The sequence below is a fragment of the Paractinoplanes pyxinae genome, assembly GCF_026626335.1.
Lineage (GTDB): Bacteria > Actinomycetota > Actinomycetes > Mycobacteriales > Micromonosporaceae > Actinoplanes > Actinoplanes pyxinae.
Genome location: NZ_JAPNTZ010000004.1, coordinates 113,231 through 170,901 on the forward strand (window position 1 = coordinate 113,231; position 57,671 = coordinate 170,901).

The following is a 57,671-nucleotide window of genomic DNA, read 5'->3' on the forward strand; positions in this document are numbered from 1 at the left end:
CCGCCGGGGCGGGGACGGCGCCACGGCGCAGCGCACAGTCCGGTCGGTGACCCGGCGGGACGCCGTGATCGACCGCGCCTACCAGGTGCTCGCCGCCTCCCGCCGCATGGTCGAGGACGTCCGCGAGTTCTGAGCGCAAAGCGACGATGCCGCCCCCTCACACGGAGGGGACGGCATCGGAAAGCCCGCGGCTCAGCGACCGCGGTGCGGCAGCAACCGGCGCGGGCTGGCCTTGGCCAGAACGTCCCGCAGGCGGCCGCTCACGGTGACCAGCCGGGCCGAAGCCTCGGCCAGACCGAGCCGCCAGCGCATCAGCACCGACGGCGGCATCAGAACCGCCGCCAGCCGCGTACGCCGGTTGGCCGACCGGGCCAGGCCCTTGCGCACCCGGGTCAGGGCCACGGTGAGCTCGCCGCCCTCGAGCGGCTTGCGGGCGTAGCGGGCCTTTTCCTCAGCCGTGCCGAGCAGCGTCGCCGCCGTGGCCGGCTCCTCGAGCAGCACCGCGTCGGTGATCAGCCGCTGGGCGGTGACCCGCGGCGTCTCGCTCGGGTCGATCGGGATCCGGAAGTCGACCATGGTGTCCATCAGCTCGTCCCACGCGGCGTGCGCGTCGGCCCTTGCCTTCACGGTCTCGGCCGTCACCACGATGTCGCCCGGCCCGTCCAGCGACCGCACCTTGGGCGCCTTCGGGGCGGTGACCGCGTGCCGGTGCCGCCGCAGCAGGACCCGGCGCAGGGCCGGCACCAGCAGCAGGACGAGCAGCAGGGCGATCAGGCCGATGATCAGGAAGGCCGTGCCGGACAGGACACCCGTCCCCGAATCGGCCGAACCGGCCGTGCTCTGGTCGCTGAAGTCCGGGCGGTCGGGCCGCTCGACGCCGCCCGCGGCCGCCGACGGGTCGGCGTCCGGCACGGCCGCCGCGCCCTCGGAAGCCGTCGAGGTCGGCTCCGGCAGGTCGACGTCGGGGGCGTAGTCGGAGCGGGCCGCGCCGGCCACGTTCGCCGCCGGGGTGGCGTCGAACGGGATCCAGCCGAAGCCCTTCAGGTAGATCTCGGTCCAGGCGTGGGCGTTGCGGTTGGTGATGACGTAGCTGTCGCCGTCCTTCTCGCCCCGGGTGAAGCCGAACGCCACCCGGGCCGGGATGCCGGCGTCGCGGGCCATCCAGGCCAGCGCGGCCGCGTACTGCTGGCAGTAGCCGACCTTGGTCTGCAGGAACGACGCGATCTCGGAGCTGTTGGCGATCGGCTGCGTCGACAGCCGGTAGGTGAAGCCGTTCTTGGTCGAGAAGTGGTCGTAGAGCGCCCGCACCTTGTCGTAGTCGCTCTGCTTGCCCGCGGTAAGCCGGGTGACCAGCGCCGACACGGTGGGGTCGTCGGGGTGGCTGGTGTTGCGCTTGACGATCGGGTCGTCGGGGTTCAGCCGCTCGGCCTGGCGCAGCATCTGGGGGGTGTACCGGGCCCGCACGTAGTCGAAGCTGAAGGCCACGTCCTTGGTCGACCGCCGGTTGGAGTAGACGACCTGCTGGTTGTCGTCGAAGAACCAGCCGTTCTCGAGCCCGTCGAGCCCGATCGTGTTCTGGTAGACCGGCAGCATGCCCTGGGCCAGCTTGTCGCTGATCTGCACCTCGGCCCGGTGCTCGGCGAACGCGCCACCCGCGGTCGACGTGCGCGGGTCGGGCAGGCCCTGCGCGATGTTCTCGCCGCTCGGGTTGGTGCTGCCGAAGCCGTTGGTGGTCAGCTGGTCGGCCACGCCGAAGCGCAGGTAGTAGGGGGTGCTCTCGTCGGTCTTGAGCCGCACCAGGTCGACCTCGTCGGCCTGGCTGAGCTGGCCGCTGAGCGAGGCGAACAGGTTGATCCGCCCGCCGGTGCCGTTGCCCGGGCCGACGCCGACACCCGAGCCGCTCTGGGTGAGCTGTGAAAGCAGCCCGCCGCTGATCGTGGGCACCAGCAGCGGCAGCAGCACGGCCGCGACCACGCCGATGACGCCCAGGCGGCGCCCGGCCGCGGCCAGCGGCGAGGGCTCCCACACGTCGACGTCGCGGCCGTCGCCGGTGAACCGGCGGCCGAACCGGCGCACCCGGTCGATGTTGTCGCTGACCAGCAGCCACAGGAAGCCGATGGCGCCGACGATGAACGGCAGCACGGGCACGCTGTCGACGTAGACGGCGACCGGCACCGAGTAGATCGCCAGCATGGGCAGGCCGGCCAGGGCCGGCTTGCGCGCCACGACGGTCAGCAGGTCGACCGCGATGGCCACCGACCCGATCCCGAGCACCGTGACGAACAGCAGGCCGTCGCGGTCGGGCACGGGCACGCCGTACGAGCGGGTGTCCTGCCCGGCCTGGGTGAACAGGTCGGCGAAGTGGCCGAACGTGGACGGCGTGGGGATCAGGAACTCTTCGCCGCTGGGGAAGAGCCAGGTCAGCGTCAGCAGCAGCACCACGATCATGCTGAGCGCCTGGGCCCAGGCCGGGAACCGCAGCGTGCGGGCCCCGACCGCGGCCCCGGCGATCAGGCCCACGGTGAGCAGGCACTGCATCAGCCAGGTGTAGCTGTCGAAGATCGACGAGATGGGCGCGGCCGCGAGCAGGGTGGCCCCCGCCGCGACGAGCCCGAGACGGCGCCGGCCGCTCATCGGTTCACTCCACTCACAGTCTCGGCCATGGCCGCGCGCCACGCGAAGCCGCTCGAGCCCCGCGCCGCCGCGGGCCACAGCGCGGGCAGCGTCGACCCGTGCACGACCGGCACCGAACGCCAGCCGCTGTGCACCAGGGCGAGGGCCGCCGCGGAATGCTCCCGGTCGGATTCCTGCCGCTCGCCCGGGCTCAGGTTGACCCAGGTCGAGCTGTCGATGGCGAAGCCGATGCAGGTGGCGCCGTTGCCCCGCAGCTGAGCCAGCAGCTCGGCCTCGGGCACGGTCAGCGCGCCGAAGATGCCGATCACCAGGCCGCCGTCGGAGCGGCGGCGGACCTGTTCGACCAGCACCGAGATGTCGCCGTTCTGGGCCAGCTTCACGTCGGCCAGGGTGTCCAGGATGACGCCCTCGCCGGTCGTCTCGGCGGCGTCGATGTCGACGCCGGAGCCGGTGACCATCCGCAGCTTGTAACCGGCCGCCCGCAGGTGCATCGAGATGCTGGCGGCGGCCGAGACGGCCCACTCGAAGCTGGCCGTCGGGCCCTCGCCGCGGTGGGCGTAGACCCGGGTGTCGAGCACCACGGTGGCCCGGCTCTCCCAGGGCTGCTCCTCGCGGCGGACCATCAGCTCGCCCGTGCGGGCGGTGGACCGCCAGTGCACCCGGCGCAGGTCGTCGCCGCGCCGGTACTCGCGGGTGGCGGCGTCGTCCTCGCCGTGCACGGCCACCGACCGGGCACGGCTGTCGCCGGTGCCCGCGTACTCGCCGGCCAGCCGGACGGCCGGCAGCGTGACCACCTGGGGGATCACGGTGAGCCGGTCGACGCTGGGGAACGAGCGGGTCAGCTCGCACAGGCCGAACGGGTCGGTCAGCCGGATCACCAGCGGGCCGATCGGGTAGCGGCCGCGCACGTCGGCCCGCACCGTGTAGGCCACGCTGCTGGCCTGGTGGGCGCCGAGCCTTTCCAGCACCACGCGGGGCCGGCTGCCCAGCGCGTACGGCAGCCGGTCCTCCAGCAGCAGGGTGCCGGTGGGCAGGCGGGACATGTTCTGCAGGCGCAGGATCACCCGCGCGCTCGAGCCGACCGGGGCCCGGCCGGGGTCGAGCGAGCGGGTGCAGGCCAGCTTGTAACGACTGCGGCCCACGTACGCGGCGGCGAGCAACGGCAGCGCGGCCAGCAGGATCGCCACCCGCAGCAGGTCGCGTTCGCCCAGGATGATCGCCGAGATGCCCGCCGCGGCGGCCGCCGCCAGGAACGACCGGCCGCGCGTGGTCAGGCCGCGCAGGGCCTCCCGCATGCTCAGCGCCCCCGAGGCTCGTACTGGTTGGTGGGCGCGCCGCCGCCGTTGCGGGTGTCGTACGGCGAGCGGTTGCGGTCGTGCGGCAACGGCAGGCGGTGCACGATCTCGGCCACGATCGCGTCCGTCGTACGCCGGTTGAGCTGGGCGTCGGCGGTCGGGATGATGCGGTGCGCGAGCACCGGCACGGCCAGCGCCTGCAGGTCGTCCGGCAGGACGTAGTCGCGGCCCTCGAGCGCCGCCACCGCCTTGGCCGTGCGCAGCAGCTGCAGGGTGGACCGGGGGGACGCGCCGAGACGGATCTCGGGCGCCTCACGGGTCGCGGTGACCAGGGCGATCGCGTACTGCTGGACGGCGTCGGCGGCGTGCACGTCGCGGACCGTGGCGATCAGGCGGCGCACCATCGCGGCGTCGGCGACGGCCCGCAGGTCGCTCAGCGGGTCGTGCGCGCCGTGCCCGCTCAGCATCGCCAGCTCGGCGCGCGGGTCGGGGTAGCCCATGGCGATGCGGGCGGTGAACCGGTCGCGCTGAGCCTCGGGCAGCGGGTACGTGCCCTCCATCTCGATCGGGTTCTGCGTCGCGATCACCATGAACGGCGCCTGCAGCTCGTACGTGGTGCCGTCGACGGTGACCTGCCTCTCCTCCATGCACTCGAGGAGGGCGGACTGGGTCTTGGGCGACGCCCGGTTGATCTCGTCGCCGACCACCAGGTTGGCGAAGACCGCGCCCGGCTTGAACTCGAAGTCGCGCTGCTCCTGGTTGTAGACGCTGACGCCGGTGACGTCGCTGGGGAGCAGGTCGGGGGTGAACTGGATGCGGCGCACGGAGCAGTCGATGGACCGGGCCAGCGCCTTGGCCAGCTTGGTCTTGCCCACGCCGGGCACGTCCTCGATGAGCAGGTGGCCCTCGGCCAGCAGAACCGCCAGCGCGAGCCGGACGGTCGCGCCCTTGCCCTCGATGACCTGTTCGATGTTGGTCATGATGGCCGAAGTGGCGGCGCGGAAGTCCTCGCTCGGCATCGGTCCACCGGGCTCGTCCCAGGTCGGGGTTGTCACGGGCCTCCTCCAGGTATGTGTGCGCGCCCATCCTGGGGCGCGGGGGCGAAAGATCACCGAAAAGGCTGAGCGAGCCGCCCCGTCACCACAGGTTAGCCCGATCACAGCAACTCGCCGAGGTCGGCCGCCGGGCTGATTCGACACCCGTCAACCGGACAGGTATATCGGATAGGTAAAGAATCAGACATCGCTCTAGTTATATTTGCCGATCAGCAACCAGAGTCAGCCATCGACGGGTCTCACAACTGGGGCCCGGTCGAGAGGGGCTGAATTGAGACCGTTATCCGTACCGTCCGCAACCCGGCGGATGGGGGCGGCAGCCGCCGGCGTCGTCCTGCTCGCGGCGCTACTGCCCGCACAGGCGCAGGCCGCACCGCTTCCCGGGGCCATCTCCGGGGCGACCGACAGCAAGTCGGACCGGCGGGCCGACTACGACTCCCGCCAGAATCTGGCCGCCGCCGCGGACGCCGCGCCGACCGCCACCCTGAGCCGCAAGGCCGTCCCGGCGCCGTCCGCGGCCGCGGTGAACACCCTGCGCGACTCCCTCGGTGTCCAGGGCATCGTCGACATCGACAAGGCGTCCGGCACCCCGCGCCGGGTGGCGAAGCTCGACGGCTTCCTCACCGGCCCGAGCAAGCAGAAGCCGACCAAGATCGCGCTCGACTACATCAAGGCCCACCCCGAGGTCTTCGGCCTCGACGCGGCCGCCCTGGCCAGCCTCGAGCTGCGCCAGGACTACGTCGACATCGAGGGCACCCACCACCTCAGCTGGGTCCAGGTGGCCGAGGGCGTGCCGGTGTTCGGCAACGGCCTGAAGGCGCACGTCACCAAGGACGGCCGCCTGGTGCAGGTCGACGGCGCGCCGCTCAAGTCGGTGCCGTCGAGCGCCGGCGCCGCCAAGCTGACCGCCTCGGCCGCCCGCGCCGCCGCGGTCAAGGACGTCTTCGGCACGTCGGCTGCCAAGGTCACCAGGACCGAGGGCGCCAAGACCGTCTTCAGCGACAACGGCAACGTCCGGAAGGTCTGGTTCCAGACCGCGTCCGGCCCGCGCCTGGCCTGGCAGACGATCGTCGTCGACGAGGGCTACGTGCACGTCATCGACGCCGCGTCGGGCGAGGTGCTGTACCGCAAGAGCACGATCGCCAACGACTCGGCGAGCGTGTGGAAGAACTACCCGGGCGCCGCCAAGGGCGGGCAGCAGCAGCCGGTCGACCTGACCGCCAAGGGCTGGCTGCCGGACAACGCGCGCACGCTCAGCGGCAACGTCGCCCACGTGTACTCCGACGTGAACGACAACGACCTGCCCGACGCGTCCGAAGAGGTCGGTCCGTCGGGCCTGCGCAAGTGGAACTACCCCTTCGTCGACTTCAACGACGAGGTCGGTGGCCTCTGCTCCGACGCGTACCCCTGCTCGTGGGACCCGGAGACGCCCAACTCGTGGCAGACCAACCGCAAGCAGAACGCGGTGCAGCTGTTCACGTTCCTGGGCACCTTCCACGACCACCTGAAGGCCGCGCCGATCGGCTTCACCCGGGCCGCCGGCAACTTCGAGGCCCGCGACGGCGACGCCGTGCAGGGCCAGGCCATGGACGGCGCGAACACCGCCGACGGCCTGCCTGACCCGGCCCACGTCGACAACGCCAACATGAACACCCCGCCCGACGGCATCCCGCCCGTCATGCAGATGTACCTGCTGACCCCGGGCCCGCAGTCGGTCGCCGCCAACACCGGCGACGAGGCCGACGTGGTGTTCCACGAGTACTCGCACGGCCTGTCGAACCGCCTGGTGGTCGACGCGGCCGGCAACTCGACGCTGAGCAACCAGCAGGGCGGCGCCATGGGCGAGGCCTGGGGCGACTTCCTGGGCTGGGACTACCTGGTGGCCAAGGGCCTCGAGAAGGACACCGCCAAGCCGGGCGAGGTGCTGGTCGGCAAGTACTGGACCGCGGGCAGCACGATCCGCAGCGAGGGTCTGGACTGCCCGGTCGGCTCGACGTCGACGGCCTGCCCGGGCAGCCCGACCGCGGGTCCCGGCGGCTACACGTACGGCGACTACGGCAAGGTCTACGGCGGCGGCCCCGAGGTGCACGCCGACGGTGAGATCTGGGCCCAGACGCTGTGGGACCTGCGCACGGCGGTCGGCAGCAACACCGCCCAGTCGCTGATCACCCGCGGCATGGAACTCTCGCCGGCCAACCCGTCCTTCCTGGACATGCGCAACTCGATCCTCGCGGCCGACCGGGTCGTCAATAACGGCAAGAACGCCAAGGCGCTCTGGAAGGTCTTCGCCAAGCGGGGCATGGGCTACTTCGCCGCCTCGATCGACGGCGACGACGCGCAGCCGGTCGAGGACTTCTCGACGCCGCCGTCGGCCAACACCCCGCGGGGCACCCTCAAGGGCAAGGCCACCGACTCGGACACCGGCGCCGCCGTGGCCGGTCTGACCGTCGCCTTCGGCGGGCACGCCTCCGGCTTCGCCGGTGACTACCGGGCCACCACGGGCGCCGACGGCTCGTACTCGATCTCGGGGATCATCCCGGGCACGTACGCCAAGGTGTTCGCGCGTGGCGCCGGCTACGACATCGTCGTGAAGACGCTGTCGATCAACTCCGGCACCAAGACCGAGAACTGGTCGGTCCGCAAGGACTGGGCGGCCTCCTCGGGCGGCGCCGGGATCGTCAGCTTCACCGGGCCCGACTACACGCCGTACGGCTGTGGCCCGGCGCAGTTGATCGACCAGTCGCAGATCTCGGGCTGGGGCTCGGACGTGGCGCCGGAGGGTGTCAACGCCGTGATCCGGCTCTCGGGTGCGGTCGACGTGTCCGAGCTGATCATCAACCCGTCGGCCACCTGTGGTGACGACGAGACCGCCTCGACCGGTGGCTACCGCGTCGAGACCTCGGTCGACGGCACGACCTGGGCGGTCGCCGCGAGCGGCGTCTTCCCGGCCGGCACCGTCACGCCCACCCCGGTCGCGCTGGCCGCGGGCACGGGCGACGGCATCCAGTTCGTCCGCTACACGATGCTGACCACGCAGGGTCAGGACGCGGGCCTCTGCCCGGCCGGCCAGCCGCCGACGGTCAGCGGCTGCGTGTTCCAGGACAGCACCGAGCTGGCGGTCTACGGACCGGCGGCGTAAGACCTCGCTCAGATACCGGTCGCCGCTCCCGGGCGGCGACCGGTATCATGCAATCCATGGCTCGGCGTTTCCTGCTTCTTAGCCGGCCGTGCTGCATTCGCCGTTAAGGCGTACAGCACGGCGACCCCTCCTGCGTGAGGGGTTTTTTCATGCCCCAAGAAAGCCCAGCCACCTCCAGACGAGAAGACGGATGTCGAGACCATGAGCGAGTCAGAGACCCCGAAGTTCCGTTACACCGCCGCGCTGGCCAACGAGATCGAGCCGCGCTGGCAGGCCTACTGGGCCGAGAACGGCACTTTCCAGGCGCCCAACCCGGCCGGTGAGCTGGCCGACCCGGCCCACCCCCGGCACGGCGCGCCCAAGCTGCACGTCCAGGACATGTTCCCGTACCCGTCGGGTGCGGGCCTGCACGTGGGTCACCCGCTCGGCTACATCGGCACCGACAGCTACACCCGCTACAAGCGGATGGCCGGCTTCAACGTGCTGCACCCGATGGGCTTCGACGCGTTCGGCCTGCCCGCCGAGCAGTACGCGGTGCAGACCGGCACCCACCCGGCGGTCACCACGGCGGCCAACGTCGAGCGCTACAAGAACCAGCTGCGCCGCCTGGGCCTGGCCTACGACGACCGGCGCACCTTCGCCACCACCGACCCGGACTACTACCGGTGGACGCAGTGGATCTTCCTGCAGGTCTTCAACAGCTGGTACGACCCGGCCGTGCGTAAGGCCCGCCCGATCGACAGCCTGATCGCGGCGTACGAGGAAGGCTCCCGCATCGCGCCGGGCCGCCCGTGGGCCGAGCTGTCCCCGGTCGAGCGCCGCAAGCTGATCGACGACCACCGCCTGGCCTACGTCAGCGAGGCCCCGGTCAACTGGTGCCCCGGCCTGGGCACCGTGCTGGCCAACGAGGAGGTCACGCCGGACGGACGCAGCGAGCGCGGCAACTACCCGGTCTTCCAGCGCAGCCTGAAGCAGTGGATGATGCGGATCACCGCGTTCGGCGACCGCCTGGTGGAGGACCTGGACACGCTGGACTGGCCCGAGCCGGTCAAGATGATGCAGCGCAACTGGATCGGCCGCTCGCGGGGCGCCCACGTCGACTTCCCGGTCGGCGACGAGACGATCACCGTCTTCACCACCCGGCCCGACACCCTGTTCGGCGCGACCTACATGGTGCTGGCCCCCGAGCACGAGCTGGTCGACAAGATCGCGCCGGCGTCGTGGCCCGCTGACACCAACGCCAAGTGGACCGGCGGCGCCGACTCTCCGGCGGCGGCGATCACCGCGTACCGGGCGGAGGCCGCGGCCAAGACCGACGAGCAGCGCACCGAGGGCAAGGAGAAGACGGGCGTCTTCACCGGCGCCTACGCCACCAACCCGGTCAACGGGGCGAGCATCCCGGTCTTCATCGCCGACTACGTGCTGGCCGGCTACGGCACCGGCGCGATCATGGCCGTGCCGGGGCAGGACGAGCGTGACTGGGCGTTCGCCGAGGTGTTCGAGCTGCCCATCATCCGTACGGTGCAGGCACCCGCCGATTTCGAGGGCGCGTACACCGGCGAGGGCGTGGCGATCAACAGCGACTGGCTGGACGGCAAGGGCGTCGTCGAGGCCAAGGCCGAGATGATCGCCTGGCTGGAGCAGCACGGCCACGGCCGGGGCGCCACCACGTTCCGCCTGCGCGACTGGCTGTTCAGCCGGCAGCGCTACTGGGGCGAGCCCTTCCCGATCGTCTACGACGAGACCGGCCTGCCCGTCGCCCTGCCGGAGTCGATGCTGCCGGTCGTGCTGCCCGACGTGGACGACTTCTCACCCCGTACCTTCGACCCGGAGGACGCCGACAGCGAGCCCGAGACCCCGCTGTCGCGCAAGAAGGACTGGGTCAACGTCGAACTGGACCTGGGCGACGGGCTGAAGACGTACACCCGCGAGACCAACACCATGCCGCAGTGGGCCGGCTCCTGCTGGTACGAGCTGCGCTACCTGGACCCGCACAACGACAAGGCCCTGGTCGACCCGGACAACGAGGCCTACTGGATGGGCCCGCAGCGCGACGGCGACTGCGGCGGCGTCGACCTGTACGTCGGCGGCGTCGAGCACGCCGTGCTGCACCTGCTGTACGCCCGGTTCTGGCACAAGGTGCTGTACGACCTGGGCCACGTCTCGTCGTTCGAGCCGTTCCGCAAGCTGTTCAACCAGGGCTACATCCAGGCCTACGCCTACCGTGACGCGCGCGGCGTCATCGTGCCGGCCGAAGAGGTCGAGGAGCTGGGCGGCCGGTACTACATCCGCAACACGGAAGAGGTCTTCCGTGAATACGGCAAGATGGGCAAGTCGCTGAAGAACGTCGTCACCCCCGACGAGATGTGCGAGCAGTACGGCGCCGACACGTTCCGGGTGTACGAGATGGCGATGGGCCCGCTGGACGTCTCCCGTCCCTGGGAGACCCGCGCGGTCGTGGGCTCGCAGCGCTTCCTGCAGCGCGTGTGGCGCCTGGTGATCGACGAGGAGACCGGCGCCGTACGCGTGGGTGACGAGCCGCTGGAGCCGGCCGTCCGCAAGCACCTGCACCGCACCATCGCCGGCGTCCGCGAGGACCTGGACGAACTGCGCTTCAACACGGCCATCGCCAAGCTGATCGAGCTGACGAACACGCTGACCCCGCTGCCCGCGGTCTCCCGCGAGGCCGTGGAGCCGCTGGTGCTGATGCTGTCGCCGTTCGCGCCGCACCTGGCCGAGGAGCTGTGGGGCAAGCTGGGTCACTCCGGCACGCTGGCCTACTCGGCGTTCCCGGTGGCCGACCCCGAGCAGCTGAAGGCCGAGTCGATCACCTACCCGGTGCAGGTGAACGGCAAGGTCAAGGCGCGGGTCGAGGTGTCGCCGACCGCAACCGAGGACGAGGTGCGCGAGGCGGCCCTGGCCGCGGTGGACGACGTGGTCGCCGGCCGCACCCCGAAGAAGGTCATCGTCGTGGCCGGCCGCCTGGTCAGCGTCGTCGTCTGACGTTTCGTCCGGGAAAGCGAAAACCCGCCGGCATCCGTGCCGGCGGGTTTCCTTTTCAGTCGGTCAGGCGGCGGCTGCGGCGGCCTTCTTGGCGGAGCGCTTCCACCAGATGATGATGCTGGTGGTGAGGGTGAAGCCGATCAGGGCGGGAGCCAGCGAGAGCGGGCTCATCTCGCCCGGGCGGACCACCGCGGCGCCGATCACGGCGTACGAGACGGCCGACGGGATGGACGCCAGCGTGGTGCCCAGCAGGTAGCGCTTGCGGCACACGCTGGTGGTGCCGTAGGCGTAGCCGACCAGGCCGAACGGGGCCAGCGGCAGGAACCGGACCAGCAGCACGGCCGACAGCCCGCGACGGTTGAGCCAGCCGTCCAGACGCTCGAGCTTGCCGCCCGTACGGGCCGAGAGGGCGCCCCGGCCGACCCAGCGGCCCGCGTAGTACGTGGCGGCCGCCGCGATCACGGCGGCGGCCAGCGCGGTGGCGGCACCCGTCGCCGCACCGAGCACGGCGCCGCAGGCCAGCGTGATGGCCGTACGGGGAACCAGGACCGACAACAGCAAGCCGCCGACCACGGCCATGACCACCGCGGCGGCCGGGCCCAGGCGGGCGAACTGGTCGGCGATGTCCTGCAGCGGTAGAACCGCCGCCGCCACGGCCACGGCCGCGACGACCACGCCGAGGATGCCGAACCGGATGAAACGGCGCTTCCATCCCATACCGGCGGCGGTCGGCGCCGGCTCGGAAAGCTGGAGAGCCTGCTGCGAAGGCTGAGGAACCTGAGGGGCCGCGAGGTTGGCGCCCCGCGGGGCGATCAGGATGTCAGTCATGCAGTAGTACCGCCCAATGGCTCGTCGGGTCAGGTTTCAGGCGCCGGCGGCAGCGAGACGCTCGGCTCGCAGCCGGTCGGCCCAGGTGTCGTCGACCGGGGAAAGACTATCCGCGCCGATCGCCCAACGCAGTAGCAGATCGGCTATAGCTGGGTTGCGAGCGAGTGCGGGCCCGTGGGAGTACGTCCCCAGAATCTTCCCGTGCCATGCTCCCTCGGTCTGGCCGTCATTGCCAATGCCGGCCGTCACCCGGGCCAGCGGAGCGACGTCCGGGCCCAGGTGGGTGCGGCCGCCGTGATTTTCGAAACCGCTCAGCGGGGGCAGCCCCAGCCGGGGGTCGATGTCGCCCCGGATCTCGCCGACGGCGCGGGTCTCGCCCCGGTCGGAGTGCAGGTCGAGCAGGCCCAGCCCGGGGCATTTGGCGCCCTTGGCGAAGAACGAGTGACCGAACAACTGGTAACCCGCGCAGATGGCCAGCACGGCCGCGCCCTGGTTGACCGCGCGGTGCAGGCCGCCGTCGTTGATCAGCCGCTGGGCGGCCAGGGCCTGCGGGCCGTCCTCGCCGCCGCCGATCAGGTAGATGTCGGCCGTCGAGGGCATCGGCTGGTCGGAGCGCACCGAGTATGTCTCGACCGGGATGCCGCGGATCGCCGCCCGGCGGCCCAGGATCAGCAGGTTGCCGCGGTCCCCGTACGTGGAAAGAAGGTCCGGATAGATCCAGACGATCCGCAGGGCCTCACTCATGATTTTTCCTTATGTTTTCCGCCGCGGGGAAGCTCAGTTGACACGGTCCAACTCCGCTCGGATGTCCTGAAATGCCGTGTAGTTGGCGATCACTTCGAGGCGCCCCATCGGGACGGACCGGATCGCCTCCTCGAAACTCAACACGTGCCGGAAGGCGATTCCGTTCACCTCGAGGCGTACGGCGAGGTCGTACGCCCGGTCGCCGGTGATCAGCACCGGGCGGTCGTGCAGGGGCGAGAAGTCGACGTCGTACAGCCAGGACGTGTCGAAGCCGTCGGGGTCACGCGCGTTGATGGAGAGCAGGGTGGGGGACTGCTCGGCCATGTCGAACGCCTCGAGCCAGCTGGCCGGGTTCTTGGCCAGCAGCAGCCGGATGTTGCGGCCGTCCCGGTCGACCTGGGCGTAGCGCCCGGCGATCGAGGCCACCGTCGACAGCCGGGGGAGCGCCTCGATCGGGCGGACCCCGAACTCGGCCGCCACGGCCAGCGCGGTGGCCGCGTTGCCGATGTTGACCGTGCCCGGCAGCTGCAGCTTGACCAGGTGCCAGTCGCCCCGGGGGTCGACCACGCCGTCGTCCTCGACCCGCCACTGGGCGGTGGGGCGGCGCAGCGGGCAGCCGGCGCACCACCAGTCGCCGTTGGCCCGCTCGATCGGGTGGCCGCTCTCGGGGCAGACAAAGGAGTCGTCGAGCCAGCGCTGGCCCGCGCTGAACCAGGTGATGTGCGAGGCGCCCTGGGCGGCCCAGACCACCATCGGGTCGTCGGCGTTGGCCACCACGGCCACGTCGGGGTGCCCGGCCAGCGCGGTGCGCCACATCTGGGCCATCATCGCGACCTCTTTGGCCCGGTCGAGCTGGTCGCGCGAGAGGTTGAGCAGCGCCACCACGCGCGGGTTGGTCTCGTCGATCACCCGGGCCAGGTAGTGCTCGTCGACCTCGAGCACGGCGAACGGCGTGGCCCCCGCCTTGGCCAGGGCCGAGGTGTGCCCGGTGGGCATGTTGGCGCCGAACGAGTTGGTGGCCACCGGGCCGAGCACGCCGAGCCCGGCCGCGGCCAGCCGGGTGGTGGTGGTCTTGCCGTTGGTGCCGGAGACGAGCGCGATCGCCCGGCCGGCGGCCAGGTGGGTCAGCAGCTCAGGGTCGATCTTGAGGCCGATCCAGCCGCCGATGACCGAGCCGTCGCCGCGTCCCGCGGCCCTGGAGAGCGCGGCCGCGGTCTTCGACACGGAGGTCGCGACCTTGGCCCGCAGGGGCATTTTCCCGTCCGTCACGGCGACGAGGGTACCGGAACGGGAGGTTACGTCGAGTTGCCGTGAGTCCGGTTTCAGCATGGTGGACGGACACCGCCGGGAAGGCATTGAGATCAACCGTCAGACGGAATCTATTTCGGCCGGTGACAGAGGTTTAAACGGCGGAAGAGTGAATATCGGGGTGCCGTCACCCGAATGGTGGCGAAGAATTATGTGTTCTGATTCACCCGTAACGTTAGACGCCCCGTAGTTCCCCCATTACGAATCGTCATGGCAATTCTTTCGTCCTGGTAACAAATCGGACAGGGTCTCATGTGCCAATCACGCTGTGTCACCACATCGGATACTGCAACCTTCGAGAATTTCGGGTAGCAAGGTCTGGCCGGCAGCGCCCGCTGCCCGACTCGCGACGACCTGGTTCACGCCGAGCCCTGCCCCGGGCCGGTCGACGCGACCACCCGAGCACCACGCACCACCAACACAGGCAAACGGGGGCAGGGACGGGGGACCCATTTGTGGTCCGCTCCGCGCCACCCGCTCCGGTGGCGATCACGGAGAAGGCCTTGGGGTGAAGTCGCCGAGAGGCGGCCGGGCAGCCTTCCCGCCCGAACCCGACAGCTAACCTCGCAGGCGTGCCGGAGGGATATCTCTACCGTGCACGAACACAGTTCGAGCCGGGGCCGCCGCGTGCGCGGCGCCGGCACCATCGCACTGTCTCTGGGTCTCTGCCTCTGCGCCGGCCAGCTGATCGCCAGCTCGCCCGCCAGCGCGGCCACCGCCACCCCCATCACGGCGGCGGCTGCCTCGGCCAAGGTGAGGCCGGTCGTCAAGACCACGTACTCCACCCGCAAGGTGAAGGCCGGCGCCAGCATCAAGGTGACCGCCAAGTACATCAACCCGGCCAACGGCAAGGTCGTCACGTCCGGCCTGGTCCGCCTGCAGGCGTTCCGCAAGGGCAAGTGGGTCAACCAGACGTCGAAGAAGCTGGGCAGCAGCGGCACCGCGGCGCTGTCGTTCAAGCCCGGCGCCAGCGGCTACCTGCGTGCCGTCTACGCCGGCTCGTCGAAGTTCACCTCGCTGGCCGGCGGCAAGACGTACGTGAGCGTCGTGCCCAACGGCAACAAGATCATCAACGAGGCGAAGAAGCACGTCGGTTCGCTGTACAAGTTCGGCGCGGCCGGCCCCACCCGCTTCGACTGCTCGGGCTACACGATGTACGTCTACAAGAAGACCATCGGTAAGAGCCTGCCGCACAAGGCGAACTCGCAGCAGAAGTACGGCAAGTCGGTCTCGAAGGGCAACAAGCAGATCGGCGACCTGATCATCTTCCGGAACGGCTCGTACGGCTACCACGCCGGCATCTACGCCGGCAGCGGTTACATGTACGACTCCCCGCACACGGGCGCCCGCGTCTCCAAGCGCAAGATGATCGGCAGCAACTACGTGGTCCGCCGCCTCACCTAAGAGGCAGCAGGGCCAGGACTCAGCGGGGCGCGACCGGTTCGGTCGCGCCCCTCTGTCGTGCAGAGCGCGCATCGCCCCTCGGCGGTGCGCGCTCTGCTGTTTCCAGGCGCCCCCAACCCCTCCACTTTCCTCCCCGGCGGGGGTTGACAGGTTTGTTGTCTGGGCGTTTCGGGCGTGTTCGTGCCGGTTCTTGACACCGCGAGCTAGAGGATGTCGGAAACCGGACGGGGATGATCATGCTTGGCCCTCCACTTCGCCCCCACCTCGCTGAGCTGGGATTTCGCGTGCGAGCAACCTTCGCGACCCCGCTCATTCCGCTTGCGAGTGGAGGGAAGTGGAGTAGAGTGGAGCGCAGTGGCAGGGCCGATGGCGAACCTCACCTGAGCGACCTGCCGACCCGAGTTGACAGGCGGACCGCGAACCGCCCGGGGGCAGAGGGGTGGCGCCGATGTTCCTCGGCACGCACACCCCGCGCCTCGATGACAAGGGGCGGCTGATCCTTCCGGCGAAGTTCCGAGATGAACTGGCGGGAGGTGTCGTGATCACCAAGGGGCAGGAACGCTGCTTGTACGTGTTCCCGATGCCGGAGTTCCAGCGCATCGCCGGCCAGCTGCGTGAGGCGCCGGTCACCAACAAGGCGGCCCGGGCCTACGGCCGGGTCTTCTTCGCCAGCGCGCACGACGAGATCCCTGACAAGCAGGGCCGGGTCACCATCCCGGCGCACCTGCGCGGCTATGCGGGTCTCGACCGTGAGCTCGTGGTGATCGGGGCCAGCACCCGGGTCGAGATCTGGGACAAGCAGTCGTGGGAGGACTACCTCGCGGCGAGCGAGGACGAGTTCGCCGACATCGAGGAGGGGGTGCTGCCGGGCGGGCTGTAGGTGTGGCACTCGGCCGGGCCGCGAAGACCCGGACGTCACCTCTTCCGTACTGCGAGATCTCCAGCCGCTCCCGCTCCTGGCGCCTCTTCCCCGGCGCCAGGCGCGTGTCCGGCCCGGCGTGAGTCCGATGGCAACGGGCGAGCACGGGGCTACGAGCGGATGGGGATCTGGCGGTACGGACGGTCGTCCGGGTAACGCCGCGGAACGGTGAGGAACGCGGCGGTGTGGCGAGACAACCGGCAGGTCGGTGCCGGGCGGGGCGCGCGTGACAGCGAGTGGGGGTCGACATGGGGGAGCTTCGCGGCACGCACGTGCCGGTGCTGCTCGAGCGTTGCCTCGAGCTGCTGACCCCAGCCCTGCAGCGGCCGGGCGCCGTGCACGTCGATTTCACGCTGGGCCTGGGCGGTCACGCCGAGGCCGTGCTCGAACGGTTCCCCGAGGTGGTGCTGGTCGGGCTGGACAGGGACACGGAAGCCCTGGCTCATTCCCGTCATCGCCTGGCCAAATTCGCCGGCCGTACGCATCTGGAGCACGCGGTCTACGACGAGCTGCCGCGGGTGCTCGACGAGCTCGACCTGGCCGTGTTCCACAGCGGACTGTTCGATCTGGGCGTCTCCTCGTTGCAGCTGGACGAGGCGGACAGGGGTTTCGCGTACGCGCAGGACGCCTCGCTCGACATGCGGATGGACCAGACTTCCGGCTTCACGGCCGAGCAGGTCGTCAACGACTACGAGCCGGGCGAGCTGGTGCGCATCCTGCGCCAGTACGGCGAGGAGAAGTTCGCGACGCGGATCGTCTCGACGATCGTGCGCGAGCGGCAGAAGGATCGGATCACGTCCACGGCCCGGCTGTCCGAGCTGGTCAAGGCGTCGATCCCGGCCGCCGCGCGACGAACGGGTGGAAATCCCGCGAAAAGAACGTTTCAGGCGCTACGTATTGAGGTAAATGGCGAACTCGCCACGCTCGAGGCGGCCGTTCCAGCCGCTTTGGACGCACTGGCCCCGAAAGGGCGCCTTGTGGTGATGAGCTACCAATCGTTGGAGGACAGGATCGTCAAGCGCGCCCTCACCGCGAGGACGCGCAGCACCGGGCCGGTCGACCTGCCGGTCGAACTGCCCGGGACGGGTCCGACACTGCGGCTGCTGACAAAGGGGTCGGAGCCGCCCACTGAGCAAGAGGTCGCGGACAACCCGCGAGCGGCTTCGGTGAAGCTGCGCGCGGTCGAGCGCCTCGATCGGCACGACGGCACGACCGGGGCCGCCCGCGAACGGCCCCGACTGTCTACAACGCACGGGGGACAAGGGCGGTTACGCCCGGGGGCACGGGAAGAGGGGGAGGGACAAGCATGAGCGAGCGCACCCAGGCGCCGCGGCCGGGGGGCCGGGCCGCGGATCCGCAGCGCCGGAGCACCGGACGCCGCGACACGACGGGCACCAGCCGCGATGCGGACGCTCCGGGAAACGCCGGCCGGGGGGCGCGGCGCTTCGCCGGTGCGGATGAGGACGGCGCTCCACGCCGGTCCGACACGCGCCGGTCAGGGACGCGGAGCGACGCGGGCCGCGAGCGGGGCGAGGCGCGTCAGGCGCGTTCCGCTGCGCGCGGTTCCGATTCCGTACGCGGTAAGGCCCGCGACACCGAGGCGGTCCGCAGCCGCGCTCAAGCTCGCGACACCGAAGGCGTCCGGGCCAAGGCGAGGGATACCGAGGGCGTCCGGGCCAAGGGCCGCATCGCCGAGGGCGCTCGCCTCTCGGCGCGCAAGCCCGAGCCGGTGCGGGGCCGGGGCCGCCGGGTGGAGGCTCCGGTCGACGGGGCGGCCGCCCTGCAGATCGACCTCTCGGCCGAGCCGCTGAAGGTGACCGACCCGGCCGCCGCCCCGCGTCTGCGGGTGGCTCCGCCGCCGCCGATCCACGGTGGACCGCGGGCGCCGTTCGTGGCGTCGGTCATCGGCGTGGTGGTCGTCGGGGTGCTCGGCATCCTGCTGATCAACACGAAGACCAACGAGAACTCGTTCCGCATCAGCGACATGCAGAAGCAGAACACCGCGCTCGAGAACCAGCGGCAGGACCTGGAGAACCAGGTGGTCGAGGCGTCCAGCATCGGCAACCTGGACGCCGCGGCCCGCCGGCTCGGGCTGGTCAAGGCGGACAGCGTGGCCCAGATCCGGCTGCCCGACGGGAAGATCATCAACTTCGGGGTGCCGGCCACCGGCAAGCGTTCGCCGACCGCGCAGGAGGCCGTGGGCGAGACCAGCCCGGTCACTGACAAGGGGGCCGGAAACGTGACGCCCGCCGACGGCGCCGGGCGGTAGCCGGATGCCGCGGGCCGACGACACTCCACCGCGCCGGGGCGCTCAGCCCCGGCGCGGCACGTCTCGTGACCTGCCCGCCGAGGGCGACGCGAGCACGGGCCAGGCGAGCCGCGGTTTCGGCGGCATCGGCGACGCGCGGGCCTACACCCCGCGCGGGCGCACCGTGGCCGAACGCGACCAGCGCACCCGCTCGCCGCGGGCCGGGCGCACCTCCGACCCGTTCCGCCCGGCGCTGCAGGTGCTCGACGGCGGTCAGCCGCCCCGGCGCGGCCGCTCCACGGTGGAGCGCGAGGCGCCGCCCGTACCGGAGAAGGACAAGAAGCCACCGCGCAGCCGCCGGCCCGAGCCGGACTTCGACGACGAGGTGGACGACGAGCTCGACCGCCGGCGGGGCCGCGCGACCACCCGGACCACCGCCCGCGGCGGCTCGGCCGCACGCACGGTGGCCGACAAGGGTCGCGGCCGGACGACCGCCACCAAGGCGGCCCGGCCCGGGCGTGTCACGGCCTCACCACGTACGCAGGGGAAACCCGGACCACGACGGACCGTGAGCGGACCGCGGGTCGACCGCGCCGTCCGTGCGGTCACGCAGGAACCGCCCAAGCTGGCCAACAGCACCCGCCGTCTGCGGATCGGGGCCGTGGTCGCGCTCTCGATGTTCGTCATGATCGGCATCCGCCTGGTGATTCTGCAGGTGGGGGCATCCGATCAGGACGCCGCGCGGCTGCTCGAACTGCGCGAGAGCCGGCTGGCCGAGGTGCGTCTGCCCGCGGACCGGGGCAGCATCCTCGACCGCGACGGCACCGTGCTCGCCCACAGCGTCGAGGCGCGCTTCGTCGGCGCCGACCCGGAACTGGTCAAGGACCCGGCCGCCACGGCGGCCATCCTGTCGCCGATCATCGGCGTCGCCCAGTCCAAGCTGATCCCGCTGATGACGCCGCACAACCGGCCCGGCGGCGGCGAGTCCCGGTTCGAATACCTGGCCCAGGGTGTCGACATCTCGAAGGGCGACCGGATCGCCGCCATGAAGCTCGACGGCATCGTGGTCAAGGAGGACGAGCGGCGCGACGTGCCGAACGCCGACCTGGCCGCGAACCTGATCGGCTTCACCGGCGCCGACAACTCGGGCCTGGAAGGGCTCGAGGCGCGCTACGACTCGCTGCTGCGCGGCACCGACGGCCAGCGCAAGTTCGAGATCGGCAAGGGCGACCTGAACAAGCCGATCCCGGGCGGGTTCGAGAAGCACACCGACCCCCAGCCCGGCACCTCGCTGCAGCTCACCATCGACGGCGACCTGCAGTACGAGGTGCAGCGCATCCTGGCCGAGCAGATGAAGCAGGTGAAGGCCTACATCGGCGGGGCCGTCGTGCTCGACGTGAAGACCGGCGAGGTGCTGGCCCAGGCCAGCTACCCGGCCTACAACGCGGCCAAGCCGGACGACTACGAGCCGACCGAGCGCGAGGACGTGCCGAGCAGCATCGTGGCCGACCCGGGCTCGATCCACAAAGCCTTCATCTTCGGCGCGGCCCTGCAGGAAGGCGTGATCAACGCGGACTCGGTGCTGACCATCGGGCCCGCCATCGAGCGCGGAGGTTATCGCTTCCAGGACGGCCACCCGCAGGACAAGGGCACGAAGATGACGATGCCCGGCCTGCTGGCCTACTCGTCCAACGTGGGCACGATCCTGATCGCCGACCGGCTCGGCAAGGACAAGGTCATCGAGTACCAGCAGAAGTTCGGGCTGGGCAAGGCCACCGGCGAGGGCATGCCGGGCGAGGCGGACGGCCGGATCCTCGGGCCGGACGAGTGGAGCGGCTCGGCGTCGGGCTCGGTGCCGATCGGCATGAGCGTGGACGCCACGCTGATCCAGATGGCGGCCGGCTACGCGGCCATCGCCAACGACGGCGAGTACGTCCAGCCGCACATGATCAAGGCGATGATCTCGGGTCAGGGCGGCAAGGTGACCAACGCGGCCGCGCCGGAGCGGCACCGGGTGCTCGACCCGGGCCCGGCCTCCCAGGTGCGCACGTGGATGGAGGCAGTGGTCGACAACAAGGGGGCCACCGGCCGGCAGGCGGCGGTTCCCGGGTACCGGGTGGCGGGCAAGACCGGCACCGGCAAGCGGCTCATCGACGGGCAGTACACGAGCGCCAACTACGGCTCGTTCATCGGCATGGCCCCGGCCGAGAACCCGCGGTACGTGATCGCGGTGTCGGCCGATGTGCCCAAGGGCACCGGCGGCGACGTGGCGGCGCCGGCGTTCGCCAAGATGATGGCGTTCACGCTGCTGCACAACCGGGTGCCGCCGTCGAGCTCCAAGGCGCCGACGTTCAAGATCCACCCGTGACCCGGTCAACCACCCCAGGGCTTCGCATGGCGTTTTCCGTACGAACCCGGGCACGGGGTAGGGTCTGACGCCGTGCCCGGCATTCCCCGTCCCGATTCCGTCGCTCCGTACCGGCTGGCCCGGCTGGCCGCGCTGTTGCCGGCCACCCTGACCGGCGTCGATGCCGAGGTCACGGGCGTGACGCACGACAGCCGCGCGGTGCGCCCGGGCGATCTCTACGCGGCGCTCCCGGGCGCCCACCGGCACGGCGCCGAGTTCATCAGCGACGTGGCCGCGGCCGGCGCGGCGGCGGTGCTGACCGACGCCGCCGGTCACCCGGCCGCGGTCGCCGCGGGCCTGCCGGTGCTGGTGGCCGACGACCCGCGGGCGGTGCTGGGCACGGCCGCGGCGGCGATCTACGGCGACCCGTCGGGGCGGCTCACGATGATCGGGATCACCGGCACGGCCGGCAAGACCTCCACGGCGTACCTGGTGGAATCGGGTCTGCGGGCGGCCGGCGTGGTCACCGGGCTGATCGGCACGGTCGAGACGCGCATCGGCGACCTGGTCGTCGACAGCGTGCGCACCACCCCCGAGGCCACCGACGTGCACGCCGTCCTCGCCGCCGGCCTGGAACGCGGGGTCGGCGCGGTGGTGATGGAGGTGTCCAGCCACGCCCTGGCCATCGGCCGGGTCAACGGCATCGGCTTCACGGTCGGCGGCTACACCAACTTCGGCCTCGACCACCTCGACTTCCACGCCGACGCCGACGACTACTTCGCGGCCAAGGCCAAGCTGTTCGACGGGCGCTGCCGGTTCGAGGTGCTCAACTTCGACGACCAGGCGCTGCGGCCGCTGTTCAAGCCGGGCACGATCAGCTACTCGGCGGCCGGCGACCCCGCCGCGACGTGGTGGGCCACCGACGTCCGCCCGTCCGAGTTCGGCCAGCGGTTCGTCGCGCACGGCCCCGGCGTCGAGGTCGAGGCTGGCGTCGCGCTGCCCGGCCGGCACAACGTGGCCAACGCCCTGCTCGCCCTGGCCGCCCTGGTCGCGGCCGGGATCGACGCGCGGGTGGCGGCCGACGGCATCGCCGATTGCGCGGGAGTGCCCGGGCGGCTCGAGCGGGTGAGCGCGCCCGGCGAGGTGCTGGGCGTCGTCGACTACGCGCACAAGACCGACGCCATCGTGGCCGCCCTGGCCGCCCTGCGCGAGCTCGCCACCAGCCGCGGCGGGCGGCTGATCAGCCTGCTCGGCGCGGGCGGCGACCGCGACAAGGACAAGCGCCCGCTGATGGGCGCGGCCGCCGCCCGCGGCGCCGATCTGGTCATCGTCACCGACGACAACCCGCGCACGGAGGATCCGGGCGAGATCCGGGCGGCGGTGCGGGCCGGGGCCGAGCAGTCCGGGGCCGCTGCGAAGATCATCGAAGTCCCGGGCCGGCGCGCCGCGATCGACGAGGCGGTCCGGCTGGCCGCCGCCGGCGACGTGATCGCGCTGCTGGGCAAGGGGCACGAGCGGGGCCAGGAGGTGAACGGGCAGATGCTGCCGTTCGACGACCGGATCGAGCTCGCCGCGGCGCTGACCGCCGCGGCCGGGGGAAACTCGTGATCCGTCTGACGCTGGGGGAGATCGCGCAGATCACCGGCGGCCGCGTGGTGAACGCGGAACCGGATCTCGCGGTCACCGGGGGAGTCGAGTACGACTCCCGCAAGATCGGCCCGGGCGGCCTGTTCGTCGCGTTCGAGGGCGAGAAGGTCGACGGGCACGAGTACGCCGGCCGGGCCGTCGCCGCGGGCGCCGCGGCCGTGCTGAGCACGCGTGACACCGGGCAGCCGGGCGTCGTCGTCGAGGAGCCGCTGGCCGCGCTGGCCGCGCTGGCCCAGGCGGTGGTCGGGCGGCTCGGCGAGCTGACCGTGGTCGGGCTGACCGGATCCAACGGCAAGACGACGACCAAGGACTACATCGGCCAGCTGCTCGCGCGGCTCGGGCCGACCGTGGCGCCGCCGGGGTCGCTCAACAACGAGCTGGGCTTCCCGTACACGGTGCTGCAGGCCACCGAGGAGACGCGCTTCCTGGTGCTCGAGATGGGCGCGCGGGGGATCGGGCACATCCGGTACCTGACCGACATCGCGCGGCCGTCGATCGGGGCGGTGCTCAACATCGGGGCCGCGCACCTCGGTGAGTTCGGATCCGTCGAGGGCACCGCTCGGGCCAAGGGTGAGCTGGTGGAGGCGCTTCCTTCGACCGGCGTGGCGGTGCTCAACGCCGATGATCCGCTGGTCGCCGGTATGGCTCCCCGAACCTCCGCCCGGGTGCTGCTTGTCGGCGAATCGGAAAAGTCGGATTTGCGGGCTTCGGACGTCGTCGTCGATGGTGCTGGCCGTGCGTCCTACTCACTGCACTTTTCGGACAAATCGGCCGAGGTGATGCTCTCGGTCGCCGGGCGCCACCAGGTGGCCAACACCCTGGCCGCGGCCGGCGTGGCGTTGTCGGCGGGCCTCCCGTTCGACGACGTGGCGGCGGCATTGGGCGAGGTGGGCATCGCCTCGGTGCGGCGGATGGACGTCTTCACCCGGCCCGACGGCGCCGTGGTCATCGACGACTCGTACAACGCGAACCCGTCCTCGACGGCGGCCGCCCTGCGCGCGCTCGCCTCGATGGCCGGCGGGCGCCGCACCACCGCCGTGCTGGGTTACATGGCCGAGCTGGGCGAGCACGAGCGCTCCGGGCACGAGGAGGTCGGCCGCCTGGCCGCCGAGCTCGGGGTGGACCGGCTGATCGCCGTCAGCGCCGAAGCCGCCCCGGTGGCCGACGGCGCGCACTCCGTCGAGGGCTGGAAGGGCGAAGCCGTCGTCGTGCCCGACCAGGCCTCGGCCATCGAGATCCTGGCGGGTGGCCTGGACGGCGGCGACGTCGTGCTGGTCAAGGGTTCCCGGTACCGCACGTGGGACGTGGTGGACTCACTGCGTCCCGAGGAGGTTCGCCCGTGAGGGCAGTCATCGTCGCGGCCGCGGTCGCGTTCATCATCTCGCTGTTCGGCACGCCGGTGGCGATCCGCGTCTTCACGGCGCTCAAGGCCGGCCAGCCCATCCGCTCGGTCGGACCGGCCAGCCACCAGGGCAAGAAGGGCACGCCCACGATGGGCGGGGTCGTCTTCATCATCGCGACGGTCCTGGCCTACGCGGCCGGGCACGTGGCCCTGACGACGCTGCCCGAGCGGCAGATCGCGCAGGAGTCGCCGACCATGACGGCGCTCGTGCTGCTCGGCCTGTTCGTCTTCTGCGGCGTGGTCGGCTTCCTGGACGACTTCCTCAAGGTGCGCCGCCGCAACTCCGACGGGCTGAGCGCCAAGGGCAAGCTGCTCGGCCAGCTGATCGTCGGCGGCGCGTTCGCCATCGTGGCGCTTTACGTGCCCAGCACCAACGGCGAGACGGTGGCCAGCGAGCACATCTCGTTCATCCGCGACATCAGCTGGCTCGACGTCGGCAAGGTCGGCTCGGTGCTGGTCTTCGTGTTCGTCATCATGTCGATGTCCAACGGCGTGAATCTCACCGACGGCCTCGACGGCCTGGCCACCGGCGCGTCCATCCTGGTGCTGGGGTCGTACTCGCTGATCGGCTTCTGGCAGTACCGCCACTGGTGCGGCGACTCGGACTACGCCCGGGTCAACGACTACTGCTACCAGGTGCGGGATCCACTGGAGATCGCGATGATCGCCGCGGCGGCCGCGGCCGCCTGTGTGGGCTTCCTGTGGTGGAACACCTCGCCCGCCCGCATCTTCATGGGCGACGCGGGCGCGCTCGGCCTGGGCGGCCTGATCGGCGGCCTGGCCGTGGCCACCCGCACCACGCTGCTGTCGGTCATCATCGGCGGCCTGTTCGTGATCATCACGATGTCCGTGGTCATCCAGATCATCTCGTTCAAGACCACCGGCAAGCGGGTGTTCCGCATGTCGCCGCTGCAGCACCACTTCGAACTGGCGGGGTGGAGCGAGGTCAACATCGTGGTCCGGTTCTGGATCGTGGCCGGCATCTGCGTGGCCATCGGCCTGGGACTGTTCTATTCAGACTTCCTCGCCACCATGGGATAGATCTCTCTTGACGACACGCCAGGCTTCTTGACGGGGCTTGGCGTGTCGCCGGGACGAAGATGAGGGCATGGCGGATCGGACTGAGCAGGCACCCCGCCCGTCACTGAGCCGGCAGCTGCTGCCCGCGGTGCACGGGCTCCTGGCACGGCCGCTCTCCTCTTACTATCTGCTGCTCGCGAGCTCCGGCCTGCTGCTGCTCATCGGCCTGACCATGGTCTTCTCGGCCACCAGCGTGAAGGCGTACGCCGAGAACGGCAACGCCTTCAGCGCGATCGCCAACCAGGCCGTGTTCGCGCTGCTCGGCCTGGTCGCGTTCTGGGTCTGCCAGCGGCTGCCCGCGGGCACGCTGCGCGACCTGGGCAAGATCGTGCTCGGCGCGGCCATCGTGCTGCTGTGCATCCTCGACCTGCTGGGTGCGCTCAAGTCGGTCGGCCTGCTCGACAAGCCGCGCATCGGCCCGGTCCACGCCGAGCTGCTCTGGCTCTACTTCGGCCCGATCGGCCTCCAGCCGGCCGAGTTCGCCAAGCTGGGCATGGTGCTGTGGGGGGCCGCCGTCATCGCCCGCAAGGGTCCCGCGCTGGGGCACTGGCGCGAGCTGTCGCGCCCGCTGTTCCCCGTCGTCGGCCTGCTGTTCGTGCTGGTCGGCTACAACGACCTGGGCAGCATGCTGGTGCTGCTGGCGCTCATCATCGGCCTGCTGTGGGCGGCCGGCGTACGGCTGCGGGTCTTCGCCGCCCTCGGCGTGCTCGGCCTGGCCGGCATCAGCCTGCTGATCGCGGCCGCGTCCGGCGGCGCCGGCTCGGGCCAGGCCGGCGAGGAGAACTACCGGCTGGCCCGGCTCACCAACTTCCTGCAGCCGATCGAGTCGTGCGACCTCGACGGCCCCTGCTACCAGCTGATCCAGGCCCGCTCGGCGATCTTCGAGGGCGGCTGGTTCGGGGTCGGGCTGGGCAAGGGCGCGCTCAAGTGGAACTGGCTGCCCCAGGCCGACAACGACTTCATCTACGCCGTGGTGGCCGAGGAGCTGGGCGTGGTCGGCTGCGCGGTCGTCCTGGCCCTGTTCTCGGTGCTGGCCTACACCGGTTTCCGGATCGCCCGCCGCTCCCAGGACCCGTTCCGCCGGCTGGCCGCGGCCGCCATCACCACCTGGCTGGTGGCCCAGGCCGTGATCAACATCGGCGGCGTGACCGGCATGCTGCCCATCACGGGCCTCCCGCTGCCCTTCATCTCCGCAGGTGGCAGTGCCCTCGTCGTCACCATGGCGGCGGTCGGCATGCTGGCCTCGTTCGCCCGCGCCGAGCCGCAGGCGTCACTGGCGCTGAACGCGCGTCCGCCCGCTCGATGGGTACGGCTAGTCTGGGCCCCGCTGCCGCCGCTTCCCCCGTCGCGGCGGCCGGCGAAGCCGACTCAGGCAAAGGCTGGTGCGGGGGCGGATGGGAGACGGTGATGGGGCTGCTGCGGTCGGTCGTGCTCGCCGGGGGAGGCACCGGCGGTCACATCTATCCGCTGCTCGCCTTCGCCGACGCGGTGAGCAGGCACTACCCCGAGGTGCGGATCACCACGCTGGGCAGCCCGAAGGGCATGGAGAACGAACTGATCCCGCCGGCCGGCTACGACCTGCGCGTGATCCCGGCCTTCCAGCTGCCGCGCTCGGTCAACATGAACCTGCTGCGCACGCCGGACCGGATGTGGAAGTCGGCCCACGCGGCCGGCAAGATCCTCGACGAGGTGCAGGCCGACGTCGTGGTCGGCTTCGGCGGCTACGTGTCGGTGCCGGCCTACCTGGCGGCCTGGCGGCGTGAGACGCCGATCGTCATCCACGAGGTCAACGTGCCGCCGGGCGTGGCCAACCGGATGGGCATGAGGTTCACCAAGAACGTGGCCGTCGGCTTCCCGACGCAGCCCCAGCAGGCCGAATCGCTCAAGGACGCCCGGGTCGTCGGCGTCCCGCTGCGCACCGCCCTGACCCACCTCGACCGGGCCGCCCTGCGGCCGCAGGCGCTCTACCAGTTCGGGCTGCGCCCCGACCTGCCGGTGCTGTTCGTCTCGGGCGGCTCGTCGGGCGCCCGCACGATCAACCTGGCCGTCGCCGCGGCGGCCAAGCGGCTGTCCCACTCCGGCATTCAGGTGCTGCACGTGCAGGGCGGGCGTAACGACCCGTTCGACGTGCCGGCCGACCTGCCCGTGCCGTACAAGGTCATCCCGTACCTGTCGGACATGCAGTTGGGTTATGCGGCGGCCGACCTCATGCTCTGCCGCAGCGGCGCGATCACCGTGGCCGAGACGACCGCGCTGGGCGTTCCGGCCGTCTACGTGCCCTACCCGTTCAGCAACCAGGAGCAGAAGCGCAACGCCCTGCCGGTGGTCGAGGCGGGCGGCGGTGTGCTGGTCGACAACGCCGAACTCACTCCCGAGTGGATCGAGCAGCACATCATCCCGCTGGCGCGCGACAGGCAGCGCCTCGCCGCGATGGGCCACGCCGCCGCCCGGTACGGTCGTCGCGACGGTGACGAGGCCCTGCTCGAATTCGTTCTCGAAGCGGTGGCCAAGGCGCGATGAGCCTGCTGATCAAGGGAGTGGATCTGTGAACACCGCGGAGCTCAGGCCGGCCGGCGAACTGACCGCCGAAGACCTCGGCAACGTGCACCTCATCGGCATCGGCGGGGTGGGCATGGCCGGGCTGGCCCGCCTGCTGCTGACCCGGGGCGTCCCGGTCTCGGGCAGCGAGCTGCGCGAGTGGCCGGCGCTGGCCGGGCTGCGGGCGCTGGGCGGCACGATCCACATGGCCCACGTGGCCGAGAACCTGGACGGCGTCGACACCGTCGTCTACTCCACCGCCATCCCGTACGACCATCTCGAGCTGGCCGAGGCCCGCCGGCGCGGCCTGCGGGTGCTGCACCGGTCCGAGGCGCTGGCCGCCGCCATGACCAACCGGCAGGCGATCGCCGTGGCCGGCACGCACGGCAAGACCACCACCACGTCGATCATGACGGTGATCTTCCAGCACGCCGGGCAGGACCCGTCCTTCGTGATCGGCGGCGAGATCAGCGAGGCCGGCTCCAACGGCCACCACGGCACCGGCCCGCACTTCGTGGTCGAGGCCGACGAGAGCGACAAGTCGTTCCTGATCTACCGGCCGCACGTCGCGATCATCACCAACATCGAGGGCGACCACCTCAACAACTGGGGCGACCTCGAGGGTCTCAAGGCCGGGTTCCTGCAGTTCGCCGAGCTCGCCGCGCCCGACGGCTTCGTGGTCACCTGCGCCGACGACGAGGGCACGCAAGACCTCATCGCGGCGCTGCGGGCCAAGGGCAAGACCGTTTACACGTACGGCGAGAGCGCGTCAGCCGACCTCCGGATCAGCGACGTGGTCTCGACGGCGAGTGGTGTCCGCTACTCGGCCGAACTCGACGGCAAGCCGCTGGGCGAGATCCGGCTGTCGCTGCCCGGCCGCCACATGGGCCTCAACAGTGCGGCCGCGGTGCTGACGGCGCTGCGGCTGGGCCTCCCGCTCGACAAGATCGTCGAGGCGCTGGCGTCGTTCCCGGGGGTGCGCCGGCGCTTCGAGCGCAAGGGCATCGCGGCCGGCGTTCGGGTGTACGACGAGTACGCGTACCACCCGACCTCGGTCGAGGCGGCGCTGCGCACGCTGCGCGAGGTGGCCGGGGACGGGCGGCTGCTGGTGGTGTTCCAGCCGTACCGGGTCTATCGCACCCGCGACCTGCAGGCCGAGCTGGCCCGCGGGCTGGGGCTGGCCGACCAGGTGATCTGCATGGAGGTGTTCGGGCCGGGCGAGGTGCGCGGGCCGGGCGAGGGCGGGGTGGCGCTCACCGCGGCCATCGACCTGCCGGCCGATCAGAAGGTGTTCGTGCCCGACTGGGAGGACGTGCCGGCCGAGGTCGTGCGGCGCAGCCGGCCCGGCGACGTGGTGGTCACCATGGGCGCGCCGCCGATCTCGCTGATGGGCGACGAGCTGCTGGCCGCACTCGACGACGCCGACCGTCGTTAGGAAGACATGAGCGGGGGACGCAACTGGCGGCTGGTCCGGGCCGGCACCGACGCGGTGCCGTCGTCCGCGCGGCGGTTCATGGCCCGCGCCCGCCAGCGCAAGATGCGGGCCGCGCTGCCGTGGGCCGTCGCCGCCGGGATCCTGCTCGTGGCCGGCGGCGTGGCCTGGCTGGTCTACGGCACGTCGGTGCTCGGCGTGCGCGAGGTCAAGGTGGTCGGCGTCCAGCTGCTGGCGCCGGTGCAGGTCGAGCAGGCCGCCGCCGTGCCGCGCGACCAGCCGCTGGCCCGGGTCGACCTGGGCGCCGTGCGGGGCCGGGTGGGCCGGCTGGCCCCGGTCGACCGGGTGGTGGTGCGCCGCAGCTGGCCGTCCACCCTGATCGTCGAGGTGGTGGAGCGGACCCCGGTGGCCGTCGTGCCGCAGAACGGGCAGTTCTCCGTCATCGACCGGGCCGGTGTGCCGTACCGCCAGGTGAAAGAGGCGCCGGCGGGGCTGCCGCTCGTCCGGGTCGACTTTCCCGGGCCGTCCGACCTGAACACGCTGTCCGCGCTGACCGTGCTCGGCTCGCTCAGTGAGGAGCTGCGCGAGCAGGTGCTGGCGGTGTCGGTGAAGACGCCGGCCCAGATCCGCCTCGAGCTCCGCAAGGACCGCACGGTGGTGTGGGGCGACGACACCCAGAGCGAGACCAAGAGCCAGGTGGCGACGGCCCTGCTGAAGAAGGACGGGCAGGAGATCGACGTCAGCGCCCCGTCCGTGGTGACGATCCGCTAACATCTGGTCTTAAGCGGACATTCGGGCCGAAACGTCTCAAAGCGCCTGAGGTTACGGGTCGGTCGGATTTTCGCCACCTAAGCGGGCGCCGACACGCCGCGCCGGGTCTTTGGTTGACGTCGGAACTCCGCTTACGTTGCCACGAGGGGCTGAGTGGTTGACATAAACCTAAGCCTCTAGTAGAGGGTGAGGGTTTCCTCGCCCTCCCTTGTCCGGCAGCGGGTGTCGAAGGTGCGGTCTGGCCGGACCGCACGGGACCCCACGACATCCACAACCCTGGAAGGGAAGGCTGAGCCCATGACACCTCCCCACAACTACCTGGCGGTCATCAAGGTCGTCGGTATCGGTGGCGGCGGCGTGAACGCCGTGAACCGCATGATCGAGGTCGGGCTCAAAGGCGTCGAGTTCATCGCGATCAACACCGATGCTCAGGCGCTGCTGATGAGCGACGCCGACGTCAAGCTCGACGTCGGCCGCGAGCTGACCCGGGGCCTCGGCGCCGGCGCCCAGCCCGAGGTCGGCAAGAACGCCGCCGAGGACCACCGCGACGAGATCGAGGAGGTGCTCAAGGGCGCCGACATGGTCTTCGTGACGTGCGGCGAGGGCGGCGGCACCGGCACCGGCGGCGCGCCAGTGGTCGCGAACATCGCCCGCAAGCTCGGCGCGCTCACCATCGGCGTGGTCACCCGGCCGTTCTCGTTCGAGGGCAAGCGCCGCCAGGTGCAGGCCGAGTCCGGCATCGACGAGCTGCGCAACCAGTGCGACACGCTCATCGTGATCCCCAACGACCGGCTGCTCGCGCTGGGCGACCGCGGAATAAGCATGATGGACGCGTTCCGTCAGGCCGACCAGGTGCTGCTCTCCGGCGTGCAGGGCATCACCGACCTGATCACCACGCCGGGTCTCATCAACCTCGACTTCGCCGACGTCAAGAGCGTCATGAGCGGCGCCGGCAGCGCGCTCATGGGCATCGGCAGCGCCCGCGGCGACAACCGCGCGGTCGAGGCGGCCGAGAAGGCGATCTCGAGCCCGCTGCTCGAGCAGAGCATGGACGGCGCCCGCGGCGTGCTGCTCTCCATCGCCGGCGGGTCCGACCTGGGCCTGTTCGAGATCAACGACGCCGCCCAGCTGGTCACCGACGCGGCCCACCCCGACGCCAACATCATCTTCGGCGCGGTCATCGACGACGCGCTGGGCGACGAGGTGCGGGTCACCGTGATCGCGGCCGGCTTCGACGGGGGCACGCCCTCGTACAAGCCGTCCGAGCCGGCCCGCAAGGTCATCCAGCAGCCGGCCGAGCGGGCGGCGACCACGCCGCCGGCCCCGGCCGGCACGGTGACGGCCCCGGCCGCCACCACCACGACGCCGCCGCCGGCCACCACGCCGACGCCGCGCCGGGTGCTCTTCGACGACGTCGACGTGCCCGACTTCCTGAAGAACGGCTCCTGAGGCCGGCATGACGGAGTTGTCGTGACGCATTTCGGTGACGAACGGCTCTCGAGGTCGTCGTGACGGACGAGGGACGGCGGTCCGAGCTGGCCGCCGCCTTGACGGAGGTGAACGGCCGGATCGCGCGCGCCTGCGAGGCGGCCGGCCGGACCGCGGGCGAGGTCACCCTGGTCGCGGTCACCAAGACGTACCCGGCGAGCGATGTCGTGCTGCTCGCCGGGCTCGGCGTCACCGACGTCGGGGAGAACCGCGATCAGGAGGCCGGTCCCAAGGCGGCCGAGGCGCGCGCGGCCGGGGGCACCCCGCGGTGGCACTTCATCGGTCAGCTTCAGCGCAACAAGGCCCGCTCGGTTCTGGCGTACGCCGATGTGGTGGAGTCGGTCGACTCGGTGCGCCTGGCCGAGGCCCTGGCCCGAGCGGCCGAGGGGCGCACCACCCCGGTCGAGATCCTGATTCAGGTCAGCATCGACGGCGACCCGGCCCGCGGCGGCGCGGCCGGTGATGATCTCTGGCGGGTATCCGACTCGGTGGCCGCCGCGCCGGGCCTGCGACTCGGCGGGGTCATGGCGGTGGCGCCGATGGACTGGGACCCCGATCGGGCCTTCGAAGTGCTCCACGGGCTGTCGGAGCGGCTGGTCAAGGCCCATCCGGGGGCCACCGCCATCTCGGCCGGCATGAGCGGGGACCTCGAGGCGGCCGTCCGGCACGGCGCGACACACGTCCGGATCGGCACTTCTTTGCTCGGAATGCGAAACCCGCTGCGGTAGCCTTGCGGCGGGCAGCAAACTACATGGGTGTTGTTTACGCGACAACCGTACGCGGGAATGTTTCAAGATCATCCGCGTCGGTCGCTCGTGTCGACGGCGCGGCACGCCACGGGACGAGGGTCCGCATCGGAGCTTCCGACCGTGCAAAGGGGGAATGCGGTAACGCCGAGGGGGTGCGTTCCGCGCGGCGGACGAAGGTGGGGGCACATGGCTGGTCGGGTCAACGCGTCGTGGCGTGATGGGGTGAAGGCATGAGCGCGCTTCGGAAGGCGGGCGTCTGGCTGGGCCTCGTCGAGGAGGACGACGACCGCGGGTACGACAACGGATACGAAGAAGGCCCCTACCGTCCTCGGAACCGGTACTCGGGAAGCCGGTACTCCGACGACGAGTTCGCCGACGAGGAAGAGCTCGAGGACGAGCGCCCCGTGCCGCGGGCGCGCACGGAGCGCAGCCGCGGGTCCGACCGTCTGTCGGCGCACGCCGACGTGGACGACCACGATCGGGTGGAACGTGCCGAGCGTCCGGAGCGGGCCAGCGTCCGGTCGATCACCCGGCCCTCCACGGTCAGTGACAGCTCGTCCGCGCTGAGCTACTCCACGCGGGAGAACCTCGCCCTGGCGCCGCAGGCCGTGCACCAGCCGGAGCCCCGCCCGCGCCCGGTCGAGGAGGAGCAGCGCTACCAGATCACGACGCTGCACCCGACCACCTACCGCGAGGCGCGCACGATCGGGGAGCACTTCCGCGACGGCGTGCCGGTCATCATCAATCTCACCGAAATGGATGAAGGTGACGCTCGCCGGCTGGTCGACTTCGCCGCCGGGCTGGCCTTCGGCCTTCGCGGTACGATCGAGCGCGTGACCAACCGGGTTTTCCTGCTCTCACCGGCGAATGTCCAGGTCACCGCTGAGGACAAAGCCAAGATCGCTGAGGGTGGGTTCTTCGGTCAGGCCTGAGGCGGGCGCCCGCGCGCCCGCCACCCAGATGGGGGATCCGCACGAGTGCTCTCGATCGTGTTCCAAATATTGTATTTAGTCGTTTACATCTTCTTCTTGGTCCTCCTTGCCAGGTTCGTGCTGGGTGCGGTACTCCAGTACGGTCGTCGGTGGCAACCCGGTCGTGGGGCGTCGGCGGGACTCGAAACGGTGTGGAGCGTCACTGATCCGCCCCTCAAGGCGTTGAGGCGTGTGATCCCCCCGCTGCGCATTGGTAACGTGAGTTTGGACCTGGCTTCCATCGTGCTGCTGGTTATCCTGTTCGTGCTCATGAGGTTCGTGCTTCAAAGATTGATCCTGAACTTCAGCTAAACAGCAGCCCCAACCGCGGCCGCGACTGACCCGAGGAGTTTCGATGCCGCTGACCCCGGCCGACGTTCATAACGTCGCCTTCAAGAAGCCCCCGATCGGCAAGCGGGGGTACGACGAGGAGGAGGTCGACGCTTTCCTTGATGAGGTGGAGCGTGAACTCGCCCGTCTGATCGAGGAGAACAACGAGCTGCGCGCCCAGGTGGAGCGCGGCGGTCGGGGTGGCGCGCCAGCCGGTCCGAGCGCCGACCCGCGCCTCGCGGCCGAGCTCAACGACGTCAAGGCCCAGCTCGACCGCGTGCAGCGCGACAAGGCGCAGGCCGAGCAGGCCGCGCGCCAGATGCAGGCCGAGCTCGAGCAGGTCCGGGCCCAGGGTCCGGCCGGCGGTGGCGCCGCGAGCGCCGGCGCCGACGGCGAGCAGCAGGCCCTGCGGGTGCTCATGATGGCCCAGCGCACCGCCGACGACCACGTCGCCGACGCGCGCCGCGAGGCCGACAAGCTCCTCTCCGACGCCCGCTCCAAGGCGGAAGAGGTCACCCGCGAGGCCCGCGCCAAGGCCGACGCCCTCGAGCGCGACGCCCGTCAGCGTCACCAGGAGGCCATGGGCGGCCTCGACGCCAAGCGGTCCGCGCTGCAGAAGCACATCGAGGAGCTGAAGCAGTTCGAGCGCGAGTACCGCACGCGCCTGAAGGCTTACCTCGAGAGCCAGCTGCGCGACCTCGACGGCCGGGGCCAGGGGCTCGAGGCCGAGATGTCGCGGGCCGACTCCGGGCGTGCCGTCGGCGGCAGCGGTGGTCTCGCCGCGGCCGGCCTGGCCGGTTCCTACGGTGGCCGCAACGCCATCGAGTCCGGGCGCTGAGCTTCCGCACTCCCTCCGGAACCCCGACGAGGATGAGCCATGATCGTTGTTAGCCTGCTGCTCATCCTCGTCGCGGTGACGCTGCTCGTGCTGGGCCTCACCGGCGGGTCCAGCGCCCTGCTGATCAGCTCCATCGTGGCCAGTCTGCTGGCCGCCGTCTTCCTGGTCATCGGCGCCCGCCAGGCCGCCGCCGCGCGGCGGGCCGCGCCCGCCGCGCCCCCTCTCGCCGAGGACGACACCGACGAGAACGCGGTCTACGTGGCCGAACCCGAGTTCGCCGCGGCCGCCCACGAGATGGCCGGCCGCCGCACCGCCGGCGACTACGGCGACGACCAGCGCGAGACGGTCCAGTTCGACCCGGCCGACGTGGCCGCGGCCAAGCCGTCCGCCGGTCCCGATTTCTCGGCCGCCCGCACAGAGTTCGTGGAACAGCCCGGCTTCGCCGCCGAGCGGTCCGAGCAGCCTGCGGGCGATTTGTCAGCAGATGAGACGCGCGTCGCCGAAGATCCTGATTACGACCGCGCGTCGGCCGCCATCAACTCGGCCCGCAGTTCCGCCTCCGACGACGCTTTCCACGACGACGCTTTCCGCGACGCTTCCGATGGCCGCGGGGACGCTTCTCGCGAGGCTTCCGGCGGTCGCGATGATGACTTCCGCGACCGCGAGACCTCCCAGGACGTCTCTGGTGGCCGTGACGCTGTCGGCGGGCGTGACGACGTGGACGAGGCCGAGGACGAGTTCGACGAGCCTGCCGCCGACGACCCCGACGACGAGCCGCTGCCCCAGGCGGTGCAGCCGGCCGACGCCGTGCGCGTGGCCCGCCTCGACGCCGAGGTGCTGGTGGTCGACGGCCGGCCGCGCTACCACGTGCCCGAGTGCCCGAGCCTGGTCGGCCGCCTGACCGAGCCGATCCCGGTCCGCGAGGCGGTCGAGCTCGGCTTCAGCCCGTGCGGTCTGTGCCGCCCGGTCGACCGCCTGGTCGGCGCGGCCGCCCGCAGCTGAGCCGCCGGCCCCGCCCTCGCGCTGCCCGCACATAATTCGGCCGTTCTCGCGTTCCCGCGCGGTCGGCTTTCCCGCGCGCTCGGCTAGTTGATGCTTCGGCTCAGTCGCGCTCGGGCTCGTTCCGCGCGGTTCCGCTTCCCGCTCGCGTCGGCTTTCGCGTGCGCTTCGGCCCGTTCCGCGCGCTCGGGATCTCCCGGGGGCGGATATCGATCGGCACAATGAGGCATGGTCAAGCGCCGCGTGCCTCCGCCTGACGTCGATGCCCTCTCCGTGCCCGTGCGAGTGCGGCCGGGCGCGGGCCGTGATCGCGTCGGCGGACGCTACGACGGACCGCACGGCCCGGCCTTGATCATCGCCGTCGGGGCGCCGGCGGTGGACGGCAAGGCGACCGAGGCCGTGCGGCGGGCCCTGGCCGGCGCGCTCGGGGTGCGCCCGGCCGACGTCGAGCTGCGGCTCGGCGCCACGAGCCGGGACAAGGTGTTCACCGTGGCCGCGCCCGGCGCCGGGGTCGCGGGCCGGCTGAGCGCGCTGCGGGACGGCACGGCCACGCCGTGACCGGCGGGCTGGACTACGCGCTCCTCATCGGGTCCGCGGTCCTGCTGGTGGCGGTGGCCGCGGTGCGGGTCTCGACCCGGGTCGGGCTGCCGAGCCTGCTCGTCTATCTGGCCATCGGCATCCTCATCGGCGAGGCCGGGCTGGGCATCCGCTTCGACGACGCCGAGCTCACCCGCACGCTCGGCTTCTGCGCGCTCATCGTGATCATCGCCGAGGGCGGGCTGACCGCGCGCTGGAGCACGCTGCGGCCGGTGCTGGGCCTGGCCAGTTCGCTGGCCACGGTGGGGGTGGCGGTCAGCATCGCGGTGGTCGGGGTCGTCGTCCACCTGCTGCTCGACCTGCCCTGGCAGCTGGCCCTGCTCTACGGCGCGGTGCTGTCGTCGACCGACGCCGCCGCCGTCTTCGCCACGCTGCGCCGGCTGCGGCTGCCGCCCCGGCTGGTGGCGACGCTCGAGGCCGAGTCGGGCATGAACGACGCGCCCGTGGTGCTGCTGGTCGTGCTGCTCAGCGCCGACCTGTCGCAGATGCACCCGTGGTGGTACGAGCTGCTGATCCTCACCTACGAGCTGATGGCGGGGGCGGCGATCGGGTTCGCGGTGGGCGCGGCCGGGCGCTGGCTGCTGCGCAACGCCGCCCTGCCGTCGGCCGGTCTCTATCCGATCGCGGCGGTGGGTCTCACCGTTCTCGCGTACGCGGCTGGGGCCGTCGCCCATTCGTCGGGCTTCCTCGCCGTGTATGTCGCGGGCGTGGTGCTGGGCAACGGCCGGATCCCGCACCGCCGGGCCATCCTCGGATTCGCCGACGGCCTGGCCTGGGTCGCCCAGATCGGGCTGTTCGTGCTGCTCGGCCTGCTCAGTTCGCCCAGCCGGCTGGACGAGGCGCTGGTGCCGGCCCTGGTCGCCGGGGTGGCCCTGGTGCTGCTGGCCCGCCCGCTGTCGGTGGTGATCGCGGCCGTGCTGGCCCGGCCCGTGCGCGGCCCGCGCCGCCCCGGCAACCGGGTGGGCTGGCGGGGGAGTGCCTTCCTGTCGTGGGCCGGCCTGCGCGGGGCCGTGCCGATCGTGCTGGCCACGATCCCGCTCTCGGCCGGCACACCCGGCGCCGAAGGGCTCTTCGACGCCGTGTTCGTGCTGGTCATCATCTTCACGCTGGTGCAGGCGAGCACCCTGGGCCCGGCCGCACGGATGCTCGGGGTGACGGCTCCCGGCGAGGCGGCCGAGGTGCACGTCGAGACCGCGCCGCTGGAGAGCATGAACGCCGACCTGCTGCAGATGGACGTGAGCGACGGGTCGCGGCTGGCCGGGGTGCACATCGACGAGCTGCGGCTGCCCGCGGGCGCGTCGGTCACCCTGGTCGTGCGGGACGGCGCCGGTTTCGTGCCCGGCCCGGACACCCGGCTGCGGACCGGCGACGCCCTGTTGATCGTGGCCACCGCCGCCGTGCGGGACGTCGCCGAGCGCCGCCTGCGGGCGGTCAGCCGCCGCGGCCGGCTGGCCCGCTGGTTCGGTGAGGAGGGCGAGGAGGATCCCGCCAATATCTAGTATCCGACGGCATGTTTCGGGAAGATTTGCCGGAATTAGGGAGCATGATCCGGTACGGGCTGTTGTCGGTCCGGTATACGTTCCGTATCCTTGCCACCCACTGGAGTGCTGGCGGCTGGTTCGGCCGCGCCGCAGTGCCCGGTGGGGGAAGATCTACGGCATTGCCCGGCCGGTGGGGGAACCGGCCGGCGAGCAACGCCGACGGAAAAGGGCCGGCGCGCCTTCCTGGCGGGGGCCGCGGCTCGTACGCACGCTGATCGCCGCTCAGGGCGGATGAGGGAGCGACCATGGCCAAGGCAACCGGCACCAAGGCAACCGGCAGCAGGGCGTCAGCGACCAGCGACGACAAGAGCGCCGGCAAGCGGACCCGCAGCGCCGCCGAGACCGAGAAGATCCGCGTGGCCCTGGTCGAGCGGCGCGACGAGCTGCAGGCCGAGTACGACACGTCGATCAGCGAGCTCACCGAGCTGCAGCGTGACCGCTTCGCCGACTCGGCCGGCGACGACCAGGCCGACACCGGCACCAAGACGTTCGAGCGTGAGCAAGAGATCACTCTGGCCAACAATCTGCTGGAGCGGATCACACAGGTGGAACGCGCCATCGACCGGCTCGGAGCGGGCAACTACGGTTGGTGCGAGCGGTGCGGCAACGCGATCCCGGTCGAGCGACTGGCGGCGTTCCCCTCCGCGACCCTGTGTGTGCATTGCAAGCAGCTGGAGGAACGACGCTGAACGCCGACGAGGCAACGGGCGCGACCGCGGTGGACGAGCCGGCGCCGGGGCCGAGGCCCCGGCTCAGCGGCCGTGCCGTGGCGGTGCTGGGCGCGACCGCGGTGGTCGCCGTGGCCCTCGACCAGTGGGTCAAGTGGCTCTCCACCGAGAACCTGGAGGAGGGCCACCCGGTCCGCATCCTCGGTGGTCTGATCTACCTGTCGCTCCTGCGCAACAGCGGGGCGGCCTTCAGCCTGGGCAGCGACTACACCTGGGTGTTCCCGGTGATCACGCTGATCGTCATCGGCTGGATCGGCTACATGGCGACCCGGCTGCGCTCGCTGCCGTGGGCGCTGGCCCTGGGCCTCGTGCTCGGCGGCGCCCTCGGCAATCTGATCGACCGGCTTTTCCGCGCCCCGGGCTTCCTGCACGGGCACGTCGTCGACATGGTGAGCCTCTTCGGCCCGTACGCGGAATACTTCGCCGTTTTCAACATCGCGGACAGCTGCCTCAGCGTGGGCGTGGTGCTCGCGGTGCTGCTCGAGCTGACGGGCCGGCAGCGGGACGGCAGCCGGATCTCCGTACGGAAGAAGAAGTGAACTCACAACGCTCGCTCCCCGTTCCCGACGGGCTCGACGGCATGCGGCTCGACCAGGCCGTCTCGCGGCTGTTCGGCCTGTCCCGGACGGCCGCCGCGACCCTGGTCGAATCGGGCGACGCGCTGGTCGACGGCATCCCGCGCCCCAAGTCGGACAAGGTCAGCGCGGGCGCCTGGCTCGAGGTCACGCTGCCCGCCCCGGTCAGCGCGCCCGCCCTGGTGGCCGAGCCGGTGCACGGCCTGGGCATCATCTACAGCGACGACGACATCGTGGTGGTCGACAAGCCGGTCGGCGTGGCCGCGCACCCCAGCCCGGGCTGGACCGGCCCGACCGTCGTGGGCGGTCTGGCCGCCATGGGTCAGAACGTGGCCACCAGCGGCGCCGCCGAACGGCAGGGCGTGGTGCACCGCCTGGACGTCGGCACCACCGGCATCATGGTGGTGGCCAAGAGCGAGATGGCGTACAGCGCGCTCAAGCGGGCCTTCAAGGAGCGCGAGGTCGACAAGCGCTACCGTGCGGTCGTGCAGGGCCACCTCGACCCGCTGCGGGGCACGATCGACGCGCCGATCGACCGGCACCCGACGGCCGACTACCGGTTCGCGGTGATGTCGACCGGCAAGCCGAGCGTCACCCACTACGACACGGTCGAGGCGTTCCGCTCGGCCAGCCTGGTCGACGTGAAGCTCGAGACCGGCCGCACCCACCAGATCCGGGTGCACTTCTCGGCGATGCGGCACCCCTGCGTCGGCGACACGCAGTACGGCGCCGACCCGGCCCTGGCCGCCCGGCTCAAGCTCGGCCGTCAGTGGCTGCACGCCCGCGAGCTGTCCTTCCTGCACCCGCGCACCCACGACGAGGTGCGTTTCGTCAGCGACTATCCCGACGACCTGAAGTACGCGCTGAGCGTGCTGCAGGACGCGAGCTGATCCGGGGAAGCGGTCACCGGTGGGGCCCGCGGATCATCGAGTACGAGGGCACGCGCTGCGCGGGGTCCCCTCGGCCCGCATGGTGGCGGCGGTCGCGGTGGCCACGGCCGGCGCGCTGCTGCTCGGCTCGCTCTGGCTGAGCCGGCGCGAGGCGGCGCCGGCCGCCGGTGACCCGGGCGACGTGGTGCGGGTCGGCGTGGTCCAGGGTCAGTCGGTGCCCGGCTATCTGGACGCGGCCCACGACGAGCTGGACGCCCTGACCGATCCGGCCGCGCCCGCCGCGGGCGAGACGTGGGCGTTGGTGAGTCTGGAGGGCTACGTCTCCGCCGGTCTGTTGCCCGGCCTGCTCGCGGGCACCGGGGTGTCTCAGGTGTATGCGCGAGTGCCGCTGCCCGAGGCGCACACCCCGGCCATCCGGATCCCGGTCTATCTGCTCCCGGCCGACGTGCTCACCGGCATGCTCGACACGGCCCTGGAACGCGACCGCGAGCACGCCGAGTACGAGCAGCTGGCCCGGCGGCTCACCGGCGACGACGAGAACCAGCGGCGGGCCCGGCGGGCATACGCGGCGGCGGCCGCCACGGCCGCGGCGGAGGCCTCGGCCTACCGCTCGGGCTGTTCGTGCGTGTTCGCGGCCGTGGTCCGGGCGGCGCCGGCCGCGCTGCGCGGGGTGGCCGACCGGCCGGGGGTGCGGGCGGTCGACCCGGCGCCGGAAGTGCGGCAACTCGACCGTACGGAATTCCGCCCGCCCCTGCCCGAGCAGAAGGGCACAGTTCCGGCCGAACCGTCGCGCTCGCCCGCTGTGCCAACCGGGCCCGAGGGCATTGCTTCGCGCCCGTCCGCGCCGATAATGTCGTCGGCCGGGGCATCTGTGACATCTGCCTCATCGCCCGGCGCCGTCCGCACGGCGCCGCCTCCCACCCCGGCGCCGGAGGAGCGTTCTGCCGTACCCTCTGCATCGAACGCGACTCCTGCTCACGATGCCGCGAGCCGGTCACCAGCACCTTGAGCCGGGTCCGGGCGTTAGTTCTCTCGTGCGCCGGCGCCGTTGCCGGGGGCGGGTCCGGCTCGGCGGAACGGGCAGTGGCCCGATCGAGGTTCGCTCCGTAGCCTGTCAGGGGCGAGGAGCCCGGGGTGTGGATCACCGCCAGTCAAGCAGCGCAGGGAGGACGAGCCGTGGACGGGACCGAGACCGGCTGGGGCCGGCCTGCGGAACCAGCCCCGCGATGGCGGGCGCTGCTCGACCGCGCCCGGCACGGTTCCCGGCAGGCCGAGGAGCAGCCCGAGGCGGAGCGGGAAGCCCCGCCCCCGCAGGCGGCCCCGCCGCAGCAGTACGGCCAGCCCCTGCCGACCCGCCGCCCGATCAACCCGCTGGAATCCCGCGGGCAGTACGGCGCCGGCCGCTTCGACCAGCGTCAGCCGGAACCGCCGCAGCCTGAGCCGCGGCCGATGCCGCAGCGGCCGATCAACCCGCTCGACCCGCGGTGGCAGGGCCGTCCGGCCGAGACGCCACCCTCGCCGTCCCCGCGCCGCGCGGCGGCCCCGGCCCCGGCGGCGCCCGTCGCCCCGCCGGCCGACGAACAGCACAGCTTCTTCAGCCCGTCGGCCCGGCCGCCGGCGGCCCCGCCCCCGGGTCGCGAGTACCCGCAGGTGCGCGCCTCGGCCGCGGCGCCGGTCATGCCGGTCGCCCCGCCGCCGATGCCCGCGGCCCCGCCGCCGCCCATGCCCGCGGTGGCGCCGCCCATGTCGCTGGCTCCGCAGCCCACCTCGCCGGCCGCCGCCCGGATCGAGTGGCGCCAGGGCCGCACCGACGACCAGCTCGAGCGGGCCGTCTCGGTGATGCGCCGCAAGCTCGGCAAGCCCCGGGTGCTGGCCTTCGCCAACCCCAAGGGCGGCGTGCACAAGACGACCGCCACCGTGCTGGCCGCGGCCACCATCGGCAGCGTCCGCGGCCGCGGCGTGCTCGCCTGGGACGACAACGAGCTGCGGGGCACGCTGGGCCTGCGGGCCGGCAGCGCCCGCCACGCGCGCACGATCAAGCACCTGCTGGCCGACCTCACGCAGATCGAGAACCTGCACGGCGACGGGCTGCTGCAAGAGCTCGACGGCTATCTGCGGCACGCCTCCGACGGCTCGTACGACGTGCTGGCCGGTGAGGAGAACCCGCGCTTCGCGGCCCGGCTCGACCAGGCCACCGTGCGCCGGGTGATGGACCTGCTGCGCCGCACCCATGACGTGATCTGCGTCGACACCGGCAACAACGTCGAGAGCGTCAACTGGCAGACGGTCATGCGCCAGGCCGACCAGCTGGTGATCACCACGGTGCCCCGCGAGGACGCCGCGTTCACCGCCGACTGGATGCTCGACGTGCTCGACGACAGCGGCATGGGCGACCTGGTCTCCAACGCGGTCACGCTGATCTCGTGCCCGTCGCCGGGGCCGCTGCCGCTGCTCGACGATTTCGCCAAGCACTTCGCCACGCGCACCCGCGCGGTCGCCGTCGTGCCGTACGACCAGGCCCTCGAGGTCGGCTCCTCGATCGAGTACGGCGATCTTCAGCAGGAGACGCGGACGGCGTGGCAGAAGGCGGCCAGTGTGATGATCGAGCCATTCGCGGAATGACACGCGTGTAGCCCTCGAATCTCGTCGGGGGTCCCGGCTAGAGTCTCTCGGGTTCCGACAAGTTAAAGGGGGCCCGGGGTGTCTGACTCGTTCGTGCATCTCCACGTGCACACCGAGTATTCGATGCTCGACGGCGCCGCCCGCGTCAAAGACCTGCTGGCCGAGGCGTCGCGCCTGGGCATGCCGGCCGCGGCGATCACCGACCACGGCAACATGCACGGGGCGTACGACTTCTACACCCAGGCCAAGTCGGCCGGCATCACCCCGGTGATCGGGGTCGAGGCGTACGTGGCGCCCGAGTCCCGCCTCACCAAGAGCCGCATCAAGTGGGGCCGTCCCGAGCAGAAGGGCGACGACGTCTCGGGCAACGGCGCCTACACCCACATGACCATGTGGGCCCGCAACGCCGTCGGCCTGAAGAACCTGTTCCGCCTCAACTCGCGCGGCTCGATCGAGGGCCAGCTCGGCAAGTACCCGCGGATGGACTTCGACATCATCGCGGAACACGCCGAGGGCATCATGGGCACCACCGGCTGCCCCTCGGGCACGGTGCAGACCCGGCTGCGGCTCGGCCAGTTCGACGAGGCCCTGAAGTCGGCCGCGATGTACCAAGAGGCCCTGGGCAAGGACAACTACTTCCTCGAGATCATGGACCACGGCCTGTCGATCGAGAGCCGGGTCCGCGACGGCCTGCTCGAGATCGGCCGCAAGCTGGGCATCAAGCCCCTGGTCACCAACGACTCGCACTACGTGTACGAGGAGCAGGCGGCCGCCCACGACGTGCTGCTGTGCGTGCAGACCGGCAGCAACGTGGCCGACCCCAACCGCTTCCGCTTCGACGGCAACGGCTACTTCGTGAAGTCGGCCGACCAGATGCGCGCGGTCGACTCGTCCGAGGCCTGGCAGGAGGGCTGCCGCACCACGCTGCTGGTGGCCGAGCGGGTCGACACCGAGGGCATGTTCACCTTCAAGAACCTGATGCCCCGGTTCCCCATCCCCGACGGCTACACCGAAGAGGAATACTTCCGTCACGAGGCCTTCGAGGGCCTGCGCCGGCGCTTCCCCGACGGCATCCCCGAGACGCACATCAAGCAGGCTGAGTACGAGCTCGGCGTGATCATCTCGATGGGCTTCCCGGCCTACTTCCTGGTGGTCGCCGACTTCATCCAGTGGTCCAAGCGCAACGGCATCGCCGTCGGCCCGGGGCGCGGCTCGGCCGCGGGCTCGCTGATCGCGTACGCCATGGGCATCACCGACCTCGATCCGCTGCCGCACGGCCTGATCTTCGAGCGGTTCCTCAACCCCGAGCGCATCTCGATGCCCGACGTCGACATCGACTTCGACGAGCGCCGCCGGGGCGAGGTCATCCGCTACGTCACCGAGCGCTGGGGCGACGACAAGGTCGCCCAGATCGCCACCTTCGGCACGATCAAGGCCAAGGCCGCCATCAAGGACTCGGCCCGCGTGCTCGGCTACCCGTTCGCCGTCGGCGACCGGATCACCAAGGCGCTCCCGCCCGACGTGATGGGCAAGGGCATCCCGCTGTCGGGCATCTTCGACAAGGAGCACAAGCGCTACAGCGAGGCCGGCGAGGTCCGCACGCTGTACGAGACCGACCCCGACGTCAAAAAGGTGATCGACACCGCGCGCGGCATCGAGGGCCTGATCCGCCAGACCGGCGTCCACGCGGCCGGCGTCATCATGTCGGCCGAGCCGATCATCGACCACATCCCGCTGATGAGGCGCGCCTCCGACGGCGTCATCATCACCCAGTTCGACTACCCGACGTGCGAGACGCTGGGCCTGCTCAAGATGGACTTCCTGGGCCTGCGCAACCTGACGATCCTCGACGACGCGGTCAAGAACATCAAGCTCAACCACGACATGGACCTCGACCTGCTGGCCCTGCCGCTGGACGACAAGCCCGCCTACGAGCTGCTGGCCCGGGGCGACACGCTCGGCGTGTTCCAGCTCGACGGCGGGCCCATGCGGTCGCTGCTGCGGCTCATGAAGCCGGACAACTTCGAGGACATCTCGGCCGTCCTGGCCCTCTACCGCCCCGGCCCGATGGGCGTCGAGTCGCACACCAACTACGCCCTGCGCAAGAACAAGCTGCAGGACATCACGCCGATCCACCCCGAGCTCGAGGAACCGCTGCGCGAGATCCTCGAACCGACGTACGGCCTGATCGTCTATCAGGAGCAGGTGCAGCGCGCCGCGCAGATCCTCGCCGGCTACAGCCTCGGCCAGGCCGACCTGCTGCGCCGGGCCATGGGTAAGAAGAAGAAAGAGATCCTGGACAAGGAGTTCGGGCCGTTCCAGCAGGGCTGCATGGAACACGGTTACTCCAAGGAAGCCATCCAGGCGGTGTGGGACGTGCTCGTCCCGTTCGCCGGCTACGCCTTCAACAAGGCCCACTCGGCCGCGTACGGGCTGGTGTCGTACTGGACGGCCTACCTCAAGGCGCACTACCCGGCCGAGTACATGGGTGGTCTGCTCACCAGCGTCGGCGACGACAAAGACAAGATGGCCATGTACCTGGCCGAGTGCCGGCGCATGGGCATCCAGGTGCTGCCGCCCGACGTCAACGAGTCGGCCGGCCCGTTCACCCCGGTCGGCAAGGACATCCGCTTCGGCCTGGCCGCGGTGCGCAACGTCGGCAACAACGTGGTCGAGGCGATCGCCCGCTGCCGCGAGGAAAAGGGCAAGTACCAGGACTTCTACGATTTCCTGTCCAAGGTGGACGCGGTCGTCTGCAACAAGAAGACGATTGAATCGCTGATCAAGGCGGGCGCGTTCGACTCGATGGGGCACAGCCGCAAGGGCCTGCTCGCGGTGCACGCCGAGGCCATCGACGCCTACGCCGACGTCAAGCGCAACGAGGCGGCCGGCCAGTTCGACCTGTTCGGGGCGTTCGGCGACACCGACGGCGGCAGCGCGGCCACGGTGGCCATGCCGCCCATCGTCGACTCGGAATGGGACAAGCGTGACAAGCTGGCGTTCGAGCGCGAGATGCTCGGCCTCTACGTCAGCGACCACCCGCTCGCCGGTCTCGAGCAGTTGCTGCAGAACTCGGCCGACACGACGATCGCCGCCCTGAACGAGGAGGGCTCGGTGCCCGACGGTCAGGTGGTCACCCTGGCCGGCATCCTCACCGGCGTTCAGCGGCGGATCACCAAGCAGGGCCGGGCGTGGGCCTCGGCCACACTGGAAGACCTGGCCGGCGGCGTCGAGGCGCTGTTCTTCCCCAACACCTACGAGGTGATCGGCCAGTTCATCGCCGAGGACGCGATCGTGGTGGTCAAGGGCCGGGTCGACCGGCGCGACGACACCCCGCGCATCATGGCGATGGACATGTCGCTGCCCGACGTCAGCCACAACCCCGACAGCAAGCCGGTCACCCTCACCATGCCGATCACCCGCTGCACGCCGCCGCTGGTGTCCGAGCTGAAGGACATTCTGAAGAGCCACCCCGGCGAGTCCGAGGTGCACGTCCACCTGCAGAACGGCAGCCGCACGACGATTCTGCGGCTGGGCGCGGTGCGGGTCGCCCCCACCCCGGCCCTGCGGGCCGACCTCAAGATGATCCTCGGCCCGTCCGCGGTGGTCTGACCGTCGTGACCGGGCACGCGGGACGACGACCGTCGTCACCTGGCAGGATCGTAGGGTGAACGCGAGTCAGGAACCGGCGCCGCCCGGCGAGCGCCCGGCCTTCGATTACGAGGCCCCGCCGCAGGGTTACGAGCTGGCCCACCCGTCCGGGCCGGCCCGCACCTTCTTCGGCCGGCCGTTCGACCTGCGTGGCTCGTCGCACCGGCCGTGGAAGAGGACCGTCGTGGTGGCGGTCTCGTGCCTGGTGGTGATTCTCGTGCTGGGCGCCCCGCTGGGGCTGCTCTGGCGCTGGCTGGCGCCGTCCGTGCCGGTGATCGACGCCGGGCAGGCGGGCGTGGTGGTCAACGACCCGTCGCCCGAGGAGTACATCGCCGCCGACGGCTGGTTCACGCTGCTCGGCCTGGGGTTCGGCCTGCTCGTGGCGATCCTCGCGTGGCTGCTGCTGCGCCGCGACCGAGGGCCGTTCCTGCTGCTCAGCGTCGTGCTGGGGACGCTCGGGGCGGGCTGGCTGGTGGCGCCCTGGGTGGGCGAGCTGGCCGGGCGTTCCGACTACCGGCACTGGATCGAGACGGCCCAGCAGGGCCAGACCTACGCGGCGCCGCCCGAGGTGCACTCGCTCGGGCCGATGCTGGTGCCGGCCTTCGCGGCGGCGATCGTGCTGACGTTGATGGCCGGGTGGTCCAACGACCCCGACCTCGACCAGCCGGGCGCCAAGCCGGGTTACGGCCCGAACAACGAGTACGCCGAGGGCGCGCCTCCGGCCGGCGACCACCACGCCTACCAGCCGGGTGACCCGAACGCCTACCAGCCGGGTGACCCGAACGCTTACCGGCCGGGCGATCCGGGCGCCTATCAGCCGGGCGAGCCCCGCGGCTAGTTCGGGCTGGCCGGGCGGGCCAGGTCGCTGAGCGGGACGGGCACGGCGCGCACCCGGGCCAGCAGGCCGGCCTCGCGGTTGAGCAGCTTCAGCTCGGTGCGCAGGCGGGTCGCCGTGTCGGGCGCCGAGAGCAGCAGCTGCCGCTCGTCGGTGGTGAGCTGGGCGGTCGCCGCGATCAGGTGGGACAGCACGGTGGCGTCGCCGGGCACGGCGTCCAGCACCTCGGAGTCGGGGCGCAGCAGCTCGAGGTAGGCCCGGAAGGCGGCCAGCGCCCGCGGCGCCAGCAGCTCGGCCGTCTCGTCGGCCGATTCCTCGGGCAGCCAGTCGACCTCGGCCGTCAGATAGGGCTCGTCACCCTGGCGCACGTCCTTGACCGTGAACCGCCGCCGGCCGACCGTCATGATGTCGTACCGGCCGTCGGGCAGCTCGGTGACCTGCCGCAGCTCGGCCGTGCAGCCGGTGGGGTAGAGGTCGTCGACCGAGATGGGCGGGTTCTCGGGCGTGGGATCGTCGGGGCCGTCGGGCGCGGGCGCCTCCGCCCCGCGGCGCAGCGTCACCACGCCGAACTCGTGCGGACCCTCCTCGGGGCTGGCCACCAGCTCACGAACGAGCGTGCGGTACCTCTCCTCGAAGATGTGCAGGGGCAGCACCAGGCCGGGGAAGAGCACCGTACCCAGCGGGAACACCGGTAGCCGCTTGCTCACGGGTTCAGCCTATCGGTCACCCCACCATGGTCAACCCGTCACTCCCGCGTCACCCGGCCGGCGACCGCGCGGGAGTGATCGAGATCCCACCACCTGGGTCGGCCCGCCGCGGGCGCGGTTCTGTCGGGGGCGCCGCCTAAACTTGGCGGCGTGCTGAACCGGATCGACCTGCGCGGCTCCCACCGGGACCCGCGAGGCCTGCTGCCCCGTGCCCAGCTCGACGTCTCCGTGGCCGTCGAGCAGATCCGCCCCGTCGTCGAGTCGGTCCATGAGCACGGCTTCCCCGCGATCCGCGAGGCCACCCAGCAGTTCGACGGCGTGGCCCTCGACCGGCTGCGCGTGCCCGCCGCCGCCATCGCCGCCGCCGCCGAGACGCTCGAGCCCGAGGTGCGCGCCGCGCTCGAGGTGGTGATCGAGCGGGCCCGCAAGGTGCACGCCGACCAGCGCCGCACCGACGTGACGACCAAGGTGGTCCCCGGCGGCACGGTCACCGAGCGCTGGATCCCGGTGCGCCGGGTCGGCCTGTACGTGCCCGGCGGCCTGGCCGTCTATCCGTCCACCGTGGTCATGAACGTGGTGCCCGCCCAGGTGGCCGGGGTCGAGGCCCTGGTCGTGGCCAGCCCGCCCCAGAAAGAGAACAACGGCCTGCCCGACGCCCGCGTCCTGGCCGCCTGCGCCCTGCTCGGCGTCGACGAGGTGTACGCGGTCGGCGGCGCCCAGGCGATCGCCATGCTCGGCTACGGGGCCGACGGCGCCGACGAGGGCGACCGCTGCGAGCCGGTCGACATCATCACCGGCCCCGGCAACATCTGGGTCACCGCGGCCAAGCGCCTGCTGCGCGGCACGGTCGGCATCGACGCCGAGGCCGGCCCGACCGAGATCGCCGTCCTGGCCGACGACACGGCCGACCCCCGGCACGTCGCGGCCGACCTGATCAGCCAGGCCGAGCACGACCCGCTGGCCGCGAGCGTGCTGGTCACCGACTCGCCGGCCCTGGCCGACGCGGTCGACGCCGAGGTGCTGCGCCAGGTGGGCAGCACCAAGCACGCGGCCCGTGTGCAGACGGCGCTGGCCGGCGAGCAGTCCGGCGTCGTGCTGGTCGACGACCTCGAGCAGGGCCTGCGGGTGGTCGACGCGTACGCGGCCGAGCACCTCGAGATCCAGACCCGCGACGCCCGCGAGTGGGCGCTGCGGGTGCGTAACGCCGGGGCGATCTTCGTGGGGGCGTGGTCGCCGGTGTCGCTGGGCGACTACGCGGCCGGCTCCAACCACGTGCTGCCCACCGGCGGCTGCGCGCGCCACTCGTCCGGCCTGTCGGTGCAGTCGTTCCTGCGTGGGGTCCACGTCGTCGAGTACGACGAGGCCGCGCTGCGCGACGTCGCCGGCCACGTGGTCGCCCTGGCCAACGCGGAGGATCTGCCCGCCCACGGCGACGCCGTCCAGGCCCGCTTCCCGGCGGGAGGCCCGGCATGACCGGCCGCGTCGCGGTGACGCGCAACCAGGCGGGAGGCCCGGGCATGACCGGCCATTCCGCGGTGACGCGCAACCAGGTGGGAGGCCCGGCGTGACGACGATCGACGACCTGCCGATCCGCGACGACCTGCGGGGCAAGACGCCGTACGGCGCCCCGCAGCTCGACGTGGCGGTGCGGCTCAACACCAACGAGAACTCGTACCCGCTGCCCGACGCGGTGGTCGACGCGATCGCCAAGGCCGTGCAGGCCGAGCTGCGTGACCTCAACCGCTACCCCGACCGGGACGCGGTGGCCCTGCGGACCGACCTGGCCGACTACCTCGGCCACGGCCTGACCAGCGCCAACACGTGGGCCGCGAACGGCTCCAACGAGGTTCAGCAGCAGCTGCTGCAGGCGTTCGCCGGTCCCGGCCGCACCGCCCTGGGCTTCGGCCCGTCGTACTCGATGCACCCGCTGCTGGCCCAGGGCACCGGCAGCCGGTGGGTCGGAGCGCTGCGGGATCCCGATTTCGGGCTCACCCCGGCCGCCGCGCTGGCCCAGATCGAGGAGCACGACCCCGACCTGATCTTCCTGTGCTCGCCCAACAACCCGACCGGCACGGCGCTCGACCCCGAGGTCGTGACCGCCGTGCTCGGTGCGGCCCGGGGCATGGTGGTGGTCGACGAGGCGTACGCCGAATTCGCCCGTCCCGGCACGCCCAGCGCGCTGGCCCTGCTGCCGGGGCACCCGCGCCTGGTGGTGAGCCGCACGATGAGCAAGGCGTTCGGCTTCGCCGGGGGCCGGCTCGGCTATCTGGCCGCCGACCCGGCCGTGGTCGACGCCGTGCAACTGGTCCGCCTGCCCTACCACCTGTCCGCGCTCACCCAGGCCGCCGCCCGCGCGGCGCTGTCCCAGCGGGCGGCCCTGCTCGACACGGTCGAGGTGATCAAGCAGCAGCGCGACCGCATCGTCACCACGCTGCGCGAGCGTGGCCTGCGGGTGGCCGACAGCGACGCCAACTTCGTGCTGTTCGAGGTGGGCGGGGATCAGAAAATCGCTTGGCAGCGCCTGCTCGACCGCGGTGTGCTCATCCGCGACGTCGGCCTGCCGGGCTGGTTGCGCGTGACCGCCGGAACGCCCGCAGAGACCGATGCATTCTTGGAGGCCTTGCAGTGAGCCGCACCGCGCGCGTCGAGCGCGTCACCAACGAGACCAAGGTGCTCGTCGAGATCGACCTCGACGGCACCGGCAAGGGCGACCTGAGCACGGGTGTCGGCTTCTACGACCACATGCTCAACCAGCTGGCCCGGCACGGCGGCTTCGACCTGACCGTGCGCACCGAGGGTGACCTCGAGATCGACGCGCACCACACGATGGAAGACACGGCAATTGCGCTCGGTGACGCCTTCGCGCGTGCGCTGGGTGACAAGGCCGGCATCCGCCGCTACGGCTCGGCCACCATCCCGATGGACGAGGTGCTGGTGCGGGCTGCGGTCGACCTGTCCGGCCGGCCGTACATCGTGCACGACGAGCCCGAGCTCGCGCCGTACATCGGTCCGGTCTACCCGACCAGCATGACCCGGCACATCTTCGAGTCGTTCGGCCACGCGGCCCGGCTCACGCTGCACGTCAGCGTGCTCCGGGCGGCCCGCGACGGCGGCAAGCCCGACGCCCACCACGTGGTCGAGACGCAGTTCAAGGCGTTCTCGCGGGCGCTGCGCGAGGCGGTCGAGATCGACCCCCGCAACGCCGGCCAGCTGCCCTCGACCAAGGGCGTGCTCTGATGGCCATCGCGCTGTTCCTGCTGGCCGGCTTCCTGGTCGGCGGCGTGATCCAGCTCGTGCGCTCGGGGGCCACCAAGTTCAGCATCGGCCTGGTCGGGGTGCTCGCCGCCCTGGCCACGGCCGGCGGCATCCTGTGGTCGGTCTGATGACGAGCGTCGTGGTGCTCGACTACGGGTCGGGCAATCTGCGGTCGGCCGAGCGCGCTGTCGCGCGTACGGGCGTGGACGTCACCGTGACCAGCGACCTGACCGTCGCGGCCGAGGCCGACGGCCTGGTCGTCCCCGGCGTGGGCGCCTACGCCGCGTGCATGGCCGGCATCGACGAGATCGACGCCGGCCCGATGATCGCGGCCCGGGTCGCGGCCGGCCGTCCGGTGATCGGCATCTGCGTCGGCATGCAGATCCTGTTCGAGGCGGGCGTCGAGCACGGCGTCGAGACCAAGGGCCTGGGCCTGCTGCCGGGCGTCGTGAACAAGCTGACGGCCGAGCGCATCCCGCACATGGGCTGGAACACGGTCGACGTGCCGGTGGGGTCGCGGCTGTTCGACGGGCTCTCCGACGATTCCCGGTTCTACTTCGTCCACTCGTACGCGGCGAATGATGTCGACCTTCTTCGCGCGGCCGGCGGCAAGGTGACCACGGCGAGCCACGACAAGCCCTTCGCGGCGGCGGTCGAGCTCGGCCCGCTGAGCGCGGCGCAGTTCCACCCCGAGAAGTCGGGCGACGCCGGCTACGCGCTGCTGCGCAACTGGGTCGCCGGAATCTAGACGATGTCGAAGGAGCGTGCGCGGCGGCGCGAGGCGCGTCTCGCCGTGCTGGAGAAGGAGAAGGCCGCGCGCGCCCGCAAGGTGGCGCGGCGGCAGCAGCGGCGCCAGGTGCTGAATCGGCTCCGCCCTCGACGGCGGAGCAGTTCGGGCCAGCTCTATCGGCGCAGCCGGGGCGAACGGCTCGGCATCCTGCTGGTGCCGGCGGTGGCCATCGCCGCGGTGTGGCTGTTCGTGCCCGAGCTGTCGCTGCGGATCGTGCTCACCGCAGTGCTGGTCCTTGCCGCCCCGGCTCTCGTGGTCGTCGTCCTCGGCCGCAAGGCCGGCTGATCCACCCCGTCGTCCACGGCCGTGAAGCCGGCCGAACTATCTGGAGAGAGCAACCATGACCTTGCAGCTGCTGCCCGCCGTCGACGTCGCGGACGGTCAGGCCGTCCGCCTCGTGCAGGGCGCCGCCGGCTCCGAGACGGCCTACGGCGACCCGCTCGAGGCCGCGCTGGCCTGGCAGAACGACGGCGCCGAGTGGGTGCACCTGGTCGACCTGGACGCGGCCTTCGGGCGCGGCTCCAACGCCGAGCTGCTGGCGGGCGTGGTCGGCCGGCTCGACGTCAAGGTGGAGCTGTCCGGCGGCATCCGCGACGACGAGTCGCTGACCCGGGCCCTGGCCACCGGCTGCGCGCGGGTCAACATCGGCACCGCCGCGCTGGAGGACCCGGAGTGGTGCGACCGGGTCGTGGCCGAGTACGGCGACCGGGTGGCGATCGGCCTGGACGTGCGCGGCCGCACCCTGTCGGCCCGCGGCTGGACCCGCGACGGCGGCGACCTGTACGAGGTGCTGGCCCGGCTCGACAAGGCGGGCGCCTCGCGCTACGTGGTCACCGACATCACCAAGGACGGCATGATGCGCGGCCCGAACGTCGAGCTGCTGCGCGAGGTGTGCGCGGCCACCGACAAGCCGATCATCGCCAGCGGCGGCGTGTCCACCCTGGACGATCTGCGGGCGCTGGCCGCGCTGGAGCCGGTCGGCGTCGAAGGCGTGATCGCCGGCAAGTCGCTCTACGCGGGCGCGTTCACCGTGCGTCAGGCGCTCGACGCGCTGGCCGAAGCCGCGGCCTGATTCGCCGGTGCGTCAGGCGTTCGACGCGCCGGCTGCAGAAAAGGGCCTGATCCGCGCGCCTACTGGGCGTCGACGGCCCGGCTCCACGACTCGCGCAGGGCCGCCACGGCCGCCCCCACGGCGGGGCGGGCCGTGGAGGCCTCGCGCCACGCCACCACGACCCGGCGCTTCGGCTCGGGGGTGACGCGGACGACGCGTACGCCCGGGGGAAGTTCTCTCGACCGCGCCAGCCGGGGGATGACGGCGACCCCGAGCCCGGCCGCGATCAGGGTCAGCTGGGTCTCGAACTCGCCGACGTGGAAGTCGGGCTGCACGCCGGGGATCGCGCGCAGCAGCCACTGGTGGCAGACGTCGCCGGCCGGGGCCGCGATCCACCGTTCGTCGCCGAGCTTCGACCGCGGCACGGTGTCGCCGAAGCGGTGGCCGCTGGGCACGATCAGGTCGGCCACGTCCCAGCCCAGCTCGACGTGCGTGACGCCGCTCGGATAGCGCAGGGCCACCTCGGGCCAGTCGTCGAGCACGGCCAGGTCGGCGTGCCCCCGGTGCAGCACCTCGAGGCCTTCGTGCGGGTTCACCTCGACCAGCCCGGTGCTGAGCTGCGGATGCTCCAGGGCCAGGCGATGCAGCGCGTACGGCAGGAGGGCGCGGCAGGCCGTGGCGAACGCCGCCACCGTGAGCCGCCCGACGACCGTGTCGCGGTGCGCCGCCAGGGCCGCCTCGGCCTCGTCGACCGTGGCCAGCACCTTCTCGGCGTGCCGGGCCAGCACCCGGCCGGCCTCGGTGAGCCGCAGCCGCCGCCCGTCCTTCTCGACGAGTGTGGCGCCCGTCTCGCGCTCGAGCTTGGCCAGTTGCTGCGACACGGCCGACGGGGTGCAGTGCAGCGCCTCGCCCGCCGCCAGCACCGTCTTGTAGCTGGCCACGGCGTGCAGGGCGCGCAGGCGGCCCAGATCCATCATGCAGCCACGCTACATCTTGGGTGTAGCAAATTTCGATGGTGCTTAACGGTCGCCGTGGCCAGGCTGAGGGAGTGAAACCGCGTGATCTCGCCCTGACCGTGGGCCTCATGGCCGTCTGGGGCTTCAACTTCGTCGTCATCGAGACCGGCCTCGACCACTTCCCGCCGCTGCTGTTCAACGCGCTGCGCTTCACCCTGGCCGCGTTCCCGGCGGTGTTCTTCGTGGGCCGGCCGCAGGTGCCGTGGCGGTGGATCGTCGCCGTCGGGCTGATCCTCGGCGTCACCAAGTTCTCGCTGCTGTTCGGCGGCATGGCGGCCGGGATGCCGGCCGGGCTGAGCTCGCTCGTGCTGCAGAGCCAGGCCGTCTTCACGATGGTCTTCGCGGTGCTGCTGCTGCGCGAGCGGCCGCGTCCGGTCCAGATCGCCGGGCTGCTGGTCGCGGCGGCCGGGGTCGCCCTGGTGGCCACCCGGATGGGGGCCGGGCTCGGGGCGTTCCTGCTGATCGTCGGGGCGGCCGCCGCCTGGGGGCTGTCCAACATCGCCACCCGCAAGGCGTCCCCGCCGGACACGCTGCGGTTCATGGTCTGGGCCAGCGCTGTCGCGTCGGGTCCCCTGATCGTGCTGTCGCTGCTGGTGGACGGCCCGTCGGCCGATCTGGCGGCGCTGCGGGCGTTCGATCTGGAAGCGCTGGCGGCGTTGCTCTACGTCGCGCTGATCTCGACGCTGGCCGGCTTCGCGGTGTGGGGGCGGCTGCTTCAGACGTACGGGGCCTCGACCGTCGCGCCGTTCTCGATGCTCGTGCCGTTCTTCGGCTTGGCCTCGGCGGCGATCTTCCTGGGCGAGCGGATCACCGCCGTCGAGGTGACCGGGGCAGTGCTCGTGGTCGGCGGCATCCTGCTGGGCCTCGTCAAGCTCCGGGCGCCCCGCCTCGTTAGGGTTGAGGCATGACGGTTGCCGTGCGCGTGATTCCCTGCCTCGACGTGGACGCGGGCCGCGTCGTCAAGGGGGTCAACTTCGTCGACCTGCGCGACGCCGGCGATCCGGTCGAGCTGGCCGCCGCGTACGACGCTCAGGGCGCCGACGAGCTGACGTTCCTCGACGTCACCGCGTCCTCGGATGATCGCGGCACGATGCTGGACGTGGTGCGGCGTACGGCCGAATCGGTCTTCATCCCGCTCACCGTGGGCGGCGGCGTGCGCTCGGTCGAGAACGTCGACGTGCTGCTGCGGGCCGGCGCCGACAAGGTCGGGGTCAACACGGCGGCCATCGCCCGGCCGTCGCTGATCGAAGAGATCGCCCAGCGCTTCGGCAATCAGGTTCTGGTGCTCTCGCTGGACGTGCGCCGATCTTCCGAGCAGCCCAGCGGGTGGGAGGTCACCACGCACGGCGGCCGGCGCAGCGCGGGCCTCGACGCCATCGAGTGGGCCGCGAAGGTGGCCGAACTGGGCGCGGGCGAGATCCTGCTCAACTCGATGGACGCCGACGGCACCAAGGCCGGTTTCGACCTCGACCTGATCGCCGCCGTCCGGAAGGTCGTCGACATCCCGGTCATCGCCAGCGGCGGCGCGGGAGCGGTCGGACACTTCCCGCCGGCCGTGGCGGCCGGGGCCGACGCCGTACTCGCCGCAAGCGTCTTTCACTTCGGTGACCTGTCGATCGGCGAGGTCAAGCAGTCGCTGCGCGAGGCGGGCAATCCCGTCCGCTGAAGCTGGCAATGTGCTGAGAAATGCCTGCCTGGGGGCAAGTACTTTGGTGGGGAAATGCGCGTTTCACGTCGTGGGACGATGAGATGTGGCGGTCGATACACTTGCGGTGATGCTGCTTGATCGCTAGCGGCGCCGGGGCGGCACTAGCCCTCCCGCCACCGTCCCAATACTCTGCGGTAACACAAAAGTTAAATCCCCCCGCACGACTGACCATAAGGCGGCGCCGATGGCTCTCGAGGTTCCCTACCGGTCGATCCCCGACATGTTCTTCAAGCGCGTGGCCGCGACCCCCAACGGCCAGGCCTTCGCGGTGCCGAACGCCGACGACACGGGCATGGTGTGGTACACGTGGGCGCAGGTGGGTGAACGGGCCTCGGCCATCGCGGCGGGCCTGCGTGACCTCGGGGTGGGCCTGGAGGACAGGGTGGCCATCCTGTCCGGCACGCGGTACGAGTGGGTGCTGGCCGATCTCGGCATCAACGCCGCCGGCGCCGCCACCACCACGGTCTACCCGACCACCGAGCCCGAGGACGCGAGCTACATCGTCTCCAACTCCGGCTCCAAGGTGCTCTTCGCCGAGAACGCGCAGCAGGCGCTGAAGATCGCCGGCGTCGAGACCGACGTGACCCACGTGGTGCTCATCGACGGGCTGGCCGACGCGGGCGCGACGCCGCCCCAGCTCACCCTGGCCGAGCTCGAGGAGCGGGGCGCCGCCGTCCTGCGCGAGCGGCCGAAGCTGATCGAAGAGGTCGTCGAGTCGATCGGCCCCGACAACCTGGCCACCCTCATCTACACCTCGGGCACCACCGGCCGCCCCAAGGGTGTGCAGCTGCTGCACTCGGGCTGGACGTGGGAGGGCGTGGCCCAGCAGGGCCTCGGTCTGTTCGAGTCGTCCGACCTGCAGTACCTGTGGCTGCCGCTGTCGCACTCGTTCGGCAAGACGCTGCTCTGCGGCATCATCCACGTCGGCGTGCCGACCTACGTCGACGGCCGCGTCGACAAGCTGGTCGACATGCTCGCGGTGGTCAAGCCGACGCTGATGTGCGCGGCGCCCCGCATCTTCGAAAAGGTCTACAACAAGACCGTCACCACGGCGCTGGCCGGCGGCGGGGCCAAGGCCAAGATCTTCCACTGGGCCGTCGCCACCGGCAAGCAGAAGGTCGCCCTCGAACAGGCCGGCAAGCCGGTCCCGGCCGGGCTCAAGCTCAAGTTCGGCGTGGCCGAGCGGCTGGTCTTCTCGAAGCTGCAGACCCGCCTCGGCGGGCGGCTGCGGGTGCTGGTCAGCGGGTCGGCTCCGCTCAGCCGCGAGATCGCCGAGTTCTTCGCGGCGGCCAACCTGCCGATCATGGAGGGCTACGGCCTGACCGAGAGCAGCGCGGCCAACTTCGTCAACCGGCTCGAGAAGCTGAAGATCGGCACGGTCGGCCTGCCGCTGGGCGACCTCGAATGCAAGATCGACACCGACGGCGAGGTGCTGCTGCGCGGCGCCCCGGTCATGCGCGGCTACCACAACCTGCCGCAAGAGACCGAAGAGGCGTTCACCGAGGACGGCTGGCTGCGCACCGGCGACATCGGCGAACTCGACGCGGACGGCTTCCTGTCGATCACCGACCGCAAGAAAGACCTGGTCAAGACGTCCGGCGGCAAGTACATCGCGCCCAGCGCGATCGAGGGCCAGTTCAAGGCGGTCTGCCCGTACACCTCGCAGGCGGTCGTGGTCGGCCAGGCCCGCAACTTCGTGACCATGCTGATCTCGCTCGACGAGGACGCGATCAAGGGCTGGGCGGCGAGCGGACCGCTGTCCGGCAAGAGCTACGAAGAGATCGTGGCCGCGCCCGAGACCGAGAAGATGGTCGCCGGCTACGTGGAAGAGCTGAACAGCAAGCTCAACCGGTGGGAGACGATCAAGAAGTTCGCCATCCTGCCCCGCGACCTGAGCATCGAGGCCGGCGAGATCACCCCGTCCATGAAGATCAAGCGGCGGTCGGTCGAGACCAACTTCTCCGAGCAGATCGACAAGATGTACGCGGGTTCGCTTGCGCAGATCTGACGGTCCGCACCCTGCACTTCTCGCGCGTACGGCCGGGGCCACCGCCCCGGCCGTTTCGTCGTAGGCTGCGGCGATGGCTGACGATCCGCGGTCGAAGGAACAGCGCAAGGCGGACGTGCTCGCGCGGTTGAGCGCTCCGGTGGCCGACGCCTGGGTGGCGACGGCCGGCGACGGCGGCCCCTATCTCGTGCCGTTCACGCTGGCCTGGTTCCGGGAGCGCCTGCTGCTCGCCACCGGGCGCAAGTCGCCGACGGTCCGCAACATCGCCGCCAACGGGCGGGCCCGGATCGGTTTCGGGCCGACCCGCGACGTCATCCTGATCGAGGCCGAGCTGGAGGCGACGCTGCCGGTGGCCGAAGCGGTGGACGAGGGCGCCGCCTACGCGGAGCAGAACGACTGGGATCCGCGGGAGGCCGGCGAGGCGTACGTCTTCCTCGTGCTGCGCCCGGCCCGCGTACTGGCCTGGCGTGAAGAGAACGAACTGCCCGGCCGCGAACTGATGCGCGACGGCGCCTGGCTGGTGTGAGC

The 57,671-nt window shown here is 71.4% G+C and carries 49 protein-coding genes and 1 riboswitch (1 of these 50 cut by a window edge); of the genes, 41 read left to right on the forward strand and 8 right to left on the reverse strand.

Translation table 11 applies throughout. The features are described from left to right. A protein-coding gene (locus OWR29_RS11725) for an STAS domain-containing protein (protein ID WP_267562723.1) crosses the window boundary here: on the forward strand, positions 1-133 show its 3' end. Its footprint begins 329 nt before the window's first position; the window shows 133 of its 462 coding nt (coding positions 330-462); its start codon lies off the left edge, out of view; it ends in the stop codon at positions 131-133. A gap of 59 nt (positions 134-192) precedes the next feature. Here the strand turns inward: OWR29_RS11725 and OWR29_RS11730 are convergent, their stop codons facing one another. Genes OWR29_RS11730 through OWR29_RS11740 form a run of 3 tightly spaced genes read right to left on the reverse strand, consistent with a single transcriptional unit; the run spans position 193 to position 4,984 of the window. Beyond that, positions 193-2,634 carry a transglutaminase TgpA family protein gene (locus OWR29_RS11730; RefSeq protein ID WP_267562724.1) on the reverse strand — a complete coding sequence of 814 codons (2,442 nt, stop codon included), beginning with the start codon at positions 2,632-2,634 and terminating at the stop codon, positions 193-195. Continuing rightward, positions 2,631-3,929 (reverse strand): DUF58 domain-containing protein, encoded by a 1,299-nt coding sequence (locus OWR29_RS11735; protein WP_267562725.1) that lies wholly within the window; start codon positions 3,927-3,929, stop codon positions 2,631-2,633. The genes OWR29_RS11730 and OWR29_RS11735 overlap by 4 nt, the downstream gene beginning before the upstream one ends. A gap of 2 nt (positions 3,930-3,931) precedes the next feature. Next, positions 3,932-4,984, reverse strand: coding sequence for an AAA family ATPase (locus OWR29_RS11740; protein ID WP_267562726.1), 1,053 nt, complete (start codon positions 4,982-4,984; stop codon positions 3,932-3,934). A gap of 307 nt (positions 4,985-5,291) precedes the next feature. On the opposite strand from OWR29_RS11740, the gene OWR29_RS11745 reads away from it, so the two are divergent. Together OWR29_RS11745 and leuS are read left to right on the forward strand one after the other, a co-directional pair. Then, positions 5,292-8,123 carry a M36 family metallopeptidase gene (locus OWR29_RS11745; protein WP_267562727.1) on the forward strand — a complete coding sequence of 944 codons (2,832 nt, stop codon included), beginning with the start codon at positions 5,292-5,294 and terminating at the stop codon, positions 8,121-8,123. A 201-nt stretch (positions 8,124-8,324) separates the two neighbouring features. Next, positions 8,325-11,126: a leucine--tRNA ligase gene (leuS, locus tag OWR29_RS11750; RefSeq protein WP_267562728.1), complete on the forward strand. Its 2,802-nt coding sequence runs from the start codon at positions 8,325-8,327 to the stop codon at positions 11,124-11,126. A 63-nt stretch (positions 11,127-11,189) separates the two neighbouring features. Here leuS and OWR29_RS11755 read toward each other — a convergent pair whose 3' ends face one another. Genes OWR29_RS11755 through OWR29_RS11765 form a run of 3 tightly spaced genes read right to left on the reverse strand, consistent with a single transcriptional unit; the run spans position 11,190 to position 13,952 of the window. Next, entirely contained in the window at positions 11,190-11,954 is a 765-nt protein-coding gene (locus tag OWR29_RS11755; RefSeq protein ID WP_267562729.1) for a TVP38/TMEM64 family protein, read from the reverse strand. Positions 11,955-11,990: 36 nt separating this feature from the next. Further along, a complete protein-coding gene (locus tag OWR29_RS11760; RefSeq protein ID WP_267563249.1) occupies positions 11,991-12,701 on the reverse strand; it encodes a type 1 glutamine amidotransferase in 711 nt (236 codons plus the stop codon). 30 nt (positions 12,702-12,731) lie between these two features. After that, complete coding sequence (locus OWR29_RS11765) at positions 12,732-13,952, reverse strand: Mur ligase family protein (RefSeq protein ID WP_267563250.1); 1,221 nt, start codon at positions 13,950-13,952, stop codon at positions 12,732-12,734. 457 nt (positions 13,953-14,409) lie between these two features. Further along, a riboswitch (cyclic di-AMP (ydaO/yuaA leader) is annotated at positions 14,410-14,594 on the forward strand. A 6-nt stretch (positions 14,595-14,600) separates the two neighbouring features. Here OWR29_RS11765 and OWR29_RS11770 point away from each other — a divergent pair. The 27 genes from OWR29_RS11770 (at position 14,601) to OWR29_RS11900 (ending at position 46,611) form a co-directional block, all read left to right on the forward strand. Next, a complete protein-coding gene (locus OWR29_RS11770) occupies positions 14,601-15,410 on the forward strand; it encodes a C40 family peptidase (RefSeq protein WP_267562730.1) in 810 nt (269 codons plus the stop codon). Between the two features lie 448 nt (positions 15,411-15,858). After that, positions 15,859-16,290: a division/cell wall cluster transcriptional repressor MraZ gene (gene mraZ / locus OWR29_RS11775; protein WP_221376123.1), complete on the forward strand. Its 432-nt coding sequence runs from the start codon at positions 15,859-15,861 to the stop codon at positions 16,288-16,290. Positions 16,291-16,565: 275 nt separating this feature from the next. Continuing rightward, positions 16,566-17,639 (forward strand): 16S rRNA (cytosine(1402)-N(4))-methyltransferase RsmH, encoded by a 1,074-nt coding sequence (rsmH, locus tag OWR29_RS11780; protein ID WP_267562731.1) that lies wholly within the window; start codon positions 16,566-16,568, stop codon positions 17,637-17,639. Next, positions 17,636-18,598 (forward strand): cell division protein FtsL, encoded by a 963-nt coding sequence (ftsL, locus tag OWR29_RS11785; RefSeq protein ID WP_267562732.1) that lies wholly within the window; start codon positions 17,636-17,638, stop codon positions 18,596-18,598. The genes rsmH and ftsL overlap by 4 nt, the downstream gene beginning before the upstream one ends. 4 nt (positions 18,599-18,602) lie before the next feature. Continuing rightward, entirely contained in the window at positions 18,603-20,945 is a 2,343-nt protein-coding gene (locus tag OWR29_RS11790; RefSeq protein ID WP_267562733.1) for a peptidoglycan D,D-transpeptidase FtsI family protein, read from the forward strand. A gap of 72 nt (positions 20,946-21,017) precedes the next feature. After that, complete coding sequence (locus tag OWR29_RS11795; RefSeq protein WP_438872580.1) at positions 21,018-22,532, forward strand: UDP-N-acetylmuramoyl-L-alanyl-D-glutamate--2,6-diaminopimelate ligase; 1,515 nt, start codon at positions 21,018-21,020, stop codon at positions 22,530-22,532. Beyond that, positions 22,529-23,914 carry a UDP-N-acetylmuramoyl-tripeptide--D-alanyl-D-alanine ligase gene (locus OWR29_RS11800; RefSeq protein ID WP_267562734.1) on the forward strand — a complete coding sequence of 462 codons (1,386 nt, stop codon included), beginning with the start codon at positions 22,529-22,531 and terminating at the stop codon, positions 23,912-23,914. Before OWR29_RS11795 ends, OWR29_RS11800 begins: the two co-directional genes overlap by 4 nt. Then, entirely contained in the window at positions 23,911-25,014 is a 1,104-nt protein-coding gene (gene mraY, locus OWR29_RS11805; RefSeq protein ID WP_267562735.1) for a phospho-N-acetylmuramoyl-pentapeptide-transferase, read from the forward strand. Before OWR29_RS11800 ends, mraY begins: the two co-directional genes overlap by 4 nt. Positions 25,015-25,081: 67 nt before the next feature. Continuing rightward, the gene (locus OWR29_RS11810; protein ID WP_267562736.1) at positions 25,082-26,461 is read left to right on the forward strand and encodes an FtsW/RodA/SpoVE family cell cycle protein; all 1,380 of its coding nucleotides are present in this window, start codon (positions 25,082-25,084) and stop codon (positions 26,459-26,461) included. Next, complete coding sequence (gene murG / locus OWR29_RS11815) at positions 26,461-27,573, forward strand: undecaprenyldiphospho-muramoylpentapeptide beta-N-acetylglucosaminyltransferase (protein WP_267562737.1); 1,113 nt, start codon at positions 26,461-26,463, stop codon at positions 27,571-27,573. The genes OWR29_RS11810 and murG overlap by 1 nt, the downstream gene beginning before the upstream one ends. A 25-nt stretch (positions 27,574-27,598) precedes the next feature. Then, positions 27,599-29,026 (forward strand): UDP-N-acetylmuramate--L-alanine ligase, encoded by a 1,428-nt coding sequence (gene murC, locus OWR29_RS11820; RefSeq protein ID WP_267562738.1) that lies wholly within the window; start codon positions 27,599-27,601, stop codon positions 29,024-29,026. Between the two features lie 6 nt (positions 29,027-29,032). After that, complete coding sequence (locus OWR29_RS11825; RefSeq protein WP_267562739.1) at positions 29,033-29,794, forward strand: cell division protein FtsQ/DivIB; 762 nt, start codon at positions 29,033-29,035, stop codon at positions 29,792-29,794. Positions 29,795-30,091: 297 nt separating this feature from the next. Further along, positions 30,092-31,243: a cell division protein FtsZ gene (gene ftsZ, locus OWR29_RS11830; protein ID WP_267562740.1), complete on the forward strand. Its 1,152-nt coding sequence runs from the start codon at positions 30,092-30,094 to the stop codon at positions 31,241-31,243. A 59-nt stretch (positions 31,244-31,302) separates the two neighbouring features. Beyond that, positions 31,303-32,010 carry a YggS family pyridoxal phosphate-dependent enzyme gene (locus OWR29_RS11835; RefSeq protein WP_267562741.1) on the forward strand — a complete coding sequence of 236 codons (708 nt, stop codon included), beginning with the start codon at positions 31,303-31,305 and terminating at the stop codon, positions 32,008-32,010. A gap of 251 nt (positions 32,011-32,261) precedes the next feature. After that, positions 32,262-32,963, forward strand: a complete 702-nt coding sequence (locus OWR29_RS11840) for a cell division protein SepF (RefSeq protein WP_267562742.1) — start codon at positions 32,262-32,264, stop codon at positions 32,961-32,963. 45 nt (positions 32,964-33,008) lie between these two features. Beyond that, positions 33,009-33,314: a YggT family protein gene (locus OWR29_RS11845; RefSeq protein ID WP_221376109.1), complete on the forward strand. Its 306-nt coding sequence runs from the start codon at positions 33,009-33,011 to the stop codon at positions 33,312-33,314. A 43-nt stretch (positions 33,315-33,357) separates the two neighbouring features. Beyond that, positions 33,358-34,170: a DivIVA domain-containing protein gene (locus OWR29_RS11850; protein WP_267562743.1), complete on the forward strand. Its 813-nt coding sequence runs from the start codon at positions 33,358-33,360 to the stop codon at positions 34,168-34,170. 39 nt (positions 34,171-34,209) lie between these two features. Continuing rightward, positions 34,210-35,172 carry a hypothetical protein gene (locus OWR29_RS11855; protein ID WP_267563277.1) on the forward strand — a complete coding sequence of 321 codons (963 nt, stop codon included), beginning with the start codon at positions 34,210-34,212 and terminating at the stop codon, positions 35,170-35,172. A gap of 225 nt (positions 35,173-35,397) precedes the next feature. Beyond that, complete coding sequence (locus OWR29_RS11860) at positions 35,398-35,727, forward strand: DUF167 domain-containing protein (protein WP_267562744.1); 330 nt, start codon at positions 35,398-35,400, stop codon at positions 35,725-35,727. Next, positions 35,724-37,265 (forward strand): potassium/proton antiporter, encoded by a 1,542-nt coding sequence (locus OWR29_RS11865; RefSeq protein WP_267562745.1) that lies wholly within the window; start codon positions 35,724-35,726, stop codon positions 37,263-37,265. Before OWR29_RS11860 ends, OWR29_RS11865 begins: the two co-directional genes overlap by 4 nt. A 287-nt stretch (positions 37,266-37,552) precedes the next feature. Then, positions 37,553-37,996, forward strand: a complete 444-nt coding sequence (locus OWR29_RS11870; RefSeq protein WP_267562746.1) for a TraR/DksA family transcriptional regulator — start codon at positions 37,553-37,555, stop codon at positions 37,994-37,996. Beyond that, the gene (lspA, locus tag OWR29_RS11875; protein WP_438872581.1) at positions 37,969-38,574 is read left to right on the forward strand and encodes a signal peptidase II; all 606 of its coding nucleotides are present in this window, start codon (positions 37,969-37,971) and stop codon (positions 38,572-38,574) included. Before OWR29_RS11870 ends, lspA begins: the two co-directional genes overlap by 28 nt. Before the next feature lie 41 nt (positions 38,575-38,615). Beyond that, complete coding sequence (locus OWR29_RS11880) at positions 38,616-39,500, forward strand: RluA family pseudouridine synthase (protein WP_267563253.1); 885 nt, start codon at positions 38,616-38,618, stop codon at positions 39,498-39,500. Between the two features lie 19 nt (positions 39,501-39,519). Then, positions 39,520-40,509: a hypothetical protein gene (locus OWR29_RS11885; protein WP_267562747.1), complete on the forward strand. Its 990-nt coding sequence runs from the start codon at positions 39,520-39,522 to the stop codon at positions 40,507-40,509. Between the two features lie 167 nt (positions 40,510-40,676). Next, on the forward strand, positions 40,677-42,122 hold the full coding sequence (locus OWR29_RS11890; RefSeq protein ID WP_267562748.1) for a MinD/ParA family ATP-binding protein: 1,446 nt from the start codon (positions 40,677-40,679) through the stop codon (positions 42,120-42,122). Between the two features lie 78 nt (positions 42,123-42,200). Beyond that, positions 42,201-45,734 carry a DNA polymerase III subunit alpha gene (gene dnaE / locus OWR29_RS11895; RefSeq protein ID WP_267562749.1) on the forward strand — a complete coding sequence of 1,178 codons (3,534 nt, stop codon included), beginning with the start codon at positions 42,201-42,203 and terminating at the stop codon, positions 45,732-45,734. Positions 45,735-45,789: 55 nt separating this feature from the next. Continuing rightward, positions 45,790-46,611 carry a hypothetical protein gene (locus tag OWR29_RS11900; RefSeq protein ID WP_267562750.1) on the forward strand — a complete coding sequence of 274 codons (822 nt, stop codon included), beginning with the start codon at positions 45,790-45,792 and terminating at the stop codon, positions 46,609-46,611. Here OWR29_RS11900 and OWR29_RS11905 read toward each other — a convergent pair. After that, positions 46,608-47,315 carry an LON peptidase substrate-binding domain-containing protein gene (locus OWR29_RS11905; protein ID WP_267562751.1) on the reverse strand — a complete coding sequence of 236 codons (708 nt, stop codon included), beginning with the start codon at positions 47,313-47,315 and terminating at the stop codon, positions 46,608-46,610. The genes OWR29_RS11900 and OWR29_RS11905 overlap by 4 nt on opposite strands. 150 nt (positions 47,316-47,465) lie before the next feature. Here OWR29_RS11905 and hisD point away from each other — a divergent pair, with 150 nt between their 5' ends. The 7 genes from hisD (at position 47,466) to priA (ending at position 52,432) form a co-directional block, all read left to right on the forward strand. Next, positions 47,466-48,788 carry a histidinol dehydrogenase gene (hisD, locus tag OWR29_RS11910; protein WP_267562752.1) on the forward strand — a complete coding sequence of 441 codons (1,323 nt, stop codon included), beginning with the start codon at positions 47,466-47,468 and terminating at the stop codon, positions 48,786-48,788. 91 nt (positions 48,789-48,879) lie between these two features. After that, a complete protein-coding gene (locus tag OWR29_RS11915) occupies positions 48,880-49,944 on the forward strand; it encodes a histidinol-phosphate transaminase (RefSeq protein WP_267562753.1) in 1,065 nt (354 codons plus the stop codon). After that, positions 49,941-50,552 (forward strand): imidazoleglycerol-phosphate dehydratase HisB, encoded by a 612-nt coding sequence (gene hisB / locus OWR29_RS11920; RefSeq protein ID WP_267562754.1) that lies wholly within the window; start codon positions 49,941-49,943, stop codon positions 50,550-50,552. The genes OWR29_RS11915 and hisB overlap by 4 nt, the downstream gene beginning before the upstream one ends. Then, positions 50,552-50,698 carry a CG2302 family histidine operon protein gene (locus OWR29_RS11925; RefSeq protein ID WP_166661101.1) on the forward strand — a complete coding sequence of 49 codons (147 nt, stop codon included), beginning with the start codon at positions 50,552-50,554 and terminating at the stop codon, positions 50,696-50,698. The genes hisB and OWR29_RS11925 overlap by 1 nt, the downstream gene beginning before the upstream one ends. After that, positions 50,698-51,318 (forward strand): imidazole glycerol phosphate synthase subunit HisH, encoded by a 621-nt coding sequence (gene hisH, locus OWR29_RS11930; RefSeq protein ID WP_267562755.1) that lies wholly within the window; start codon positions 50,698-50,700, stop codon positions 51,316-51,318. The genes OWR29_RS11925 and hisH overlap by 1 nt, the downstream gene beginning before the upstream one ends. 3 nt (positions 51,319-51,321) lie before the next feature. Beyond that, positions 51,322-51,645: a hypothetical protein gene (locus OWR29_RS11935; protein WP_267562756.1), complete on the forward strand. Its 324-nt coding sequence runs from the start codon at positions 51,322-51,324 to the stop codon at positions 51,643-51,645. Between the two features lie 55 nt (positions 51,646-51,700). After that, positions 51,701-52,432, forward strand: coding sequence for a bifunctional 1-(5-phosphoribosyl)-5-((5-phosphoribosylamino)methylideneamino)imidazole-4-carboxamide isomerase/phosphoribosylanthranilate isomerase PriA (priA, locus tag OWR29_RS11940; protein WP_267562757.1), 732 nt, complete (start codon positions 51,701-51,703; stop codon positions 52,430-52,432). A gap of 59 nt (positions 52,433-52,491) precedes the next feature. Here priA and OWR29_RS11945 read toward each other — a convergent pair whose 3' ends face one another. Next, positions 52,492-53,388, reverse strand: a complete 897-nt coding sequence (locus OWR29_RS11945) for a LysR family transcriptional regulator (protein WP_267562758.1) — start codon at positions 53,386-53,388, stop codon at positions 52,492-52,494. A gap of 71 nt (positions 53,389-53,459) precedes the next feature. Between OWR29_RS11945 and OWR29_RS11950 the strand changes: the two genes are divergently transcribed. The 4 genes from OWR29_RS11950 (at position 53,460) to OWR29_RS11965 (ending at position 57,669) form a co-directional block, all read left to right on the forward strand. Beyond that, entirely contained in the window at positions 53,460-54,335 is an 876-nt protein-coding gene (locus OWR29_RS11950; RefSeq protein WP_267562759.1) for an EamA family transporter, read from the forward strand. Beyond that, the gene (hisF, locus tag OWR29_RS11955; protein WP_267562760.1) at positions 54,332-55,093 is read left to right on the forward strand and encodes an imidazole glycerol phosphate synthase subunit HisF; all 762 of its coding nucleotides are present in this window, start codon (positions 54,332-54,334) and stop codon (positions 55,091-55,093) included. Before OWR29_RS11950 ends, hisF begins: the two co-directional genes overlap by 4 nt. A gap of 226 nt (positions 55,094-55,319) precedes the next feature. Then, complete coding sequence (locus tag OWR29_RS11960) at positions 55,320-57,143, forward strand: AMP-dependent synthetase/ligase (protein WP_267562761.1); 1,824 nt, start codon at positions 55,320-55,322, stop codon at positions 57,141-57,143. A 73-nt stretch (positions 57,144-57,216) separates the two neighbouring features. Next, entirely contained in the window at positions 57,217-57,669 is a 453-nt protein-coding gene (locus OWR29_RS11965) for a pyridoxamine 5'-phosphate oxidase family protein (RefSeq protein ID WP_267562762.1), read from the forward strand. The last annotated feature ends 2 nt before the right edge of the window (positions 57,670-57,671 follow it).

Coding starts and splice junctions, on each gene's coding strand:
- hisH (WP_267562755.1), top strand. CDS start 50,698: ATGACGAGCGTCGTGGTGCTCGACTACGGGTCGGGCAATCTGCGGTCG.
- OWR29_RS11880 (WP_267563253.1), top strand. CDS start 38,616: ATGCGGCTCGACCAGGCCGTCTCGCGGCTGTTCGGCCTGTCCCGGACG.
- priA (WP_267562757.1), top strand. CDS start 51,701: ATGACCTTGCAGCTGCTGCCCGCCGTCGACGTCGCGGACGGTCAGGCC.
- OWR29_RS11730 (WP_267562724.1), bottom strand. CDS start 2,634: ATGAGCGGCCGGCGCCGTCTCGGGCTCGTCGCGGCGGGGGCCACCCTG.
- ftsZ (WP_267562740.1), top strand. CDS start 30,092: ATGACACCTCCCCACAACTACCTGGCGGTCATCAAGGTCGTCGGTATC.
- OWR29_RS11945 (WP_267562758.1), bottom strand. CDS start 53,388: ATGATGGATCTGGGCCGCCTGCGCGCCCTGCACGCCGTGGCCAGCTAC.
- OWR29_RS11790 (WP_267562733.1), top strand. CDS start 18,603: ATGCCGCGGGCCGACGACACTCCACCGCGCCGGGGCGCTCAGCCCCGG.
- OWR29_RS11825 (WP_267562739.1), top strand. CDS start 29,033: ATGAGCGGGGGACGCAACTGGCGGCTGGTCCGGGCCGGCACCGACGCG.
- ftsL (WP_267562732.1), top strand. CDS start 17,636: ATGAGCGAGCGCACCCAGGCGCCGCGGCCGGGGGGCCGGGCCGCGGAT.
- OWR29_RS11840 (WP_267562742.1), top strand. CDS start 32,262: ATGAGCGCGCTTCGGAAGGCGGGCGTCTGGCTGGGCCTCGTCGAGGAG.
- OWR29_RS11765 (WP_267563250.1), bottom strand. CDS start 13,952: ATGCCCCTGCGGGCCAAGGTCGCGACCTCCGTGTCGAAGACCGCGGCC.
- OWR29_RS11735 (WP_267562725.1), bottom strand. CDS start 3,929: ATGCGGGAGGCCCTGCGCGGCCTGACCACGCGCGGCCGGTCGTTCCTG.
- OWR29_RS11935 (WP_267562756.1), top strand. CDS start 51,322: ATGTCGAAGGAGCGTGCGCGGCGGCGCGAGGCGCGTCTCGCCGTGCTG.
- OWR29_RS11960 (WP_267562761.1), top strand. CDS start 55,320: ATGGCTCTCGAGGTTCCCTACCGGTCGATCCCCGACATGTTCTTCAAG.
- OWR29_RS11860 (WP_267562744.1), top strand. CDS start 35,398: ATGGTCAAGCGCCGCGTGCCTCCGCCTGACGTCGATGCCCTCTCCGTG.
- hisF (WP_267562760.1), top strand. CDS start 54,332: ATGACGGTTGCCGTGCGCGTGATTCCCTGCCTCGACGTGGACGCGGGC.
- OWR29_RS11870 (WP_267562746.1), top strand. CDS start 37,553: ATGGCCAAGGCAACCGGCACCAAGGCAACCGGCAGCAGGGCGTCAGCG.
- OWR29_RS11850 (WP_267562743.1), top strand. CDS start 33,358: ATGCCGCTGACCCCGGCCGACGTTCATAACGTCGCCTTCAAGAAGCCC.
- leuS (WP_267562728.1), top strand. CDS start 8,325: ATGAGCGAGTCAGAGACCCCGAAGTTCCGTTACACCGCCGCGCTGGCC.
- OWR29_RS11855 (WP_267563277.1), top strand. CDS start 34,210: ATGATCGTTGTTAGCCTGCTGCTCATCCTCGTCGCGGTGACGCTGCTC.
- OWR29_RS11925 (WP_166661101.1), top strand. CDS start 50,552: ATGGCCATCGCGCTGTTCCTGCTGGCCGGCTTCCTGGTCGGCGGCGTG.
- murG (WP_267562737.1), top strand. CDS start 26,461: ATGGGGCTGCTGCGGTCGGTCGTGCTCGCCGGGGGAGGCACCGGCGGT.
- OWR29_RS11810 (WP_267562736.1), top strand. CDS start 25,082: ATGGCGGATCGGACTGAGCAGGCACCCCGCCCGTCACTGAGCCGGCAG.
- mraZ (WP_221376123.1), top strand. CDS start 15,859: ATGTTCCTCGGCACGCACACCCCGCGCCTCGATGACAAGGGGCGGCTG.
- OWR29_RS11965 (WP_267562762.1), top strand. CDS start 57,217: ATGGCTGACGATCCGCGGTCGAAGGAACAGCGCAAGGCGGACGTGCTC.
- OWR29_RS11755 (WP_267562729.1), bottom strand. CDS start 11,954: ATGACTGACATCCTGATCGCCCCGCGGGGCGCCAACCTCGCGGCCCCT.
- OWR29_RS11745 (WP_267562727.1), top strand. CDS start 5,292: ATGGGGGCGGCAGCCGCCGGCGTCGTCCTGCTCGCGGCGCTACTGCCC.